Below are 57,671 nucleotides of genomic sequence, written 5' to 3'. Positions count from 1 at the left end.
TCTTGCTGTCTTGCTTTTTATTGGTGCTGCCCTGGCTTGGCTACGAATATGTCTGGGAAATGGAAAAGTATCTGCGCAAGGGCCAGGAAAAAACTCTGGTCGGTACCACCCGAGCACTGGCGACCGCCCTGCATGAGCGCCCAGCCCTGTTTGAAAATGCCAGTGAATTCACCGCCAAGGTGGAAAAGGGTCGCGATCTCTACGCCTACCAAATCAATAATGCCATTCGCCTCGATGGTGAACTGGGCGACTGGGCGCCCTATCAAAGCCTGATGTGGCAATACCATGGCACTTACCTGCAATCCCCTAACCCAAAACATGATGACAGCGACTTATCCTTTGAGCACATGGTCGGGAAGTACGCCCAACACCTGTACGCGGTGTTCGCGGTGCGCGATAACCAGGTTCGCCTGCGGCCGAAAAATGCCCTCAGCATAGAGCGCAACGACCATTTAAAAATCGCCATTAAATCGCCCGACGGTGAGCTGAAAAATTACATAGTCGCGACCCGCGAGGATGGTTGGGTGAATGCCTTTAGCCTCCCCGACTTGACCCCCTATAAGGATATTCAAGGTTATTTCCGCCAGACCGTTCAAGGCTATAACATCGAACTACGTATGCCCTTGTCCATGCTTGGCAACAAATTGGGCTTTGCCATCAGCGACTGGGACGATGGCCAGCAACAGCGCCATTTAATGGCCACTTCCAATATCGCCGATGCCAATACCCTAGGCACGGTACTGCTGCCTTCACCTGAGATTAAGCGCATTATAAAGGGCATGGGCCACAGCGGCAGCCGCATCTGGGTGGTCGACAAACACCACAGGGTGCTGGCGCAATCGGGCACCATTCAACATGCCGACGGTGTATGGGCCAGCTCGTTGCAAGAGCAGGACAAAGAGGGTATGTGGCAGCGCTTCGAACGGCGCTTCTTGCACCCACTGTATTACCAAATCCTGACCAGGCCACCCAGTGATTTTCTTGATATTTTGCATGACGTGGCGGCGCTGCAAGGCAGTCATATCGCCAGCGCCCTGCACGGTGAGCCCGCCTCCAACTGGCGCCTGACGCCGGATAACAAGGCGGTGATCCTCTCTGCCGCCTACCCCATTTGGGGTAACGATCAGGTGTTGGGGGCGGTCATTGCCGAAGAAACCACCAATGGCGTGCGCACCTTACGCAATAAGGCGCTGGAAAAACTCTTTAATGTGATTATCGCGGTGATGTTGGTAGGCACTGTCTCGCTATTTTTCTTTGCCTCGCGTATTTCCTCGCGCATTCGCCGCCTGCGCGACAGTGCCGAGCAAGCCATTGATGAACAGGGCCGGGTGCGGGCGCAACTGAGCGTCAGTAACGACAGCGATGAAATAGGCGATCTCTCGCGTAGTTTTGCCAATATCGTTAATCGCCTTGGCGGGTACACCCATTATTTGGAAAATATGTCCTCGCGGCTTTCTCACGAACTGCGAACCCCGGTGGCCGTGGTGCGCAGCTCTCTGGAAAACCTGCAGTTAATCGCCCACGAGCCGCAGCAACAAAAATACCTTACCCGCGCTCAGGAGGGGGTCGCCCGCCTGAATAAGCTGATCACCACCATGAGCGAGGCCACCCGGTTGGAACAAAGCATCAACACCTCGGCGCGAGAGCATTATGATCTGACCCAGGTGCTGCAAGGCTGCATGCAGGGCTACCAGTTGGCTTATCCGCAGGCGCGCTTCGCTGTGGAGATAACATCGGCAGCGCTCCCGGTACAAGGCGCTGCCGACTTTTTCGCGCAGTTGCTTGATAAGCTGATCAACAATGCTCTTGAATTTGCCGAGCCCGATAGCAAGATTGAGGTTTCCCTGACACAAAACAACAATCAAGCCCAACTCAGCATTAGCAACTTGGGGCCACCGCTACCCAAGGACATAGGAGAACATATTTTCGATTCCATGGTCTCGGTGCGCGAGCAGGACAAACAGCAACAGCCACACCTGGGTTTAGGTTTGTATATTGCTCGCCTGATTGTTGACTTTCATCATGGGCAGATACGCGCCAGCAACCGCGAGGATGGTCGTGGCGTGACCATCCGCGTTGACATTCCCTTGTCCTGATTCAGAATCGATTAACCATAGGGGGTGTAGTCTTAGTAGTAAGTTAGTCATTACTCACGGATTGCATATGCAAGGCCAAGTCCTATTACCTGAAGAGCTTGAATATATTATGGCGCTGTTTCGCGAGCACGACAGCGGCACCGATGAGGGTGGCTCGGCATCAATAAAGCTTGAATCTCTGGACGAGGCTTAATTACAATAACGCTCTTTATCCGCACGTGAAGTCGCTTGTGAAAAAACATCAGGCAAAAAAAGAGCTCGCCCTGCTGCCCATTTTATTTATCGCCATCGCCCTGTGCGTCGGCGGGCATTTCGTTTTACAGCCCAACTATCAAGATAGCAACCTGGTGGAATATGCCCTGGCAGCCTTGCCATTTGCATTATTCGCCCTGGTGATCCTCGCCATCCGCATCGCTATCAAGCAAGAGCAAAGCGACGACTAAAGTACCTGATAGCCGAACCAGTCCGGATGCATGGCTTGTGCCTGATTACTGGGAGTAAGGTGAATATGATACTGGCCGTCGAGCAGATCCAGGGCAAAGCAATCATCCACCTCGTGTAAATCATCTTTATGCTGATGACTCATGTCGGTGAGCAAACGCTGTTTTACTCGTTGCTTTGCCTGCTCGGCGCTGGACGCCACGGTCAGGGTAAAGGCATGTTGCTCGGCCATGTCATCGGCACGATAACCACCTAAATTTACGAAATAGAGACGCTCACTGCGCTGTTGCGGCGCATCACCCAGGCTCACCGCGTAACCGTCGATATGGCGCACTGCCATATAGCTGTCCATATGCACGCTGTTTTTATTGCCGACCCACTGGGCTTTGAGCTTGCCGTAGCAATCTTCTATGCGCTCGCCAACGACAAAACGCACGTCGTGCATTTCGATATGACAGCCCTCAATACGCCCGCCGAGATAAACCATAAATAATTGCATCGCTCACTCCTTTTGAATTGTGCTGGCGGCATTATAACGGCTAATCAGTCGCGGCTGAATTGCTCCACGTCGATCTCATGTTTTTTGATCAGCTTATAAAAGTCGCTGCGATTGCGCTTGGCCAGTTTGGCCGCCTGGGCCACATTGCCATCCACCATTTTCAGGACATTGATCAAGTACTGACGTTCAAACTGGCGCTTAGCCTCGTTTAAAGCAATGGGAGAGCTGGCCTCGAGCTCACACTGCAAGGCCATGGCCACCTGCTGGGCGCTTATCAACACCCCGGGACTCAGTGCCACGACTTGTTCTATCACGTTTTGCAGCTGGCGAATATTACCGGGCCAATCGTGGCGTAATAGCAAGTCCATGGCATCATCGCTGAAACGCTTCACCCCTTGTTGCTGACGGGCGGCAATTTGCTCACAAAAGTGATGCGCCAATAGGGAGATATCCTCGCGACGTTCGCTCAGCGGTGGCAAACGCAGGTTCACCACGTTTAAACGATAGTAGAGATCCTCACGAAAGCTGTTTTCGCGGATCGCCGCCGGCAAATCCTTGTGGGTGGCCGACACCACTCTGACATTAACCGGAATTTCCTCGCTATGACCGACTGGACGAATCTTTTTCTCTTGCAGTACGCGGAGCAATTTAACCTGCAAGTTCAATGGCATATCCCCTATTTCATCCAGAAACAGGGTGCCATTTTGGGCCTCGGAAAATAGCCCCACGTGATCGGCGGTGGCCCCGGTGAAGGCGCCCTTTTTATGACCAAACAACTGGGATTCCAAGAGCTCGGCAGGCACAGCGCCGCAGTTAATGGCGACAAAGGGGCCATCGCTGACTGCACTGCTCTCATGCACGGCCCTGGCCAAGAGCTCTTTACCCGTACCACTAGCCCCCGAAATCAATACATTCACATCAGTTGCGCCGACCATACGTACCTGCTCCAGCAGGTGGTACATAGTGGCGCTACGGGTCACTATATAGGGGTGACTGGCTTGCTGCGATTGACCATGTCCCTGGCCATGCAGACGCACCGCTTTTGCCAGGGTGTCGATCAGCTCATCCTTGTCGATGGGTTTGGTCAAAAACGCAAAAATACCTTGCTTGGTGGCGCGCACTGCATCGGGAATGGACCCGTGAGCTGTCATCATCACCACAGGCAGGCTGGGGTAAAGTTGTTGCACTTGCTCGGCCAGTTGCATGCCGTCCATGTCATCCATGCGCAAGTCGGTCAACACCACATCAAAGGTTTGCTGTTGCAGCTCACTCAATGCCTGGGGAGCGCTATTGGCCGTGATCACTTCATAGTCATTGGCCATCAGCCTTATGGTCAGTAGTTTTAATAAACTGACATCATCGTCAACGAGTAAAACCCGTGCTTTAGAACTCATTGTTATCCTCCTGCTGAGAGGCACGTTGCAGCAACTGCTGCTCGATAGCCGCCAGCGACGACAGGGTCTTTTGCATTTTTTCCTGCATTTGCTGCTGCTCTTGACGCAGCTTAGTAAGTTGTTGCTGTTGTTGGCTGTTGGCCTGAAGCTGTTGCTTCAGCAGCCAAAAGTACCGGGCGCTGGACTCGGGCCAGTAATACTGACCGCTGATCACCTCGAGCTCGCTAAGCAGCTCATCCGGGCTACTTTGGCCGCGCAAACACAATCGGGCGAAGAACTGCTTCAGCCTGGGTGCCGCCACATATTCCTGTAACTCAGTGGCCGAGGTAAAACCGCCGCACTGCTGTGCATGCCACTGCACCAGTTGCTCCGCACTGGGATAGATGGGCTGTTGCTTGGGTCTGGGTTTAGGGTTGGGGGCCTGCTTTTCAAGCTCACCTAACTGACCACCGGCCTCCGTCGTTCTTGGGCCCGGCAGTTGACAGCCCAGACTCAACAAAGGCACCAGTAGCACGACCACACACTTGGAAAATTTCAACATTTCGACTCCACTAGCAACTAAACTTAAGCCTAAAACAACTGCCCTGAGGTGAGCCTGAATGGATCTGCACCTCGCCATTGAGCTGATTGACGCATTCCTTGACGATGGACAAACCCAAACCACTGCCGGCGACGCTACTTCCCTTGGCCGCCTGTCCCTGATAAAAGGCATCAAACAAACGTTCGCGCTCGGCCTCTTTTATACCCGGGCCCTGATCGACCACGGCTATTTCCAGCTCCTGTTTAGAACGCTCTATATGCACCTCAATTTGCGCCCCGGTCGGTGAAAACTTAATGGCGTTTGATACCAGTTGCACCAAGATCATTTGCAGCAATTCACCATCAAGCGGTAACTCTTTTAGCTCAGCCGGACAACGCCATAACAGGGTTTGCTTGGCCAGGTGCAGGCGCTCGGCAAAATGCTCCTGCACCTGAGCTCGCAAGGCATCCAGTTGGCAGCCCTTGGTACTCAGGGTTCGCGCCTTAATGGCATTGTAATTAAGCAGGTTTTTGATCATCTCATGAAGTCGTTCGGTACTTTGACTAATGAGCTGTAAGACATCTTGCTGCTGCTCGTTAATAGGACCCACCAGCTGTTCTTGCAATAAATCACAGCCCTCAACCATAGAGGCCAAGGGCGTTTTTAGTTCATGAGTTACATGACGTAAGAAGGTGTCTTTTTGCTGCTCTAAACTTTGCAATTGTTGCTGCATCCAATTGAGTTTTTGTCCCAACTCTCGCAGCTCTTTGGCACCGGTCAGCTGGATATCCACATCCCAATCACCGCGACCTAATTGGCTTATCACCCGGGATAAATATCCCAGGTTGCTGCTTAAACGCCATAAATAGCCACCGCCGAGCAACAGCACAATGGGCACCAGGGCCACCAGCCAATTAATAAAACTTTGCTGCAGATCCGTGAGCGCCTGCTGCGCCTGGTCAATTTGCTCCTTGGTATGGCTATGAAGCCAATTGCCATGGCTGTTTAAATGTTGGCGTAGCGGGGCGAATAACTCGGCATTGGCCTGCTCTTGCTGCTCTATATTTTCTCTGGTGGCCACAAAAGTGGACTGCAGCTGCTGCCACCGTGCCAGTTCATTCTTTGTATTGGCCGCCTCCGTCTGTTGTGCCAACAGCGCATCGGCCTTCTGCCATTGCTCACTGACCGCCTTACTCAGCTGCTCGCTTTTTAATACCCAGTTTTGCAACGTAGCCCGCTCCAAGGACTGGAACAGCTGCTTAAACTCATTGAATTGTTCATTCTTTTGATAACTGCTTAATACCATCTGCTGGGTATTGACCATATGCTCGTCAAGGGCCTGTAAAAAAACCACGACCACCAGCGCCAATGGCACCAGAAGAATGGCCACGCCGATAAAGAATTGGGCAAACAGGCTTGGGCGCCAGTGCAGCATACGAAAAATCACCGAGACTCCTTGTTGCCAAAAAGCGAAAAACTAACTAACTGAAATTTAGTAAAAAAAATAATGGAAACCATAAAGTGTTGCAAAATAGCTACAACCTGTCCGCGTAATTACGCAACCTAAAAATATAACCAATTGAAAAATATTAATTTTAAAAATTGGCACTGAATTTGTTAGGAAAGCGGCCCTGCGGTCTAAAGACCTTACACATACATATATAAATGAGTTTCAATTAAGCCACTATGAATTGGAGAATACCGTGCGACGTGTAGTTTTAGTCGTAGCTTTAATCTTATGTGTTACCCTAGTCAGCGCTAAACAGCCACCGAAGTCGAGCTCGGCAATGAGCCTTCCGGCTAATCTGTCGGTTGACCCAACACGAGCAAGGCCTGACAATTCACAACCGACACCTAAGCCGCAAGCAGCCGAGGGCCAGCTTAGTCTCAACAATTAGGCAGTTAATCTTATTCTCCTTGGACAAGGTGATAAACTTGGTTAGGCTAAAAACATAAGATGCGTAACCTGTACGCTAGGATTTTTACATGAACAAAATTGCAGTACTGATTTTAAGCACCTTGATGCTTGCCCTCTTCACCACCGCGGTGCAGGCAGGCAGTATCGAGTCGCGCTTTAAAGAGTTAGACCGAAACCGCGACGGCGCTATCAGCAAGTCGGAAGCCGCACAAGAACCGGCTTTGTGGTCACGCTTTAGCAGCTATGATCAAGACAAAGACGGCAAATTGTCGTTACGCGAATTTACCAATTACGCCCGCCAATAGGGCACGGCCTTACGCCGTAAGCTGCAATTAGCCAATAAAAAAAGCGCCTGAAGCGCTTTTTTTATTGTTCGGATTTCTTACCCTTGCTCTTCACGCAAAAATACCGGCTCGTTTTCCTTCGCCGTTGCTTCGGCACTAAAGTAATAGCCGGCGCTGGAAAACTGCTTTAATTGCTCCAGGCTCTCAACCTGATTTTCCATGATATAACGGGCCATCATGCCGCGCGCCTTCTTCGCGTAGAAACTGATCACCTTGTATTGACCGTTTTTACAGTCTTTAAATACCGGCGTAATAATTTCGGCGTTCAATGCTTTCTTGTCCACCGCCTTGAAATATTCGTTCGAGGCTAGGTTAATTAGTTGCTTTGCACCGCTCTGAGCCAGAGTCTCATTGAGCTTTTCGGCAATAATACTACCCCAGAACTGATACAGGTTAGTGCCTCGTGGGTTTTCCAGTTTCGTGCCCATTTCCAAACGATAGGCCTGCATTAAATCAAGTGGCTTAAGCACCCCATACAGACCCGATAGAATGCGCAAATGCCCTTGCGCATAATCAAGCACGTCATCACTGAGGCTGCTCGCTTCCAACCCAGTGTACACATCGCCGTTAAAGGCAAAAATAGCTTGCTTGGCATTGTCGTGAGTAAAGGGCTGAGACCATTCACTAAAGCGAGCGGCGTTTAAGCCGGCAAGCTTATCACTTATCTTCATCAGGCTACCGATTTGCTGCGGTGTCAAATCACGGCACACCGAAATCAACTCTTCGCTGTGGGCGAGTAACTCGGGTTGGCTATGTGTTGTAACCGGGGCCGCGGTTTCGTAATCAAGGTTTTTTGCCGGGGAAATAACTGTGATCATAATTGCTGTTGACTTGGCTCTGGAATAGTGTCAATTTCAACATTAAATAAAGCAAAGATCACGCTTTATTCTAAATCGGTCTGCGTGCCATACGCTCTCGCCTAAGCGGCGGCGACCGGTTCACTTTGATGTTATTTAAGTAACATCAATCCCCAGGCACGGACAATTGACCTCCCCATGGTTGTCACTAAGGTGCAACATTAACTACATAACCTATAAGTGTTTATCTATTTGCTATAGGCACTGACGATAAACTCCGTAGACGCTATATGCTTGGAATGAGGAAAGCACATGACTACAGCACTACAAGAGTTGAAGCAGCATTCAACGATTGTCGCCGACACCGGCGATATTGAAGCGATACGTAAGCATCAACCACAAGATGCGACCACCAACCCATCACTGTTACTTAAGGCCAGCGAAATCCCGGCCTACCAGCCCTATCTTGATAAGGCCTGGCAATACGCTCGTAGCCAAACTGATGACACTGGCGCCCAATTGGCACTGGCATGTGATTACTTCGCTGTATTGATTGGCAAGGAAATCGCCGAGATCGTTCCCGGTTATATTTCTACCGAAGTCGATGCGCGTCTGTCATTTGATACCCAGGCAACCATAGCGAAAGCGAAACAACTTCTAAGTTTGTATGAACTTGAGGGCGTGGGTCGCGAAAAGATTTTAATTAAGATAGCGTCAACCTGGGAAGGGATTAAAGCCGCCGAGCAATTGGAAAAGGAAGGCATTCGTTGCAACCTGACACTGCTCTTTAGTGAAGCCCAGGCCCGCGCCTGTGCCGATGCTAACGTCTATTTGATCTCCCCCTTTGTCGGCCGTATTCTCGACTGGCATGTGGCCAATGGCATGGAAAAGCCGAGCGACCCACTGGCGGATCCCGGCGTGCAATCGGTACGCAGCATTTATGAATTCTACAAAGGCCACGGTTATGAAACCATAGTCATGGGAGCCAGTTTCAGAAATACCGGCGAAATCCTAGCATTGACCGGCTGCGACCGCCTAACCATCAGCCCGGCATTACTCGAAGAGCTGGGTGACTTACCGGCGAACACACAGTATCAGCTTACACCACCGGCGGCTGTAGCCCCTAAGCCAAGCGCCCTAAGCGAAAGCGAATTCCGTTGGTTACAGAATCAGGATGCCATGGCCACCGAAAAACTGGCAGAGGGCATACGCGCCTTCGCAGAGGCACAAGTGGCGCTCGAACGCCGCTTCTCTTCCCTCTAATTTTCTTCCAAAATATAACGCCAGCAAGATGCTGGCGTTGACGGTAATAAAAACATCACTTTCCTGTAACTTAAAATAAACAATTTCGTTTTATTTTTGCACTTTCTATGGTATAGATTGATTGCGTTAGTTATACAGGAGAGTGTCATGGATAGTCTGAATGAACTAATAAAAATACTAGAAGGTCCTGAGGCCAAAAAGACTTCCGGTCGTAATAAAAAACGTAAGTGGCGCGAGATAGAAGCACTAAAAGATAAACAACGTCTACGCAAAGAACTACAAGAACTAGACTTGTTTAGCGATGACATCGCGTTAGAAGAACTCGATTTCTAAGTTAAAAAGGAGCAATTAATTGCTCCTTTTTTTATGCTTCTGGTTTAGCTCGGTAAGGTCCAGTCGATCGGTTTTTTTCCCTGCTCGACGAGCAGGCTGTTGGCCTTTGAAAAGTGACCACAACCAAAAAAGCCTCGGTGTGCGGACAAGGGAGATGGGTGCGGCGCCTTAAGCACAAAGTGCTTATTGGTGTCGATATGCTTGCCCTTCTTTTGCGCATGCGCGCCCCAGAGTAAAAAGACGATGCCCTCACCTTGCTCGTTCAGTGCCGTGATGACCTGATCGGTAAAGTGCTCCCAACCCAAGTGCTTATGGGAATGGGCTTGGCCCTGCTCCACCGTAAGCACGGTATTGAGCAATAATACCCCCTGCTCGGCCCAGGACTGCAAATAGCCGTGCTCAGGAATTTGGAAACCGCTAATGTCCTGCGCCAATTCCTTGTACATATTAGCCAATGACGGTGGCGGCTTGACCCCGGGCAACACGGAAAAACACAAGCCGTGGGCCTGGTTTGGACCATGGTATGGATCCTGGCCTAAAATCACCACCTTAACATCGTCAAACTCGGTGGCATGAAATGCCTCAAAGACCTTTTCTTTGGATGGATACACGGCAACGCCCTCGGCACGGCGTTGCTGCACATAATCTAATGTCTCTTGAAAATAGGCTTGCTGCTTTTGTGCCGCCAGTAAATCGGACCAGGATGTCATATAGGCTCTCGAATAAAAAAGACGACCTCAAGGCCGTCTTGTTAATGCTAAAGCAAGCTTACCAAATTAACCAAGTTTCGCCAGCATTGCCTCGCGCAACTGCTGATAGTCGGCATGCATGGGCTCGGCCAGGCAAGGTTTAGCAAGGGCCTCCGCCAGCGCCTTGGGCATATCCAATGAGATACCCAGGATTTCTTCCACGCTCTCTTTAAACTTAGCCGGGTGGGCGGTGGCCAAAAAGATCCCCTGCTCACCGGGAGCCAAATCCGTCTTTAACCCCTGATAGGCGATTGCGGTATGGGGCTCGGCGGTATAACCGATCTGCTGCAACTCGCGCATCGCCGCCGCCGTGGTGGCTTCGTCCACACCGTGAGAGTAAAAGTGGTCATAGCTAAATTGCCCGCTATCTAGCATCACCTGCACTCGCGGCCAGTTGTTGGGTCGACTCACATCCATGGCGTTCGACAAAGACTCCAGTGTTTCATTTGGCTGCCACTGCTTGGACTCGAGGTAACGCGGCACCGTATCGTTTTGATTGGTGGTGGCCGACAGCTTGCTGACAGGCAAACCTATCACCGCCGCTATCATGGCCGCACATACATTACCAAAGTTACCGCTGGGCACGGAAATATGCGCCTGCGCTCTTTGCTCTTTTGGTAGTTGCGCCACCGCCTCAAAGTAATAACAAACCTGTGCCAACAGACGGCTGATATTGATGGAATTTGCCGAATTGAGGCCGAGTCGTGATTTCAGTTCCTCGTCCAAAAAGCCCTGCTTTACCATGGCCTGGCAATCGTCGAACGAACCTTTGACGCTATAACAATGAATATTGCCGCCTAGCGTGGTAAACAGCTTTTGTTGTGCCTCGGAGATCTTACCTTCGGGGTAGAGGATCACCACATCGACATTCTCTTTACCATAAAAGGCATGAGCCACAGCGGCCCCGGTGTCACCACTGGTGGCCGTTAAAATAGTGACCTTTTCGCCCTGACTAAACTGAGCCAGGCACTGGGCCATAAAACGCCCACCAAAATCTTTAAAGGCCAGAGTCGGGCCATGAAACAGCTCTAAACAATGGAGATTATCATCCACCTTGACCAGAGGCGCCGGGAAGGTAAACGCCCCCGCAACCATCTGCGCCAGGGTTTCATCGCTCAACTCATTACCCAAAAGATGACGCAATACCTTGGCACTGCGGGTAACAAAATCAAGCTCAAGCAAGGCATCGACGTCCTCTAACTGAGTCAGTTGCTTAGGGAAAAATACCCCTTGATTGCGCCCCAGACCGATTTTCACCGCCTCAACAAACGACACCACCTGCTCATTATCTTTCAAGTTATATAACTGCATTACCCTAGTTCCTCATTCAAATCTCTGGTTCCGGCCCAATCGAGTTGGCAAATATGGCTAAAACCTTGTTCATTAATATAGTGCTGACTGAGCCATTGCTGACACAGCTCAGCGCTGGCGAGGTTGTCACACAGCGCAAAAAGTGTCGGCCCGGCTCCTGAGATGCTGACCGCTTTGGCGCCCAGCTCTAACAAGGCTCCTTGCGCCGCACTAAACCCCTTAATTAGTTGCGCCCTATGCGGCTCGGCGACTGTGTCTATCATGATCGACAGCGCCTCGTTACTGCGCTGTTGTAACATCAAGGTGCAAAAGGCGCTAAGGCGCTGAGCAAACTCGACGCTTTGATGCATATCGAGCTGCTTTGGCAGCACGGCGCGCGCCTTGGCGGTGTTAAGCGTAAACCCGGGGAAGGCCACCACCGGATACCAATTATCCGGAGTAGGAATGGCCAGGGACTTACCGGGGATAAGCTCCGCCGTCAGTTGCAAGCCACCTAAATAGCAGGGAGTGATATTGTCATAATGACGACCGCCGCTGACCTTGGCCTCAAAGTCGGCCATCAGCTCGATCAGCGCCTCAGCGCTGAGCTCAGTGCCGGCAAACTTATCTAACGCGGCGATGGTTGCCACCACGGAGCAGGCACTGGAGCCCAGGCCCGAGCCTACGGGCAGGTTTTTTACCAATTCCAAGCGCACATCTGGCATATCCGGCGCTACCGCTTGTTTAAAATGCAACAAACACATATAGGCGAGGTTTTGCTGTGCCTGCACCGGTAACTTGTGGGCATAGGGCCCTGAGCATACAAACTCTGTGGTGGTGCTGGCACTGACCTTGACCACATCACCGAGTAAACTGCCATCGATAGGCGCAATGGCGGCGCCTAGCGCATCAAAACCCACGGCAAAATTACCTATGGAAGCCGGAGCATATACTTGAATCATCAGATTTCCTTATCGTGGTAGCGTTTTTAGAATATCGGCAAAGACCCCCGCCGCCGTGACTTCTGCGCCGGCACCATAACCGCGGATAACAAAGGGTTTGGGCTGATAATACTGACTTAAAATGGCCAGCGCGTTTTCGCCATCGCGAATATCAAATAAGGCGTGATCGCTATCGACCGCTTCAATGCCCACCTTACATCGTCCTTGGTCTATGCTGCCAACATAACGCAACACCTTACCTTCGGCCTTGGCCGAGGACACCTTATCGGCAAAATCGCTGTCGAGCTCGGGCAGCTTAGCCATAAACTCATCCACACTTAAGCCCTCGGCAAACCCGGGCGGCAGAACCGACTCCACTTCAATATCTTCAAGCTCGAGTTCCAATCCGGCTTCACGAGCAATGATCAATAACTTGCGGGCAACGTCGGTGCCAGACAGGTCGTCGCGCGGATCCGGTTCGGTAAAGCCACTTTCCTTAGCCTTGATGGTCGCCTCCGACAGGCTTAAACCATCGCTCAGCACCCCGAACATATAAGACAAGGAGCCTGAAAGGATGCCGCTGAAGTGTAATAACTGATCGCCGGCGCCAAACAACGACTGCAGGTTATCGAGTACCGGCAAGCCGGCGCCCACGTTGGTTTCATACAGGAAGCGTCGGTTGTTGCGCTGCGCCGCCTCTTTTAGCTGCCAGTAATAGGCCTGCGAGCTGGTATTGGCCTTTTTATTGGCGGCCACCACATGGAAACCGGCATTTAAGAAATTAACGTATTGATCCGCCAGCGCCGCCGCTGAACTACAGTCGACGATTACCGGGTTGATCAGGTGATGCTGTTTTACGAATTGTTCCAGGTATTTCAGGTCAAACTCCTGTGCCGTTTGCTGCAACTGCGTTGGCCATTGCTGCAAATCGACACCTTCACTATTTAGCAGCACCTGCCGCGAGTTGGCGATGCCGCGCACCTTCAACTTGATATTGCGGGCCTTGAGCCAGTCTTGCTGCTTCTCCACCTGGCTAAGCAATTCGCTGCCCACTAGGCCGCAACCCAAGAGGAAAACATCGATAGATGGCATATGGGTAAAGAAGTTTTCATGGCACACCTTCACCGCATCGTTACACAGCTCGCCATCGATCACCGCGGAAATGGAGCTTTCGGTGGAGTCCTGGGCAATGGCAACGATATTCACCTGGGCCTGTGCCAAAGATGCAAAAAACTTGGCCGCCAGGCCCTTGTGGGCACGCATCTTGTCACCCACCAGGGTCACAATAGCCAAGTGGCGCTGCACCTGGACCGGCTCTATCAGCCCGGCCTTGGCCTCAAGTTCAAAGGCCTGCTCCAGGGCATGTAATGCCAAGGCCAGATCTTGCTGGTACACACAAAAACTAATGCTGAACTCGCAGCTCGATTGCGTGATAAGAACTATGGACACATTATCAGCGGCTAAGGCAGTAAAGACGCGAGCCGCCATACCCACCTTGCCCTTCATACCCGGGCCAGAAACAGTCAGCATGGCCAGGTCCTGCAAGCTGGAAATGGCTTTTACCGGTTGGGAAGAGCGCGCATCGTCGCTGATCAAGGAGCCGGGCAGCGAAGGCGCATGGGTATTTTTAATCTCACAGGGCACGCCCGCTTTGGCACAGGGCATGATGGTTTTTGGATGCAATACCTTGGCACCGAAATAAGAGAGCTCCATGGCTTCTTTGTAAGAAAGCTGATCAACCTTAGTAGCGCCTTTAATATAACGGGGGTCGGCGCTGTAGACACCATCCACATCGGTCCAGATTTGACAAACTTCAGCCTCTAAACAGGCTGCAGCCACAGCGGCGGAGTAATCCGACCCGTTGCGTCCCAAGGTCGTTAAATTGCCCTGAGCATCGGCGCCAGTAAAACCCGGCATTATGTATACTTTTGCCGGGTTAGCATGCAAATACTCCTGCAGCAGCTGTTTTGATACATAGAGGTCCACTTCGGCATCTATAAAACCGCCATGAGAGCGAACCACCTGCTCGGCAGGCACATAATGAGCCCCCAAGTCGGCCATTAAGGCCTGCATCAGGGCCACACTGATGCGCTCGCCGAAGCTAATGATATAGCTGTACACCGCGTCCGGGCACTGGCCAAGCAAGGCAACGCCGTCAAGACGCCGTTTCAAATCCTGAAAATCAGGCCAAGCGCTGGGCGCCTGCGCCAGATTCGTAACCTCAGATTTTAAGCCCTCAGCTCGGGCGCATAACGCCTGCCAGGGAAGGCTGTAGTCCTGTCCCGTTTTTGCCAGCTCACTCAAGGCCACCAAGGCATCGGTCATGCCTCCTGGGGCCGACAATACCAGTAACATTTGCTCTTTAAGCTCGGCGCGCACTATGGCGCTCACCCGCGCTAAGCAATCCGCATCGGCCAGCGATGAACCGCCAAATTTCAATACCTGCATAATTTCCTCATTCCCGTTTTGACCGCAATTATTCCGCTGTGTGGTGGCGCCCAATTCAGGCCAAAAAAAAGGCCCATGCAATAAAGCATAGGCCTTTTTTTCTTCGCGCACCGACCCATGCCACTATCCGCTAAGGATGGTGGTGGTAATAATGGTGATCAGTGTTGCGTAATTTGTATTCATGCTTTTAGACTGCCCGAAAAAGACTATTTCTGTCAACAGTAATATTTAACAAATAATATGCTTTTTTCTTCTATCTAAAGCAATACGTAGAAATACTTATGCAAATCAAAAAAGCGGCTACTCTTGCGCCAGTTCTTTACCATGATGCAAAAACGGGATGCGCTGCGCCGGTTTTGCAAAGTTCGGCTCCAACCCGGTTTAACGTAAGACAGGTGGAAATATTAGCTTTTGTTAAACGCCGGTCAATAAGCTATTATTTTATGTGGTTTTTTAAAATCCTAAGCGCTATTTCTGCCTAACGGCAAAAATAAGAACTCAAACTCGGAGTTTTCTCACCGCCTTTTTTTAGTTGCACAGGGCCAAGTACACACATGTTGCATAATAGTTTGTCGAAAAAACTCCTTACCAGTGTTTTATCCGTGTACTTTGTGCTGACCTTTGTGGTGACCTGCGCGCAAATATTTGCCGAATATTTCAACACCAAAAGTTATATCCGCAATGAACTGCAAACCCTGCAACAAACCTTTAGTGGCAGCCTGACCCGCGCCATCTGGGAGTTGAATACAGATCAAAGCATCACCATCGCCGAGGGGCTGCTCGCTATTCCCATGGTTGAGGGCATCATAGTGCGTGATGACAGCGGTGAGGTGATCTCCCAACTCGGCCGCTCGTTAGACATCCGCGAGCTCTACTCCAAGCAGCTGGTGCAAGACGCCGCCATTATTGAAGACACGCCGTCGGGTCTGTTTGGCTATACCTTTCCGCTCATATTTGAATTTTCGGGTCGTGAGACTCAGGTCGGCGATGTCACCCTCTTCTCCAGCCGAGATGTGGTCGTCAGCCGTATTATCGTCTCTATTTACCTGCTCGTCGGCAACGCCATGATCAAAACCACCTTTTTGATTTTGTTGTTTTTACTGGCTTTTAGAAAACATCTGACTCGACCGTTGCAGCAATTAACCGAGCAAATAGAGACCGTTGAACCGGACGCCATTGAGGACACGCGAATTACCCTCGATAATCGTGATCAAAACGAGCTTAACGTCATGGCCCAGGCCTTTAATAATTTAATTGCCAAGGTCGTCGAATACCGTGACAAACTTAGACGCACGCAAAAAGAGTTACTCAAAAGCAATGAAAAGCTCGACCAACAGAATATAGAACTCGAGCAGGAAGTAGCCCGTAAGACCTCCAACCTAAGCCAGGCCATGATGGACCTGCAGCAGCAAAAATATGAGCTGGAAAAACAAAAACTGAGTCTGACCGAAGAAATTGAGCTCAGACGCCAAACCGAGCAAGAGCTACTCACCAAGCAAAGAGAAATGCAGCGCTACGTGGACGAGCTGAACGTGACTCAAGAGCGCTTATTGGGCTCGGAGAAAATGGCGGCCCTGGGTGGGCTGGTTGCCGGCATCACCCATGACATCAATACCCCAGTAGGAATAGGGGTTACCGCCACCTCGTTTTTACAGGAGCGCCTTAAGGAGCTGGAGCAAGCGCACAGCAAGGAAACACTGACCCCGGCTGAGTTGGCACAATTTATTAGCGAGGCGAAACAAAGCACCGAGTTGCTAAGCAGCAACCTGGCCCGTGCCAGCGAGCTGGTCGCCAGTTTCAAACAAATAGCCGTAGATCAAGCCAGTGAAGCGGTGCGCACCATCAACTTAAAAGCATACCTTGGCGAAGTGATCCGCTCCCTGCATCCAAAACTGAAACACACCGAGCATGAAATCAATATCCAGTGTCCGGATGATCTGGTGCTTAACTTACCCGCTGGGGCGATAAGCCAGATTTTTACCAATTTAATAATGAACTCACTGATCCATGGTTTTGAAGGGGTTCAGCACGGCCATATCGATATCCTGATCCGAGACCAGGATGAGCGGGTATTAATCGAATACAGTGACGATGGTTGCGGCGTCAACGCGGCCCAACTGGAACAGTTATTTAACCCCTATTTCACCACGAAGAGGGACCAGGGCGGCAGCGGCCTGGGCACCCATATTACCTTTAACCTGGTAAAACAAACCCTGGGCGGCGAAATAGCGGTCAGCAGCAAGCCCAATAAGGGGTTGCAGTATTTCATTTCGCTTCCGAAAGACCTGCCAAAACCCATGCAAATGTTTAATTAGCGGCGCCACTCCGTTATGATGACGGCACTATAAATTTGCGCCCAAAGCGCTCCATGGAAGTATATTTATGTGGTTTAGTAACCTAATTTGCTATCGTTTTAAGCAAGAGATCAGCTATCAACAAGAAGACTTTGACAAAGCCCTGGAGCAGGACCTTTTTCGCCCCTGTGGCAGTCAGGATCTGCACACCTTCGGTTGGACCAAAGCCCTGGGTAAGCATGGCCAAACATTAAGCCACTTTTCTAAAAACTCAATTCTGGTGTGTGCCAAGCGCGAAGAGAAGGTGCTGCCTGCGGCGGTCGTCAACGATATGCTGCAAGAGAAGGTAGAGCAACTGGAAGTACAGGAAAACCGCCGAGTAAACAAAAAAGAAAAGGATGAACTCAAAGAGAATATCCTTAACACCCTGTTGCCTCAGGCCTTCAAAAAGTCGAGCCTGCAATATGCCTTTATCGATATGGAAAATGGCTGGGTGGTTGTTAATAGCGCCAGCTTTAATAAAGCAGAAGAATTATTAGCGCTGCTGCGTAAGTCTTTGGGTACCCTGCCCGTCGTGCCCGCCTTTGCCAATTATGATCTGGGCCTGTTCCTGACTTCTTGGTTAAAAGAATTCAATGCTCCAGAAGGCTTTGCCATTGGCCTGGACGCCGAGTTGCAAGAGCCGGATGACAATGGTGCTCAAGTAAAACTGAAGGGCCACGACCTAGCCAGTGAAGAGGTTAAAAATCACCTCGACAATGGTAAAGAAGTGACGAAACTTGCCCTTGAATACCATGAGCGCGTGAAGTTTATGCTGCAAAACGACGGCTCTATTAAACGTGTAAGCTACGCCGATGTGTTAAAAGAAGAAAATGCCGATATTCCGAAGGAAGATATGGCGGTCAAACTGGACGCCGACTTTATTCTGGTATCGGAAGAAATCAAGGAATTACTTGAGGCCTTAACCAGCGAGCTGGGCGACGCCGAAGACCTGTAACTCCATACTAGGTCGACCTTGGCCGCCAGGGATGGCGGTAGCAGAGCAATGCAGGAGCACATTGCCGAAGGCCGACCTTTAATGCCTCTTTGCTTAGCTGAACACCGCCTGGGTGTCTTTTACCAGGTTCTGATAATCGCTCTCGGCAAACAGTGCCAAGGACGGAATAATTCCTTTATCCACATACACCTGCAAGGCCGCCGTCTTATCGGAGACCTGCAGAATTCCCTCTAGAATCGCTCCCATGCGAATAAAGTCGACAAACTCAATCTCCTCGGGGCGATAGTTAGGATCGGACCACAGCTTAGCAACCTGGACGAATTCCTCGGAAAAATCCCACGCGGTTAAAATCGCGGCGCCAATACGACCAGCCAGCTTTTGAATGGCATGGGCTAAAAAACTTGGGTTGGCAAACACCTCAGGGTGTTTCTCCGCCTCGGTTAAAATAGGCAGAATCCCAATGTTATAGGTTAATGCCGCCAGGGTAATGGTTTCGGTGTTAATGGTATCGTGGCGCTGCTGCTCACGAAACTGCTGCACCAGCACCATGGCATGACAGGCGACACTAATGGTCTTTTGCCAAGCCTTATCCATGTACCCCTTGATCACCGTATTTTGCGACACAAACAGCTGCTCCATGGCCATAGCCGTGGCGATATTCTTGATTTGTCTGAGGCCGATACGCGTCACCGCCTGGTTAACCGTAGTCACCTTAACCGAGCGGCTCAACAAGGCACTGTTGGCGACCTTGATCATCCGCGCCGCCAACGCCGGATCGGTGGCAATCACTTCGGCCATGGTATGCAGGGTAATATCAGGATCATCGGCACAACTACGCACTCTTAAGGCCACTTCGGGCAGAGTTGGCAGTACCAGGGTATCGTTCTTGATGCGATCAACTAAGATAGTGAGCAAGGCATTTTCGGTAGACATTATCGCGGTATCCTTTTTCAGCAACGCGAGCGTTCTTCTTATATCTGCCTATAAGTTACCGAGAAAGTTTCAAAAGAGATAGCGTAAAAAACCATTAATTTTAGAAATTTGTCGACCCTATCCTGTTATTTACCGTTGTCAGCGAAGCAACGAATTGGTTAAATAAGACGACTAAAATCAGTGCCTACGGCGGCTAACAGCTCGACCAATGGGCACTAATGCCAACATAAGGCACGCTCGGCACGGACCACCCCCCTAAGCCAGCATTCACTCATTTTGTGAGTCTTACCCGCATAACAAGACTCATGATCAATTAACGAGGACTCTCATGCGTAAACTGTCGAAAATCTCTCAAGCCATCATGCTCGGTGGTTTAGTGGCCCTAAGCGGCTGTTCAAAACAACAGCCTCAAAGCAGCAACGAAGCCGTTGTTGAGCAAGCCCCTAGCAATGCTGCGGTAGAGTTGATCAACATCGCTCCCAGCCGTTTGGATATTTACACCGACTTTGAGCTGAACACAGATCTAACGCACTTAAGCGGCAACCAGAAGAAAATGCTGGCGAAACTAATCGACGCTGCAAAGATTATGGATGAGCTGTTCTGGCGCCAGGCCTTTGGTGGTGACAGAGCCGAGTTCCTTAGCGCCCTGAGCGATGAAAAAGTACGCCACTTCGCAAAAATCAACTATGGCCCTTGGGATCGCCTTAATGGCGACCAGGTATTCCTCTCTGGTTTTGAGCCCAAGTCGGCCGGCGCCCAATTCTACCCTGCGGATATGAGCAAAGAAGAGTTAGAGAGTGCCGAGCTTGCCGATAAAGCTGGCCTTTACTCGGTGATCAAACGCGATGCCGAGGGCAAACTCTTCAGCGTAGCCTACTCAAAGGAATACGCGAGTGAGCTACAGGCCGCCGCCAAGCTGCTGCGCGAAGCCAGCGAGCTGGCCGAAGACAAAGAATTCGCCAACTACCTAAGCATGCGCGCCGATGCGCTATTAAGCGACGACTACCAGGCCTCTGATTTCGCCTGGATGGATATGAAAAATAACCCTATTGATGTGGTGATTGGCCCCATCGAAACCTACGAAGATCAGCTTTTCGGTTACCGCGCCGCTTTCGAAGCCTATGTCCTGGTAAAAGACATGGCCTGGAGTGAGCGCCTGGCCAAGTTCGCCCAGTTCCTCCCTGAGCTGCAAACAGGCCTACCGGTTGCCGATGAGTATAAGCAAGAAGTACCGGGGTCGGATGCGGATCTGAATGCCTACGATGTGATCTACTACGCGGGTCACTCAAATGCCGGCAGCAAGACCATCGCCATCAACCTGCCTAACGATGAGCAGGTGCAGCTGGAAAAAGGTACCCGTCGCCTGCAACTTAAAAACGCCATGCGTGCCAAGTTTGATAAGATCTTGATGCCTATCGCCGCCGAGCTTATCGTGCCAGAGCAGCGTCAGCACATCACCTTCGATGCCTTCTTTGCCAACACCATGTTCCACGAAGTGGCACACGGCCTGGGCATTAAAAACACCATTACCGGTAAGGGTACGGTGCGTCAGTCGCTGCAAGAGCATGCCAGTGCTCTGGAAGAAGGCAAAGCCGATATCCTTGGCCTGTACATGGTTGAGCAGCTGCTAAACAAGGGTGAGATCACCGAAGGTACGTTGGAAGATTACTACGTGACCTTTATGGCCGGTATTTTCCGCTCGGTGCGTTTTGGCGCTTCCAGTGCCCACGGTAAAGCGAACATGATCCGCTTTAACTTCTTTAAGCAAGAAGGTGCCTTCTCTAAAGACGACAAGGGTCTTTACCGCGTCAATATGGATAAGATGGGAGCGGCCATGGCCAAGCTTTCTAACCTGATCCTCACCCTGCAGGGTAACGGCGATTATCAAAAGGTGGATCAACTGGTTGCCTCTATGGGCGAGATCAAGCCTGAGCTAGCGGCCGACCTGGAAAAACTAAGCCAGGCTAATATCCCGGTAGACGTTGACTTTACTCAGGGTAAAAAGGTGTTAGGTCTGGAATAAGCCAGAGTTTAGCTTCAGAAATAGCGCCCAAGGGCGCTATTTTTTATCTTTAAGCTTGGGTTACTTGCCCTTACTCTCCTGGCCAATCTTTCTAATACGACGACGCTGAGACAGGGTCATCTTGTTGCTGCGACCGGCATAAGGGTTATCCCCTTCACGGAACTCGATTTTAATCGGCGTGCCCATGATATCCAGGGCCTTGCGGTAGTAGTTCATCAGGTAACGCTTATAGCTGTCTGGCAGCTCATGCACCTGATTACCGTGGATCACTATGCGTGGCGGGTTGTAACCACCGGCGTGAGCATATTTCAGCTTCACCCGACGACCACGCACCAGCGGCGGCTGGTGATCGGCCTGGGCCATATCCATGATACGACGCAACATGGCGGTACTGATACGCTTGGTGGCCGAGTCATAGGCTTCTTCCACCGACTCAAACAGATGGCCTACCCCAGTGCCATGCAAGGCAGAGATAAAGTGGATACGGGCAAAATCGACAAAACCTAAACGACGGTCAAGCTCCGACTTAATGCGGTCCTTTACATCACTGTCCAGGCCATCCCACTTGTTGACCGCCAATACCAGAGAGCGGCCGGCATTCAGGGCAAAGCCCAGCAGACTCAGGTCCTGATCCGAAATACCGGTACGGGCATCGATCACCAAAAGTACCACGTTGGCATCTTCGATGGCCTTCAAGGTCTTGATCACCGAGAACTTCTCGACCACATCGCTAACCTTTTTACGCTTACGAACACCGGCGGTGTCGATCAACACATACTCGCGGTCGTTGCGGGTCATGGGGATATAAATCGAGTCTCGCGTGGTGCCCGGCATATCGTACACTATCACCCGCTCTTCACCGAGAATACGGTTGGTCAGCGTCGACTTACCCACGTTAGGGCGACCGATAATGGCCAGCTTAATGGCCTTATCGGCAAGGTCTTCATGCTCACCTTCTTCATCCCCCTCTCCCTGAGGACCATGCTCGTCATCATAGGCGGCAAACGGGTCTTCTTCGATGAGTTGTTGGCGCTCTTTGGCAATTTGCTCGATCACCGGCTGTAAGGCGCTGCTTAGCAGGCCGGTAATGCCACGACCATGAGCGGCAGCGATCTGATACACCTCACCCATGGCCAGTTGATAAAACTCGGCACAGTTGGAATCGGCGTCGATGCCATCGGTCTTATTGGCAACCAGGAACACCTTTTTCTCTTGCTTACGCAAGTGCTGGGCAATGGCCTGATCGGCCACCGTCATACCGGCACGGGCATCAACAAGGAACAGCACCACATCCGCTTCTTCGATCGCCAGCAGAGACTGCTCGGCCATTTCGGTTTCGATACCCTCTTCGGAGCCATCGATACCGCCGGTATCAACAACGATAAAGTCAAAACCATCATAACTCGCCTGGCCATATTTACGATCTCGAGTCAGGCCCGGGAAGTCCGCAACAAGTGCGTCGCGGGTGCGAGTTAAGCGGTTAAACAATGTCGATTTACCGACATTAGGTCGCCCAACTAAGGCGATCACAGGAAGCATAATGTACCTCTTCAAATAACAAAAAAGCTCCGCCGCAGCCAAATGGCTTAAGGCGAAGCCTATCTTAGGGCATAGCCTAATTAACTAATTACTGCGCTTTAATGGCGCTGACTTCACCGTCGCGGGTGATAACAATCAGACGGTCATCGGCTACGATAGGCTCAACATAAAAGCCCGAGCCATCAAACTCATGACGCGCTACCAACTCACCGCTATTGCGGTCAATCCAATGCAAGTTACCTTCTTGGTCACCCACCGCCAGGTAGCTGCCCAATACCGCCGGGCCGGTAATATACCAACCGCGTAAAGCCGCTTGTGACCAGCGTTCGATACCCGAACTCTTATCCAAAGCATAGATAACGCCGTCGCTGTCGACCACATAAATGGTGTCGCCAACAATGCTAAATTCACGATAGCTGCTATATTCACGCTTCCACACGACGTTGCCGGAACGGATATCCACCGCCGCCAGGTTACCATTGTAGGCCAGGGTATAAACCATGGCGCCACTCACCTTAGGCTCGGTATCCACATCGACCAGACGCTCAAACTCAGAGGCGCCTTTTGGCTGCGCTACTTCGGCCTGCCAGGCAGAGAAACCACTGTCGGCAATCAACACGGTCAGCTTACCGGTTTCTTCACCGACTAACACACCACCATTGGCAACCGTCGGCGAGCTTAAACCACGCAGCGTTAGCGGCGGCACTTCTTGCTCATAGCGCCAGCGCTCTTCACCCGTGTCCGGGTGCAGTGCCAGTAATTGACCCGAACCCAGATTGACGTAAATTAGGCCATCGCCAGCAGCAGGTCGAGATAGGGCTTCGCCCGGCACGCTCTTGCGCCACACCAGCTCACCGGTTTCACGATCCAGCGCCACCACCTGGCCATGCTCGGAACCGATAAAGATTTTGCCGTAGGCCTGCAGAATGCCGCCGGAAAGCTTGGCACTTTCTTCGCTGCTCCACGGCCAGAAGCCGGTGTCATCACGAACATCGGTCTGCCACAGGGTATCACCATCGGCTAGGGATAAGGCCTCAACCTCACCATTGCGCGAGGCCACAAACACACGGTCTTTATAAAACGCCGGCTGTAAGCGCGAAAAATAATGTTCAACGCCATCGCCTACCGTTTCTTGCCACAATACCTGAGTTTCGAACTGGTTATTAATTTCCGGTAATACCAGCTCGTCTTCGTCGTTAGACGAACAACCCACCAAGGTCGCCATACATAAGGCAATCCCTGCAAGAGTAACCTTTCTCATTAACCCGCTCCTTACGCAGCTGGCGTTTGTGCTGCCAAATCGTCCAATTTAACTTGCAATAGCGGGTTGCTTTCTAAGCCACCTTTGTCCGCCGCGCTTTGATAAGCGATGCGAGCCTGCTCTTTGTCGCCTTGAGCCAAGTAAATATCACCTTTTAATTCGGCAACGGCGGCTTCATAGCTTGCCGGTAATTCAGTGCCTAAAGTCGCTAGCGCTGCATCATAATTTTGCTGCGCCAATTGCACGCGCGCTAAACGCGTGGTGGCAATGGCTTTAAGCTCTTTCGTCAGTGCATGTTGCTGTGCCCAAATTAGCTTCTCGGCGGCCACATCCAGCTTTTCGGCATCTACCGCTTCTTTGGCGGCAACAAAGGCGGCCAATACGGCGTAGCTTGAGTCTTCATAGTCCTTCATCAGGGCTTCGCTTTGCGCGATCACATCGGCGTTTTCAACCTCGGTGCTTTGCGCAACCAGGTTAAATGCATCCGACGCTTCTTCTGCACTGCTGATCTGGTGCTGGTTGTAGGCTTTCCAGCCATACAAGCCACCGAGGCCAATAACAATACCAAGGGCGATTGAGACGCCGTGTTCTTTAAAAAAGCCTTTAATCGCTTCTGCTTGTTGTTCTTCTGTTGAATAAATTTCCATCATTACCTCTTAGACTCGGGTCTAAATCATGTCAGCCAACAGCTGGGTAATTTCATCCAAGGTCAGTGTTAACTGTGGTTTTTCTTCGCGTAGGTATTTCACCGTTACCACACCTTGGTTGAGTTCATCTTCGCCTAAAATCAATGCCACTTCGGCACCGCTTTTATCAGCACGTTTTAATTGTTTCTTAAAGTTGCCGCCACCGGCATGCACCAAGACACGCAGGCCTGGTACGTCGGCACGCAGTTTAGAGGCGATCACAGGAGCCTGAATGCTGGCCTGCTCACCCATGGCCGCCACATAGACATCGGCATTGCGGCGTATGTCGCCAACACATTCAAGGGCTTGTAAGAGCAATACCAAGCGCTCCATCCCCATGGCAAAACCAACCGCAGGGGTGGCCTTACCGCCTAACTGCTCGACCAGGCCGTCATAACGACCACCGGCACATACGGTTCCCTGAGCGCCCAGGCTCTCGGTGACCCATTCAAACACGGTACGGTTGTAATAATCCAGGCCACGAACCAACTTTTCGTTAACCTGGTATTCGATACCTGCGGCGTCTAAACGTTCACACAAATTAGTAAAGTGGGCACGTGATTCTTCATCCAGGTGCTCGGATAGCTTAGGCGCATCAACCAATATGGCTTGTACGTCCGGGTTTTTGCTGTCCAACACGCGTAGCGGGTTTGAGTGCATACGACGCTTGGAGTCTTCGTCCAACTTCTCTTCATGCTGCTCAAGGTAGGCGACCAGGGCATCACGGTAGGCGGCACGCGCTTCATTTGAACCCAAAGAGTTCAGCTCAAGACGCACATGTTCGCTAATACCAAACTGCTGCCATAGCTGCGCCGTCAGCATGATCACTTCGGCATCGATATCGGCACTGGCAATACCGAACACTTCCAGACCAAACTGGTGGAACTGACGATAACGACCCTTTTGCGGACGCTCATGGCGGAACATAGGACCCATATACCACAGGCGCTGCTCCTGGTTATACAGCAGGCCGTTTTCATTGCCGGCACGCACACACACGGCCGTCCCCTCTGGGCGCAAAGTCAGGCTGTCGCCGTTGCGATCCTCAAAGGTATACATTTCTTTTTCAACGATATCGGTGACTTCACCAATAGAGCGCTTAAACAGGTCGGTCGACTCAACAATGGGGAAACGGATTTCTTGATAACCAAATGAAGCCACACATTGACGCAAAGTGTCTTCCACTTTTTGCCAAACTTGCGTGTCGCCCGGAAGGATGTCGTTCATGCCGCGAACTGCTTGAATTTGTTTTGCCACTGATAATCCCAAAATTCTGTTATAGGCTGCTCTGAGCCCGTGAAAAAGCGTCGATAAAGCGCGCTATTATAGCCTTTTGCGCCGCTACCACCAAGTACCGGCGCCGGCCTTAATCAACTAATTTGATGTCGATTGGCTGCTGTTGCTCTTGCTTGGCAAGGTAGTCGCGTACATGCTGCTCCAGCTGGTCAACAATTTTATCATTATCAACACGGGTCTTTTGACGCTCACCATTGATATACAAGCCTGAGCGACGGTTAGCACCGGCCAAACCGATATCACTGACCAGGGCTTCACCCGGGCCGTTCACGACACAACCGATCACCGACACCGTCATCGGCGTGATCACGTCTTCTAAACGCTCTTCCAGCTCATTCATGGTGCTGACCACATCAAACTCCTGGCGTGAGCAGCTCGGACAGGCGATAAAGTTAATTCCGCGCGAACGAATACGCAGGGATTTTAGGATATCGAAACCCACCTTGATCTCTTGCACCGGATCGGCGGCAAGCGACACGCGTAGCGTATCGCCAATGCCCTCGGCCAGCAACATACCCAAGCCCACCGCGGATTTAACCGAACCGGAGCGGAAACCACCGGCCTCGGTGATGCCCAGGTGCAGAGGTTGATCGATTTCTTTAGCCAGCAGACGATAAGCGCCCACCGCAAGGAATACATCGGAGGCCTTAACCGACACCTTAAACTGGTCAAAGTTAAGACGCTGGAGAATTTCCACGTGACGCATGGCCGACTCCAGTAAGGCCTCGGGAGTCGGTTCGCCATACTTTTCTTGCAGGTCACGCTCTAATGAGCCGCCATTAACACCGATGCGAATAGGAATATTACGGGCGCCTGCGGCATCGACTACGGCACGAATTCTGTCTTCACTGCCTATGTTGCCCGGATTAATGCGCAAGCAATCGGCGCCATATTCCGCGACTTTTAAGGCGATGCGATAGTCAAAATGGATATCTGTGACCAGGGGAATGTCGACCTGTTCTTTAATGCTTTTAAATGCTTCAGCGGCCGCCATGGTTGGCACCGAAACGCGCACGATATCGGCACCGGCCTGGGCGATATCCTGAATTTGCTTCACCGTGGCATCTACATCCATGGTGTCGGTATTGGTCATGGATTGCACGGCAATGGGGGCACCATCGCCAATCGGCACATCGCCAACATAAATACGCGTAGACTTGCGGCGCTTGATTGGTGACTCTGAAAACATACTACTTACTCTGTTAACGGTAATGAAAATTTAGCTAAACGGTTTTTTGGAAATTGCGAAATATCCACGGCTTGCCCATTAACACTAATGCTTACCACATCATGCTTTCCTAGGGTTACCGCAAAGGGGGCCAAACCCACTAACTCTAACTCTTGCCCCGCTTGTTTAATGTCATAGGCCAAACGCTGACCCTTGGCATCATGCACTTCGACCCAGCATTCGCCGCTAAAACGCATCACCACTCTTTGCTCACCGGCGGCCAGGGGTGCTTCAGCCAGCGGCGCTTTAGCCAGGGGCTCCTCAGCTGGGGAGGTTGATTGGGCAGTGTCGTCATTATCGACTGGCACCACGTCCTGGTTTGGCCTGGGTGTATCGGCAGTCTCTGACGGCTCGGCGGCGCTTTGTTGCGGGTTTTCCTGTTGAGATTGCTCAGACTCCTGCTCTGACACAGCTTCGGAGTTATCTTCAACAAGACTAGGTTGCTCTGTTTCTTGTGCTGGCGCCGCCACTATATCCGCAGCCAGCGGTGTGGTTTCCACAACCGGTTCGTCGCTGTCTTGCCACCACCAGAACAGGGATGAGCCTAGAATAATAGCGAGGATGGCATAACTAAAAAGCATCAGGCGATTATCATGGGCTTCTTTTTCAGTGCGTCGGGAAAAGCTCTGCATGCTGGCTTGCTCTTGTGCCTGAGGTTCAGGCTCAAAAGCGGATAACAAGGGAGCCGGGTCCAAAGCCACTATTTTACAGTAAGCCTTGATATAGCCACGCACGAAGATAACGGCTCCCAGCTGTTCAAAACGCCCATGCTCCAAGTCATCAAGCTTACGCACCGTCAGGTTAAGCTTGCGAGCCAACTCTTGCTGACTTAACTCCTGTTGTTCCCTAGCACCGGCTAACTTCTTGCCTATGGCAATAGACGCTGATTCCTCTTCAGCCTGCTGTGCTACTTCACCAGTGTCACTCATAATCGATAGTTCTTAGGATCTGCTATATAAATTTTATCGCCAGGAACCAGCTTGCTGTCTTCCTCAATCTGGTTCCACTCCATAAGTTTTTGCATAAGGACATTGTATTTCTTGGAAATTTCAAACAAGGTATCGCCCTCAGCAACGGTATGATAATTGTACGGGCGCTGTAAGTAAATCTTACGGCCAATTTGCACGTGGTCGGCACTTGCGAGGTTGTTCCACTTACGCAATGTGCTTAGGCGAATATTGTAGCGTGTCGAAACATTAAACAGGTTTTCACCCTTTTGCATCACGTGATAAGGGATTTCTTTTTTACCTGCGGTCTCGGCAATGGCCATTTGCTCAATCACCTTGGTGTTTGACGCCACCACCTCGGCTGTGCGGCTCAGATCTTCATCCAACTCATTAGGGTTGGTAGTCTCTTCTAACTGCTCTGCATTAGCAGCAAGCTGCTCAGAGGCGTCCTCGGCAACGTCCTCGGCAATTTCCTCGACAACCGGCTGGTCTTCTGTTGCAACATCCGTGGCCAACTGCATTGATGCAAATTCACGGGCCAACTCTGATTGCAATTCATTCTTTTGCTCAGCTACCGTGCTAACACCCTCACCTTCGCTCACATTCGCGCTCTCGGTAGACTCTGCCTTTGCTTTTTCTTCAGGCGTATCCTTTGGCTCGTCAGCAGCTGACGTTGCAGGCGTAACTGACTGTTCCGTTACTGCCTCATTGGCCGCTTCGGCTATTTTTTCGGCCTTAGTTTCAACGTTATCGACTTGCTCTACAAGCTGATTTTCTAATGCTGGCTGTGCCAAGGGCTGTGCCACAGGCTGTGCTGAAAACTCTTCTGGAGACGCAACTGATGACTCCTTCGCAGGCTCACCGACAAGCTCGGTCGTTGCCTCATTTACAGGGTCAGCAGTCGGCTCTGTCGCCACCTCGACGCTCGCATCTGGTTGTTCTGCTGGTTTGTCTGCACCGCTTGGCTCGGCTGATAGCTCAGCTGATAGCTCGACTGAAGGCTCAGCCGAATCTTGCTTTTGTTCTGGCTGGGCTTGCGGTTCAGAATCAGGCTTGCCTTCTGTCGTAACCTCTACCGCATCGGCAGCCTTAGCAGCCGCCTTAACAACCGAGGTTTCGACAAATTCAGTCGCCGGCGCGGCCGTAGCCAAGACGACGGCACTGGCGTCTGACTTAGTGCTCGCCTTTTTCTTCACTACCTTAATCTTAGGTTTGGCAACAATAACATTGCCGTCCATACTCTCTTGCAACTCATTGAGCTTAATGCGGCGATACTTTTCACGTAATTGTTCAAATTCACTGGCACTATAGCGTTGCTCGCGAATAATACGCGCTTCTAACGACGAGGGGTAAGTGACGGTAATGGTCTCTGCCAACTTGCGGGCATCTTCAATATGGCCCATGCGTTCCTGGATCAAATAACCCAGCAGCAAGGAGCGGGAAGATACCCGGCCAGTGCGCTCATAACGATTTAACACCTGCTGAGCATTATAAAAGTCACTTTTAGCATACTTTACCGCAGCCAGGTTGATTAGGCTTGATGGGCGTAATGAACTGTGTTGCAGGGAGTCTTCTAAGAAGGTCTCTGCGGCATCGAACTTATCAAACTCCAAGGCACACAGCGCCAGGTTTTCATAACTTTGGGCAACGCGCAGGTAACTGGGAATCTCAATGGCAGCCATAAACTTATCGACCGCTAGATCATACTCACCGATATCACATAAAAACACCCCGTAGTTGTTTAGGGTGTTAGGATCGTTCGGCTCTAGACTGAGCGCCTTTTCATAAGCGTCTTTGGCCCGTTGCTTCTCACCAACCTGCTGGTAGTAATACGCAATTGAATAATGCACCTCAGGTAGTTCCGGGGCGAATTTAGCAGCGCGTTCTAGGTTATATTTTGCTTGCGTGCTCTCGCCTTGAGAAAGGTAATTTAAGGCAAGGGAGATTCGGGTGCGGGCGGCTTCTACGTTATTGATTTTCTTTTCAACAACGGGCTTGTCACTGCCCACATACGTGCTTTCGGTTACACACCCACCAAGGGCGAGTAAGCTTATACTGGTCACTAACAGCTTGCGCATGGCTTAGCCTCGTTTATTCCGTTATTACACCTATCATTACTGAAAAGCCCTTTTGTTTCATCAATTATTTGAAAAAAGGGCTTATTTTTATGTTACTGAGAGACATTTACCGCGATTGCGTTCTTTTCTCGCTCTTGGCGCTTGGCGAGTCGCTTGGTCCTATCGACCACGTCCCCCACCAGCTGGCCACAGGCGGCATCAATATCATCGCCACGCGTACGTCGAACAATGGTGGTGATGCCGGCGGCTTGCAGTACCTTGGAGAAACGATCGATGCGTGAGTTACTTGAACGGCCATATTCGTTACCCGGGAAAGGGTTGAATGGGATCAGGTTAACCTTAGAGGGCGTGCCTTTTAGGGTTTGCACCAACTCATGGGCATGATCCGTGCTATCGTTTACTTCCTGCAGCATCACGTATTCTACCGTCACTTCCTTATTCGCCTTTGAGCCATCAATATAACGACGACACGCAGCCAGGAACTCTTCGATCGGGTACTTCTTGTTAATAGGTACCAGCACATCACGCAAGGGGTTATTAGGTGCATGCAATGAAATAGCCAACGCCACATCAATTTGTTCTTTAAGCAAATCAAGGGCCGGCACCACGCCTGAGGTACTCAAAGTAACGCGACGCTTCGACAGACCAAAGGCCCAATCGTCCATCATCAGTTCCATCGCAGGCACGACATTTTTAAGGTTAAGCAATGGCTCACCCATGCCCATCATTACCACGTTGGTAATAGGACGGCGGGTGCTATCGCCATGCAGGCCGATATCTTTGGCCACACGCCACACCTGACCGATGATTTCCGACACCTTAAGGTTACGGTTAAAGCCCTGCTGCGCCGTCGAGCAGAAGGTACATTCAAGGGCACAGCCTACCTGAGAAGACACACACAAGGTGGCGCGGTCTTTTTCCGGGATCCACACGGTTTCAACTTCCTGACCACCATCAAGGATAAGTGCATACTTGATGGTACCGTCGCTAGAAGGTTGCTTTACCGAGATCTCCGGCGCACGAATTTCACATTCGGCTTGCAGGCGAGCCTTTAGTTTCTTGTTAAGGTTGCTCATTTCTTCGAAGTTATCGACACCAAAGTGATAGATCCACTTCATAACCTGATCGGCACGAAACGGCTTTTCACCAATGGATGCAAAATAGTCGCGCATACCTTGGCGATTAAAATCGAGTAAATTGATTTTTTTCTCAGTCGTGGCCATGAATAAACCTCTATCAGGTGACGGATAAAACGAAGGCGGCAATTGTACACAATTTAACCATTATAGCAATTTCTTAGTTCACTCAGCGCAGAGCAAATAAACTAAGGAATTGCATGAGACAAGAAAAGGGCCTGAAGGCCCTTCCCTGGTTCTGCTTACAACTCGAAATTAACGAGTACGTGGGCAGATTTCTTCTTCAGCGAAGAAGTAAGCGATTTCGCGAGCAGCAGACTCAGGAGCGTCTGAACCGTGTACCGCGTTCTCGTCGATGCTGTCAGCATAGTCAGCACGTAGAGTACCAGCAGCCGCTTCAGCTGGGTTAGTAGCACCCATGATTTCGCGGTTTTTACGTACTGCATCTTCACCTTCAAGAACCTGAACCATTACTGGGCCAGAAGTCATGAAAGAAACAAGGGCACCAAAGAAAGGACGCTCTTTGTGCTCAGCGTAGAAGCCTTCAGCTTGCTCTTGTGAAAGGTGAACCATTTTAGATGCTACGATCTTAAGACCAGCAGACTCGAAACGGTTGTAGATTGCACCGATGTGGTTTTTAGCTACCGCATCAGGCTTAACGATAGAGAAAGTGCGCTCTAAAGCCATGTGTTGCTCCAAATAACGTTAAATTTAAGTGTTAAACTTTACCGGGCGCGAATTATACGCGCTTTAGCATGAAAATCCTACTACATTGTGACCCAGGCAAGACTAACAAATTTTTGTGACGCTTTGACTAATGGGCCTCACGGAACCCGGGCCATAGACCGGATGCAGCTCCACCAGCTCACCCAAACCCTGATCCAAATCAAAATCCCTAGCGGGCACACGCGCTAGAATCCGCCGTTATTTTTTACCTCAGTTGACTCGGACTCAGCCAAGGAATTAACCATGTCTATCTTTACTCCTGAATTACTTAGCCCGGCGGGCAGCTTAAAAAACATGCGCTACGCCTTTGCCTATGGCGCCGATGCGGTTTATGCCGGACAACCCAGATACAGTTTACGGGTGCGCAACAACGAATTTAATCTCGCCAACTTAGAGCTGGGTATCAACGAAGCCCATGCGCAAAATAAAAAGCTTTACGTGGTGTCTAACATCGCTCCGCATAATGCCAAGGTAAAAACCTATTTGCGTGATATCGAGCCGGTTATCGCCATGAAACCGGATGCGCTGATCATGTCCGATCCGGGTCTGATCATGCTGGTAAAAGAAAAATGGCCGGATATGCCCATTCATTTGAGCGTGCAGGCCAATTCGGTGAACTATGCCAGCGTGCTGTTCTGGGCTAAGCAAGGCATAGAGCGGGTTATTTTATCCCGGGAATTGTCACTGGAAGAAATTGGTGAAATCCGCGAGCTTTGCCCGAATACTGAACTGGAAGTGTTTGTGCACGGCGCCCTGTGTATGGCCTATTCTGGACGCTGCCTGCTCAGCGGTTATATCAACAAGCGCGACCCGAACCAGGGCACCTGCACCAATGCCTGTCGCTGGAGCTACGATGTAAAACCCGGCGAAGAAACCGAAACCGGTGATGTGGTGCATAAAATTAACCCAACCCTGGGTTTGGGTGAGCCGACCAAAGAAGTCTTTATGCTCGAAGAGCAAGGCCGACCGGGGGAATACATGCCGGCGTTTGAAGACGAGCACGGTACCTACATCATGAACTCGAAAGACCTGCGCGCGGTGCAATATGTGGATGCGCTGACGCGTATGGGCGTGCACAGTTTAAAAATCGAGGGCCGTACCAAGTCCTTCTATTATGTGGCGCGCACTGCTCAGGTGTACCGTCGCGCCATCGACGATGCGGTGGCCGGCAAACCGTTCGACCCAACGCTGATGAAAACGCTCGAGCACTTGGCACACCGTGGCTATACCGAAGGCTTCTTAAAGCGTCATGCACATCAGGATTATCAAAACTATGACTATGGTCATTCGGTATCCGACTCGCAGCAGTTTGTTGGTGAGGTGTTAGGGCGCACCAACAATGGCCTGGTGGAAATTGATGTGAAAAACAAATTCTGTACCGGCCACTCGCTGGAGCTGATGACGCCACAGGGCAATATCAACTTCAATTTGGAGCATATGGAGAATAAAAAGGGCGAGCGCATCGATGATGCCAAGGGCTCGGGCCATATAGTTCGTATTCCTCTGCCCCAAGACGTTGAGTTAGACAAAGCCATTCTGCTGCGCAACTTAATGCCGGGCCAAGACACCCGCAACCCCTTCCCCGCTTGAGGCTAGAGGGCATTATGATAGGCGGTAATATGGCGCTCTAAGTCCAGTTCCAGCACCACCTGAGTACGGTGCGGTAACTGGCTCAGGGCATGACGAGTCAGGCGTTCAAAGTAACCGATAAAGTCGGCGACTTGCGCCTTACTCATGGTGTGAGCGGTATGACCCACGCGGGCAATTAGTTTTTGCTCCTGCTGCCAGCGCCAGGCCAGCACCGCATCGAAGCTTGGCGCCTTCAGCATAATACTGATATCGGCACTGGCAAAAAGCGGCTGATAATGCTGCTCCAGGCAGGTATTTACATAGCGCCGCCAGCGCCCATCCACATCCTGTTGTTGTTCAAGCTCATTGATGGGAACGCGCAAGGCCTCTTCACTTTGCGGTGGCGTGCCCACACACCAGCCCTCAACAATAAGCACCTCAATGGGCCGAGAGAAGTGCTGCCATTCAGCGCTGGCACAGGGCTCGTCCATCGCCTTATCGAAGCGCGGCACGCTCAATGGAGCTAGCCCCTCACGGACCCCCTCCACCAGCTTATGCAAACGGGCGATATCATGTGTCCCGGGCACACCCCGGGTCGCCAATAAGGGATGCACCTGCTGTGCCAGCTCATTGCGCTGAGCCTGGGAATAATAAAAGTCGTCCAAGGAGCTGGCACAGGCATTAAGTCTGCCCTCCTCGCGCAGGTAGCAGGCCAAATAATCGGCCAGTGTGCTTTTACCCGAGCCTTGGGCGCCGTTGATAGTCACAACCAGCGGCAGCCCCGGCTTTTTAACTGTCATTATTTGCTGCGCTAAGGGCGTAAAGTAGTGAGTTATTTGTGCTGCATACTGAGGTGGCAGTTCATGACGGGATAAAAATGCCGCTGTATCCATCTTTGCGCTCCTTGTGTTACCGTACCTAGCCTCTTTGCATACCCCGGGCCAGAATATAAGTACATTATAAAACAGCAGGTTATTAACTCCAGCTTGCTGTTTAGCACCAGTTTGGTGCAACACTAAGCACAGTCACGTGACCTTGATGCCAGCCATTCTTTGTTCTAGATCAAACCAAGGCGAAATAACCTCACCTTTGCTAGTGAGTCACAAGGGAATTTTGTGTACTATCGCGACCCTATTTTTAGGGGGACGTATGGCTTTATTAATCAATGACAAATGCATTAACTGCGATATGTGCGAACCCGAGTGTCCGAATGGCGCCATTTATATGGGGGCGGAAATTTATCAGATAGCGCCGAGTAAATGCACCGAATGCGTCGGCCATTACGATAACCCCACCTGTGTGAGTGTATGCCCTATCGACTGTATTAAGCCGGATCCCGAGCATAAGGAAACACTCGCTGAGCTCGCCGATAAATATGTGTTACTAACACAAGGCGACGAGCCCAGATAAACACCATCTGTTACTCCTGAACAGGCTTTACAGGAGCTGGCTTGTCATTAGGCACCGCCTTCGTTGGTTGTAACAAGAGCTCGGTCACAGACTCTTGGATGGATTTTTTCTGCGCCGCCACTAATTGAGCCAGTGCTTCTTGTGTGGCCTGCTTAATGGCCAGCTCCACTTCCTGCATCAGGGTATTGGCATGGGTCAATGAACTCATCAACAGCAGGCTGGAAACGATGGCTGCATGTAAGTATTTCATAATGGTATCCTTGGTTTAATCTAGTAAGTAAATGTCCCTTAGTTACTATCAACGACCGTGCCAAAATAAAATACCCTTTATATTCAACAAGTTGCTTTAACCCCTCTATTTTTAGCGCAAAATTAGCGTCCGCGAACGGACACTCCTGTGTCCAAGGCCGGACACTTAATGGCTAAGTGCTTTGTGCCGACAATCGGCAATCACACATAAAAAAAGCGTGACCGCCACCGTTGCGCTCACGCTTTTATTCGGTATTCCTATTTAGGCACCCACTATGCCTAGGGGTGTGGCACTGCGCCAGGCGCCGCGGGTAAAGTCTGGAATCGTGATGGACTCACTGCGATTGGCCACCGATTGCGCCGACAGTGGCGAAATCACCGACCAGGCGGCGCCGTCATACACATCTTGATCCAAAGGCTCACCATTACGTAAACAATAGATCATGCGCCAGAACATCAAGAAATCCATGCCACCGTGGCCACCATTGCGCTCGGCTTCAGCACCCATTTTCTGCCACAGGGGGTGATCGTATTTATCGTACCAGGGCTGCATATCGTATTCCCATTCGTGGAAGCTCTTGTTGCCGCCATGCTCCAAGGCAATGCGGTTAGGGAAACCGGCAAAGACACCATTGGTGCCCTGGATCAGGTTATGACGACTATAGGGGCGCGGCGTGGTGGTATCGTGTTGCACCATGATACTGCGCCCGTTAACGGTTTTGATCAGGGTGGTATTCATGTCGCCGGCAATATATTTCAGTTGATTACGCTCGTGCTCCGCCGGGAATTCACGCTGGGCGTAGGCGGCGCGGCCCAGGGCAGGTGAGCTCATGGAGGTGAGGTAATCAAAGCGATCGCCGCGGTTAATATTCATGTATTGCGAAACCGGGCCCAAACCGTGCGTGGGGTAAAGGTTGCCGTCGCGACGAGTATGCCAGGCGGTACGCCAAGAGCCGGTCTTGTGCTCGATTTCTTTCATCTGCCAGCGCAGCTCGTGAATATAGGCCGCCTCGCCGTGAAGTAACTCGCCGAAGAGCCCCTGACGCACCATGTTCAGCACCATCAACTCGTCACGGCCGTAGTTAACGTTTTCCATCATCATACAGTTTTTCTGGGTGCGCTCGGCGGTGTCGACTATGTCCCACATTTCTTCAACCGTCAGCGCCAGTGGCACCTCGACAAAGGCGTGCTTGCCACTGTTCATGGTGTCGATGGCCATGGGTGCGTGCCAGCGCCAGGGCGTGGAAATAATCACTATGTCTATATCATCGCGGGCCAACATGTCTTTATAGGCCAGCTCGCTGTCACCATAGGCGGTGGGTTTTTCCTTGCCTTCTTTAACCAGGAAGTCAATGGCGCGATCCAATACCTCCTGATGGGTATCACAAATGGCCTTGATCTCGGCGCCCTCAATGTAGCTCATGCGTTTTACATGACCATAGCCACGCTGACCCACACCGATAAAGCCAACCCGCACCACATCCATTTTCGGGGCGATTAACCCGATCACCGACTGGCCCTGAGCCTTTGGCGCAGCCGCAGCGCCAGCGCTGGTACCGGCGCAGCCCGCCATCGACGCTGTGGCGGCGGCACCAGCCACCGCGCCCGCCGCCTTTAAAAAATCGCGTCTGTTGAATTGTTTCATTGCTTGTTCCTCAGTCATGCCTTTCCAGGCTTTTTAGCACGCTAGCGTAAAGCACCAAGGCAGGCAAAAGGAACGAGATTAATGGCAAATGAAAGCGATAAAAAACCCAGCTATTTGCTGGGTCTGTAGTTTAAGCATTATTGATCAGGCTCTTAAGCCTTTCTTGTTGCGCCAGTACGCTGCGATACAGGGCAAACTGATTATTGGCTCTGTCGAGATTATGGCGGCCATGCTTAATGCTGAAATAATGGTCGCCGTCGATATAGTCGGTAAGAAAACGCACCCCGATCATAAAGGGCATTACCCTGGCGCCAAGCCAAAAGCTGGCCTTTTCCTCGGCGGTAATGTGCGCCTTTAAAGGCTCAATATAGCCCTTGACCAGGGCGGCAAAGATTTCTTCACGCACCCGCACATTCGCCAGGTTAATACTGTCTTCTTCTTCCGGTGAGCAGAAGGTGCGCACCATGTCGCCAAAATCGAATAACCAATAACCGGGCATGCAGGTGTCCAGATCGATCACCGCCTTGGCCGCGGGTGCAGCCGCGGGTGCAGCCGCGGGCGCAGCCCTTGGCTCTGACGTACCCTGGTCATTGCAAAACAGCATATTGTTGATCTTGGTGTCGTTATGACACGGACGCAGAGGTATTTGCGCGGTAACCGCCGCCACTTCATCGATCAGAAAGGCTTGCTCGCGACAAAAATCCAGCTGCTGCAGAACATCCTTTACGCGGCCGAGTTTGTCATCTTGCACTGCCTGCTCCAGTATGTCCATGCGCATGGCCAAATTATGAAAATCCTTGATCACCGGATACAAGGACTCGGCATCGAAATCTTGCAGCGCGGCGGCAAAGCGGCCAAAGGCACTGGCTGCAACCTGAGCCTGCAAGGGCGACTGCACCACTTCTTCACTGCGACTGTTGCCGATAAATTCCAAGGCGCGCCAATGCTCGCCCTCAAGGCTTATCAAAAACGCGCCATCTCGAGTAGGGACATGCTTGATCACCTCAAGATCATACTGGCTTGCTTGCTGCTTTTGCATCAGGTGCTGCTCAATTTTACAGGCATTGGCGACTAGCTGCTCCGGCGCCGGAAACACTTGGGTATTGAGCTTTTGCACCACCACACTGCCGTCGCGATGCCCTAACAACATGGTGGTATTAATATGGCCATTGCCTATGGCCTTTAAGCTCACTGGCGGCGCAAAGCCGTATTGCTGCGCTAACAGCTGCGCATAATAATCTGTATTCATAGGTGTATTTTTGGCAGCCCCGTTACTTATGGCTTAATCCCTTGAGCGCGGCGATATTCCGTGCCAATAGGGGCAATTCATCTTTATAGGTCATTCCCATCCAAGCCTGCTGAGCGGTGTATACGTCAACCACAGTCAGGTGCCGGTCAATGCCATATTGGATTTGATCGGGAAGATAATACTCCTTTGCGCATCCCTTGTCATGGTGACCAAGGAAGTGAGCAAAGTTTTCTGCCAAAATCGTAAAGAGTCGCTTATCTATCCCCCAGCAGGTCATGGACGCAAGGGCATTCAAGGCCAAGGTCCTCGCCTGCCCCTTATCGTCGAAGCCAAGCAAAGAGCCATCGTCCTGGTATTGGATATTGAGCACTTCATCCACACGCACGAGCTGCTGGTGTTCGTTAAGGGCACAAATACCGCGATTCACACCGCCCTGCTCCGACAAGGTTTGTTGCAGCGGATAGGCCACACAGGCCCAGTTGTCACTGTGCTTAAAGTGTTGCACCAGCTGTTTATAGGCTTGGCTGCCGTAATAATCATCGGCGGTGATCACTATGGCCTTATCGACAACCGCCTCTTTTGCGCATAGCAGTGCATGGCCGGTACCCCAGGGCTTTTGCCGCTCGGCTGCACTCTGTGCGTACTCGGCGGGGACATCCTCAAGACGCTGCTCAACCAGGGTGACTTCCAGATCCTCGGGAAGCTTAGGCAATATCTCTTGCTCGATATAAGCGCGCACGGCAGCGTTAATCACCAGCACCAGATGGCGAATACCCGCGTTATAAGCATCTTCAATGCTCAGCTCCATTATGGTGCGATTAACGCCGGGCAGGGGCGCAATTTGCTTGGCGCCGCCAAAACGACTGCCTAACCCGCCCGCCAGCACGACTAAACTAATATGAGGATTCACACGCACTTATTCCATTACTGCAAAAGTGAGAGTGTAACGACTAGCGCCCAGGCACTGCAAATATCTGAGTTAGCATACCCACTTACAATGCCGCTAACCTATATTTAAGCAGAGGTACTTTTCTTCCAGATACTCGTCCAGTCCCTGATGGCCGCCTTCGCGCCCCAGGCCCGACTGCTTTACGCCGCCAAAGGGTGCAACCGGGTTGGAAATAAGCCCTTCGTTAATCCCTACCATGCCATATTCCAGCGCCTCGCCGACACGATAAATTTGGCCTATGTCCTGACTGTAAAAATAGGCGGCCAAGCCATAGGGCACAGCGTTAGCCTGAGTGATCGCCTCGGCCTCATCGCTAAAGGTGGCGACGGTGAGCACAGGGCCAAAAATCTCTTCCTGACTGATCCGCATCTCGGCCTTCACATTGCTAAGCAACAGCGGCGCCACATAGTTGCCATCCAAGGAAGCCGCCTGGTTAACCTGCTTGGCTCCCTGTTCAAGGGCTTCTTCAACCAGTTTCAACACCTTGTCTTTGGCGGCAGGGTAAATCAAGGGACCAATATCCACTCCGGCGCTAAAACCATCACCTACCCTTAATGCCTGAACTCGTTCCGCCAGCTTCGCGGTCAATGCGTCGGCGACGCGCTCATCCACCAAAACCCGGTTAACGCAGACACAGGTTTGCCCGGCATTGCGAAACTTACTGGCAATAATGCCATCGGCGGCCTTATCCAGATCGGCGCTGGCAAACACCAAGAGCGGCGCATTACCGCCAAGCTCCATAGAGGTGCGTTTTATCGTCGGAGCGCACTGGGCCAGTAACTGCCTGCCCACTGCGGTGGAGCCGGTGAAGGTGAATTTGCGTACCACCTCTGAGGCGCAGAGTTGCTCTCCCACTTCCTTGGCGCGATCGCTCAGCAGCACATTAAAAGCGCCCGGTTCAAAGCCGGCTTCATGGGCTAAGTGCGCCAGGGCCAAGGCCGACAAAGGCGTATGCTCGGAGGGTTTTAAAATAAAGCTGCACCCGGCGGCATAAGCCGGTGCCACCTTGCGGGTGATCATGGCAATAGGAAAATTCCACGGAGTAATGCCCGCCACCACGCCCACGCCCTGCTTAATGACCGAGATTCTATGCTTGTCATTGCTGGCAGGGATAAGCTCACCATAACTGCGCCTGGCCTGCTCGGCGTACCATTTGATATAGTCGGCCCCGTATTTAACCTCCCCAAGCGCTTCCGCTAGGGGCTTTCCCTGCTCCATGGTCATGAGCTCGGCCAGTGCCTGCTGGTTGGCCATCACTAGATCATACCAACGCTCAAGCACCTGGGCGCGATGCTCACAAGTGCTGTCTTTAAGGCGGATAAAGGCCCGCTCGGCGGCACTAAGGGCCAGCTCTACCTGGGCCGCTGTAACACGGGATACGCTCGTTAAAACACTGTTGTCGGCTGGGTTGGTGACGGTGAACTCACCTTCCCCCTGGCGCCACTGGCCATCGATAAAGGACTGGGTAAATAACAAGGTCGTACTCATAAAACTCTCCCAATAAAAAAGCCGCTGGATATAGGATACAGCGGCTTTTTCTGATTTACATGTGTGGAAGCTTAATGCTCTTCATTTACTATATTGAGGTTGTATTTGGGGATCTCAACCACCAAATCCTCATCGGCAATCTTGGCCTGACAACCCAGACGTGACTCAGGCTCAAGACCCCAGGCCTTATCTAGCATGTCATCTTCAAGCTCATCGCTTTCTTCCAAAGAGTCAAAGCCCTCACGAATCACCACGTGGCAAGTAGTACAGGCACAGGACTTTTCGCAGGCATGGGGAATGCTGATGCCATTTTTAAGCGCCACATCCAATACCGTCTCACCGGCCTTAGCTTCTATGGCCGCGCCTTCGGGACACAGCTCTTCATTGGGTAAAAAGATAATTTGTGGCATTGCTTATACCTCATCTACTGATTGGCCGGTCAGGGCCTTTTTAATTGATGCATCCATACGACGGGCGGCAAAATCGCTACTCGCCGCATCCACCTTTTCGATGGCGTCTTTAATTTCTTGTGGCTCGGTGGTGCTGGCACTGATCGCCTGCATCAGTGCCATGGCATCGCGCAGCGTTGCCAATTCCTGCTCATCAAGCAAGTGGCTGTCGGTGGCAAGCGACGCTTCCAAAGCTTCATGTACGCGTAAGGCTTCAACCTGCTGCTCTTTAAGCATACGCGCCTGCATATCTTCTTTGGCGTTACTCATCGATGACTTAAGCATCTCGGCCACCTGGTCATCGGATAAGCCAAACGACGGTTTCACCTGAATTTCCGCCTGGACGCCGGTGGATTTCTCCATCGCCGTCACGCTTAATAGACCGTCGGCATCCACATTAAAGGTCACGCGAATATGCGCCGCACCGGCAGCCATAGGCGGAATACCTTTAAGGCTGAATTTTGCCAAAGAACGACAATCGTCAACCAATTCACGCTCGCCTTGCAGCACATGCAGTGCCATAGCCGTTTGTCCGTCTTTAAAGGTGGTAAATTCCTGCGCGCGCGCCACCGGGATGGTGGTGTTGCGAGGAATAATCTTCTCGACCAGGCCACCCATGGTTTCCAAACCAAGCGACAGTGGCAATACGTCCAAAAGCAACATATCCGCTTCCGGCTTGTTGCCTACCAGGATATCGGCCTGAATGGCGGCACCGATGGCGACTACGCGATCCGGATCTATGCTGGTTAACGGCTCTTTGGCAAAGAACTCCCCCACCTGCTCACGCACGATAGGCATGCGGGTCGAACCACCGACCATCACTACTTCGAGCACCTCATCCGTACTTATACCGGCATCTTTGAGGGCACGACGACAGCTGCGCAAGGTTTTCTTCACCAAAGGAATGGCCAATTCGGCGAACAACTCACGGGTCACTTCCACGGTATGCGTTTGTCCATCGAACTCTAGACCGACATTGACCTTGGCGTAGTTTGTGAGCGCTTCCTTACAGGCTTTCGCCTTATTAATAAATAAACGCAGAGTATTGGCCGATAAGTTATGAGCACCGGTTTGCTGCTTGAAATGCTCTACCAGCAGGGCATCGAAATCATCACCGCCGAGGGCTGAGTCACCACCGGTGGCCAACACCTCAAACACCCCTTTGTTGAGGCGCAGGATGGAAATATCAAAGGTACCACCGCCGAGGTCGTACACGGCTATCACCCCTTCCTGACCTGAGTCCAAGCCATAGGCTACCGCCGCTGCGGTTGGCTCGTTCAAAAGACGCAGCACCTTAATGCCAGCCAGTTGCGCCGCATCCTTGGTGCTGTGACGTTGGGCATCATCAAAATAGGCCGGCACAGTGATCACCGCACCTGTGATGGTATCGCCGCCGAAGCTTTGCTCGGCACGCTCGCGCAGGGCGTTCAAAATATCGCTCGATGCCTGAACCGGGCTGATATCCCCTTGGCGGGTATGAATGTGCAGGCTGCCGTTTTCATCGTTGAATTCATACGGCAACTGACCATAGCTGGCTTCAATTTCCGCCTGGGTTTTACCTAAGAAACGCTTTACGGAAATAAGGGTGTTGTGCGGGTCGTTTGCGGCATGAACTGCCGCTTCTTGACCAACCACATGGCCTTGCTCTAAATAGCGCACCACAGAAGGTAACATGGCGTTGCCCAGCTCATCGGTCAGGGTTTTCGCCTCACCGCTTTGAACCGTGGCCACCAAGGAATTGGTGGTACCCAGGTCGATACCTACCGCGAGTTTGTGTTCATGAGGTGCCGTGCTTTGCCCCGGCTCAGCAATTTGCAGTAATGCCATGTGTGTTATAAAACCTTTTTACTCAATGCTGATAAGTCGCTAGTCATCACATAATTCATCTTCAATGCGCTCTAGCTCGTCTTTTAATTTATAAACGAACTTGAGTTTTCGCACGTTATCCGCCGCTTTGTGCCAGTCATTTTCTTCTTGGCTGGCTAATAGACTTTGCAGCTCATTGCTGTATTCGCTGTTTAACTCTTTAATGTGCTGCTCAAGCTTGGCAATGGCGGCATCTGGGTCGCTACTTGTTTTGACCTCTTCAAGCTCTTCACGCAGTTCCATTTGCTGCATCAAGAACATAGGGTCTTGCAGGGTTTGCTGCTCGCCGCGCAGCTCCAGACCTAACTCGGCCAACATATATTCGGCACGCTTAAGCGGGTGCTTAAGGGTTTGCAGGGCGTCATTAATTTCCGCCGTTTTTTGCACCGCCAGCAGTTTTTCTCGCTCACTGCCGCCGCTGTGTCGGTCCGGATGCGCCGCCCGTTGCAATTCTAAATAACGCGCGCCGATCTCTTGGAGATCAACGTCATAATTTACGGGGATCGAAAACAATTCAAAATAACGCATGAAAAACCTTTATAACGAAAAGCCCTACATAAGGTAGGGCTTAAGCGAATACAATACCTGATCCTGAGCAACGCCTTGCCCAATAAGTGCCGTTATACGGTAAAGCTCTCGCCGCAACCACATTCACCATTTTGGTTCGGGTTATTGAATTTAAACCCTTCGTTTAAACCTTCTTTGGTAAAGTCCAGCTCGGTGCCATCTATGTATACCAGGCTCTTGGCATCAACAACGACCGTTACGCCCTTGTGCTCGAAGGTTTCATCACCTTCGCTCAGTTCATCTACGAACTCAAGAACGTAGGCAAGCCCCGAACAGCCCGTGGTTTTAATACCCACACGCAGACCTAATCCTTTACCACGATTGTCTAGGAAGGATTTAACGCGCTCCGCCGCTGCATCTGTTAAGGTGATTGCCATACTACTGCCTTATTTGTCGTGTTTACTCTTGTAATCTTTAATCGCTGCTTGGATCGCATCTTCTGCCAGGATTGAGCAGTGGATTTTCACCGGCGGCAACTCCAGCTCGGCGCTGATGTCGGTGTTTTTGATTTCCGCAGCTTCGTCAAGAGTCTTGCCCTTAACCCATTCGGTTACCAATGACGATGATGCAATGGCACTACCACAACCGTAAGTTTTAAACTTTGCGTCTTCGATAACGCCTTGCTCAGAAACCTTGATTTGTAGCTTCATTACGTCACCACACGCCGGGGCACCAACCATGCCCGTCGCTACGCTTGGATCATTTTTATCAAGAGAGCCAACGTTACGTGGATTCTCTACGTGATCGATTACTTTATCACTGTATGCCATAACTTTTACCTCGCTACCTTGTTACTACCAAGGCTTAATGATGTGCCCACTCAACCGACTCTAAATCAATTCCTTCTTGATGCATCTCCCAAAGTGGAGACATCTCACGAAGTCGGCTAATAGACTCTTTAATAAGTTTAACGGTGTAGTCGATTTCTTCTTCGGTGGTAAAACGACCAATGCTGAAACGAATTGAGCTGTGTGCTAGCTCGTCGTTACGACCTAGTGCGCGCAATACGTATGAAGGCTCAAGGCTTGCCGACGTACAGGCAGAACCCGAAGAAACCGCAATGTCTTTTACTGCCATCAGTAACGACTCACCTTCAACAAAGTTGAAGCTGATATTAACTATGCCTGGCACCGAGTGCTCAGGGGCACCGTTGAAGTATACTTCGTCCATATCGTTCATAATGCCGTCGATCAAACGGGTGCGTAAGGCACTGATATGAGCGTGGTCTTTATCGAAATCTTGTTTAGCGATGCGGAACGCCGCACCCATGCCTACGATCTGGTGAGTGGCCAATGTACCCGAGCGCATCCCACGCTCGTGACCGCCACCGTGCATTTGTGCTTCTAGGCGAGCACGTGGCTTACGACGCACATAGAGGGCACCGATACCTTTAGGACCATAGACCTTGTGGCCAGAGAAAGACATGAAATCAACTTTCAGCTCTTGCAGGTCGATCTTCACCTTGCCAGCGCTTTGTGCGGCGTCAACGTGGAACATGATCTTACGCTCACGGCACATCTCACCGATAGTGGCGATGTCTTGAATAACACCTAGCTCGTTATTAACGTGCATTACGCTTACTAGGATGGTGTCGTCGCGCATGGCGGCTTCAAGCTTTTTCAGATCAAGCAGGCCGTTTGCTTCTACATCCATATAGGTCACTTCAAAACCCTGACGCTCAAGCTCACGACAGGTGTCGATAACCGCTTTGTGCTCGGTGCGCACGGTAATAATGTGCTGGCCTTTCTTCTTGTAGAAGTTAGCGGCGCCTTTGATGGCCAAGTTATTTGACTCTGTGGCACCCGAAGTGAATACGATCTCACGCGCATCGGCATTGATCAGCTCGGCGATGTCGTGACGAGCTTGATCGATAGCTTCTTCGGCCTGCCAGCCAAAGCGGTGCGAACGCGATGCAGGGTTACCAAAATTACCTTCCATTGTCAGGCATTGCATCATTTCTTCGGCAACGCGCGGATCCACCGGCGTTGTTGCTGCATAATCTAAATAAATTGGTAACTTCATACTTTCTCCGCTCACGGCAACCCTGAGGTTGCTCACAATTGACAGCTGACTTCTATATTCTCTAACTGGCTTAGGGCATCACTTAGGTTTTTGTCCTGGCGCTGGGCCACTTCTTTAATGTCGGACTTATTGACCAACTCGGCTAACGTGATGCCATGTAAAAATTCTTCAATACGCTGACTTAACTCAGACCACAGGGTGTGGGTAAGGCAACGCATACCACTTTGGCAGCCGCCCTCAGCACCATGACAACGAGTGGCATCCACCGACTCATTTACGGCGCTAATCACATCACCCACGGAAATGGCACTGGCCTCTTTGCCAAGCAAATAGCCGCCGCCGGGACCCCGTACCGAGGTCACCAAACCTTGCTTACGCAGGCGTGCGAATAATTGCTCAAGATAAGACAACGAGATTTCTTGCCGCTCGGAAATGTCGGCAAGGGGAACGGGCCCAACATCTGTGTGTAGCGCAACATCGAGCATTGCGGTAACCGCATATCTGCCTTTAGATGTTAACTTCATAACGCCCCCATACTCATCAAGAGTGTGAATTTTAATTACCTGAGTATTAGAGTCAAGTATTTACTAGTACTTGAGTGAAATACTCGGGTATTCATTCACATTGTAAATACCTGAGTGATTTAGTCAAGTATTTATGCGCCTTGAAAGCGATGGCTTGAGCCCTTTATTTAGGGCCCTTCATTTGTTTGTCGACCGAGGTCAACATGCCGCGCAGAATGTTCAACTCTTGTTGCTCTGGACGGGCTCTGTTGAACAGGCGTTTTAGCTTGGTCATAACCTGCCCCGGATGCTGCTTAATGATAAAGCCGGTGTCGCCAAAGGTTTTTTCCAGATGCTCATAAAAACGCTGCATCTGTTCGTTGCTCGGGTATTCGGCTTCGTCTTCTTCAACCACCTTGTCCTGGCCGTCTAGGAACTGCATGCGGGTTTCATAGCACAGGGTTTGCACCGCCATGGCTAGGTTCAACGAACTGTACTCTGGGTTGGCGGGAATACAGACATGGAAATTACACAGTTGTAGCTCATCATTACTCAGGCCGCTGTTTTCACGGCCAAATACCAAGGCAACTGGGCCTTGCGCAGACTCACTAACCAGCTTTTCGCCACAGCCACGAGGGTCAACCATGGGCCAGCTTAAGGTACGTGAACGCGCACTGGTGCCAATGGCCAGACTACAACCTTCCAGCGCTTCTTCCAGGGTTGCAACCTGGGTTGCACTGCCTAGAATATCCGTGGCACCAGCCGCCAAGGCACTGGCATGACTGTCGATTTCACACGCCGGGTCGACCAGGTACAGGCTGCTAAAGCCCATGGTTTTCATGGCTCGCGCAGCGGAGCCGATATTACCCGAGTGTGAGGTGTTAACTAATACAATGCGAATATTCTCTAACGCCATAGTAAAGTGCTTGTTCTATCAATAACCAATTTGCGCGCTAGTTTACCATAAGCCTGGGCGCTACGAGTTGAAATTTCGTCCATCTTTAATAGCAAATTGCTACCCAGCTCAAAAAACCACCAATTATTTTTGCGAACTTTATTTACTTTGGCAGTAAAACCGTTAGAATACGCCGGCTCAAAATATTGTTCTTTTACAACCCAAAGGTAATGCTATGCATCCAATGTTAAACATTGCGATTCGCGCTGCGCGAAACGCAGGTAAGGTGATTTTGCGCGCCTGTGAAGATTTATCAAAAGTTGAAGCCACTCAAAAAGGCACCAACGACTTTGTGACTAACGTCGACAAAGAGGCGGAAGCCGTTATTCGCGAAACCATCTTAAAAGCGTACCCAAACCACAGCATTGTGGGTGAAGAACTAGGTCAACACGAAGGTTCAGACGCAGATTACCTATGGGTTGTCGATCCACTCGACGGCACCACTAACTTTATTCAAGATATCCCGCATTTCGCTGTTTCTATTGCCCTTAAGGTAAAAGGCCGCATCGAACAGGCCGTGGTGTACGATCCAATCCGTGGTGAGCTTTTCACCGCCAGCCGTGGTCAAGGCGCCCAGCTAAACAGCAAGCGTATCCGTGTAAGCAATGCCAAAGATCTCTCAGGCACAGTGCTAGCAACTGGCTTCCCGTTCAAGCAAAAGCACCATATGGATGCCTACCTGGAAGCATTCAAAGCACTATTCGTACATACCTCGGATATTCGTCGCGCAGGCTCTGCTGCACTGGATATGGCCTATGTGGCTGCTGGTCGTGTCGATGGCTTCTTCGAAATTGGTCTAAAGCCTTGGGATACCGCTGCCGGTCAACTGCTAGTTAAAGAAGCGGGTGGTTTGGTGATGGACTTTGCCGGTGGTGCTAATCACGATAAGAGCGGCAATATTGTCTGTGGTTCTCCTAAGCTGGCCCAAGCCCTTGTAAGAGAAATTCGTCCGGTACTAACAGAGTCATTATTGAAATAATTACTCCTTTTTCGGACACAAAAAACGCGAGCCTTAGCTCGCGTTTTTTATGTCTCATTAACCATAAGCCCTAAAGCTTACAATTCATAGGTGAAGCTGACCCCAGCCACACGCGGCTCACCGTACTGAACATAGGTTTGCGTGGCGTATTCATTCACCGGGTTGTTACCAAACTCAAAACCGCGAGTATAGGTATCTTCATCCAGGGCATTACGCACCCAGAAGTTTAAGCCCCAGTAATCCGCCTGATAACCAATGCTGGCATTTACCAGATTAACGTTAGGTGCTTGCGAGTCATGGCTGTTAGAGAAGTAATATTCGTCCTTGCCTTCCATGCCCACATTCACAAACAAGGCATCGGTAATGTTAAAACGGGCATTGACGGCGTATTGATATTTAGGCGCCTGTGCCTGCTCCCTATCGGTTTGATCAAGGCCATCGGCGGTAACAAAGCCATCAATTTCGCTTTCCAATAAACCCAGGCTACCACTTAGGATTAAACGCGGTGAGTAAGCGTACTCGCCTTCAATTTCAAGGCCATAGTTTTCACCACTGTTACCATTGTCGAAGTAACCGGCAAATTGCTGATTTTCGGTTTTCCAGGCTTTAAGCTGGATATTGTCACGATACATGTAAAAAGCGGTAATACGAAGGTTCAAGCGTTGATCGGCAGAGCTGCCCTTAACACCAAATTCGGCATTCCACAGGTATTCTGGGTCGAAGGTACGGTGGTTAAGGAAAAACTCCGCATCCTGGCTTAAACCTTCGTCGTTAGCCTTGGCAATGGCCTCGGCATTGATACCACCGGCCTTATAGCCACGGCTGATGCTGGTGTAGATCATGGTGCGTGGTACCACTTGGTATTCAAGGGCGACCTTACCACCAATCATGGTATCTTCTACCGTTTCGCTGACCCCATGGGCATCCACATAGTCACCTTCGTTACGCTCAACACGCAAGCCGGTGACTAAACTGGTTTTATCGCTGATAGGCGTTTCGACTTGACCATAAATGGCCAGGTTGTCGCTGTCGTAGTTGGAGGTGAAATCACCGTCATTCCAGGTATACTGACGCAGCAAATCCACATCACGGGATTGGTAATACAAACCACCGACCCAGTTACCTGCTTTTGAGCTAAAGCGCAGCTCGGCACTGTGATCTTGGCGCTCGCGCTCGTAGCTGTCGGTTGAGCTGTAACCCCAAGGATGCAAGCCCGCCTGACACAAACCCGGCTGCTCGGGATCATTACATACCCAGTCCTCATCATAGCTATAGAGCATATCCGCATCTAACGCGGTCAGATTCAAGGCGATATCGGCAAAGTCAAAGCCAGTGTAGATATTACTCAGACCAAAGGCGTTACTTTCCTGAGTGTCTTTACCCGGCTGATCCGCCACGCTGGTACGGCTGTTATCTAGGGTAAAGGCATCATAACCGTTATCTATATCCATAAAGTGGGCAACAAACTCGGCACGCCAGTGCTGGGTTAGTTGCGAGTGGAACTTGATGCGTCCGACCTGCTCGTCAATATTCTGGGTATCATCACGATCCAGGTAAGCATTTTTCATATAGCCATCGGATTTATTCTGATAGAAGCTGGCGCGCACACTGCTTTGCTCACCAAGCCCGGAGGCCGCCGCCACACCGGCGTCCCATGAGTTATAGTTACCCGCCCCCAATTTGACCTTAAGGCTTGGCTCCATGGAAGGATCGGCACTTTCCATATGGATCATCCCGGCCAGGGCATCGGCGCCAAAACGCGTACCCTGAGGGCCGCGGTAGATTTCCACCTGGTCGATATCGAACAGCATGGCCGCACCACCCAAGCCTGAATAGTTGATGCCGTCGATGATCATGCCCACGGAAGGATTAATGGGATCAACAAACTGCGAACGCAGGCCTATGCCACGCACTTGCACAAAACGACCACGCGATGCCCCAGCGGTAAAGTTAACGTTGGCCGCCTGGTTTAACAACTCATCAAGGTATTTGGCGTCACGGGTGGCAATTTCGGCCTCGGAGAAAAGGCTGGCACTGGCGCTTAGCTCTTGAATCGACTCGTTTTTAAAGTCACCGGTGACAATAATTCGTTCAATTTCGCTTTCATCTGCAAAGGCGCTAACACTCAAGCTTTGAGCGACCGCACAGGCTAATAAACATAAACGTGCATTCATGCTGGGAAGGCATCCCTACTGGAATCAAAAGGAACACCGAGTCTAGCAAAATCAAGCCACTAAATGAACAGTTTAGGTACTTAAGCCGGGCGTAAAAGCGGCGCAATAGCAAAGGGAAAAAGGCATCCCATGACTAGTCACTCAACTTAGAGCGCTTGCCCTTTAGGTAGGCTCCGCGAAAGGCGACAAAATGCTGCTCTAATTTTTTTGCCGCTTCGGTTTCACCAGCCAATTGCAACACCATGATGGCCACCTCGGCGGTCCCCAACTGGTGTGCATGCGGTGCAACGCGTAAACGATAATCCGAGAGCTTCTCTGGACTGATGGATAAGATGGGCAGTTCATCAAGGTAGGGCGACTTGCGCACCATCTTCTTGGCTTCACGCCAGGTGCCATCAAGGAAAATAAACAAAGGCTTTTTATCCCCCTGCCGCTGAACCTGGTTACACACTCGCTCTGGCGCCATGCCTTCGCTTGGAAATACCACATAAGCCTGATACTGGGGATCCGTGATAAGCGCCAGCAAAGCAGGATCCGGCTCGGTTCTATCCCAACGAAAAGCATGATTATCTGGGACGATATCGGCAATTAAGCGACCGGTATTGGAAGGCTTAAAGCTTTCGTTGTGGTACATCAGCATACACACGGCGACGTCACAAGGAACCTGCTCAACCCCGGCACAAATACAAAGAGGCTGGGCCAATAGGCAAGACTCACAGCGGCTGAGCTTACTGCCACGGGCTTTAAACTCACGCTGTGCCATTGCAATTTGCTGGGTCCGCAGTTTTAATACAGAATTGGTCACCTGGTTCCGCCTTGGGTTTATGCCTTGGTTTGATTCGGGCGCGTATTGTAGAGCAAACAAGGAGTAAATAACATGATCAAGATCCCCGACAGTGAACGTCTAAGCTACCGCCAGATGACCTTGGACGATGGCGACTTGCTCTTCGAGCTCGACCAGGACCCGGCGGTGATGAGATACATTAATGGCGGCAAACCCAGCACCCGGGAAGACATAGATAACATCGCCCTGCCGCGCCTGAGCAAATACCTCAATCCGGAAAAAGGTTGGGGCCTGTGGCAGGTCACAGAAAAAAACGAGCAGCGCTTTCTCGGCTGGATCTTAGTGCGCCCCTACCAATTTTTTAGCGAGCAGCCTCAGTGGCATAACCTAGAGCTCGGCTGGCGATTTAAACAAATTAGCTGGGGCAAGGGCTATGCTATTGAAGCCGCAGCGGCCGTGGTGCAGGCTTTGCGTGAGCAGAGTGAGGTGAGCCACTTTTGCGCCATTGCCGAGCAAGACAACCTGGGCTCGGTGGCCATTATGAAAAAGCTGGGCATGGAGTATGTTCGCAATTATGTGCATCATGATCCCCTGGGTGATTGGGACGTGGTCTACTATGAAATGGCGGCGCGTTAAGTGCCGCTAAAAAATAATTACTAAGATGTGTGCCCTTTCTTTCCCCCCTTACTCGCACTCTTTGATTAAAAAAAAGCCATACAGTATCAGACCCATAGGCGAATAATAGAGGGGATTAACCAAGTTCTAACCCGGATTAAAAGACGATCAACCGCTCACTTTGTAATCAAGTGTAATGACACCCAGGCAAAAAAGCGACTATATTTTGAAGTCTCTAGTATGAGCGCTTACACAGGTATGGTGAGCATATGGATAAAATAAATAGCTTTATGGCACTAAGCTGCACCTTAGTAGCATGTCAGGGGCATCAGCCAATAGGCGCGCTCGATGGCGCCAAGGTACGACACGAATATATGCCGGTATGGCTCGCTCACATCGAGCAGTACCGAAAAGGGCTCGCCGACAGGGTGTTAGACACCTTCGAAGCGCTGCAAGAAGTAACGCCAAAACTCTCGCGTGAACAGCTCACGAATGCCATGCTTGCAGAGCGTAACGGCCGTGATTTTGTTCAAGCATGCCAGCAACTGGTTTATCTGTGCCAAAAAGGCAGTTGGCCAGGGCCGAGCATGTGAACTAGCAGTTTAATTCGCAATCATAGCGAAGCATAAAAACAAAAAACCCGGCTTAGGCCGGGTTTTTTATTACTTAGAAAAAGTGCTTACTTCTTCTTAACTGCTTTTTTGTTTGGCAGGTCAGTGATTGAACCTTCAAAGATTTCTGCAGCTAGACCGATAGACTCGTTTAGAGTCGGGTGAGCGTGGATGGTTAGCGCCAGGTCTTCACCGTCTGCACCCATCTCAACCGCTAGGCCGATTTCGCCCAGCATTTCACCTGCATTGATACCAACCATGGCACCACCGATGATACGGCCATTGTCTTTATCGAAGATAAGCTTAGTTTGACCTTCGGTACGTGCAGAAGCAATAGCACGACCCGATGCTGCCCACGGGAATACCGCAGTTTCGATGTTAAGGCCTTGCTCTTTCGCTTCTTTCTCGGTTACACCCACCCATGCAATTTCTGGGTCTGTGTAGGCGATTGAAGGAATACACTTAGGATCGAAGAAGTGCTTCTGACCAGAGATAACCTCGGCAGCAACGTGACCTTCATGAACCGCTTTGTGCGCAAGCATAGGCTGACCTACGATGTCACCGATTGCATAGATGTGGTCAACGTTGGTCTTCATTTGCTTGTCGGTGTTGATAAAGCCACGCTCATCAACATTAACGCCCGCTTTGTCAGCGTCAAGCAGCTTACCGTTAGGAGTACGGCCAACAGCAACAAGTACTTTGTCGTAACGTACTGGCTCAGCCGGTGCGTTCTTACCTTCGAACGATACATATAGACCATCGTCTTTCGCTTCAACGCCCACTACCTTAGTAGAAAGCATTACGTTGAACTTGTCTTTTACGTAGCGCGTGTAGATCTTGATAACGTCTTTATCAGCCGCTGGTACTAGTTGATCAGCAAACTCAACAACGTCGATTTGTGAACCTAGTGCACGGTAAACTGTACCCATTTCAAGACCAATGATACCACCACCTAGTACAAGTAGTTTCTCAGGAACGTCTTTAAGCTCTAGCGCACCGGTTGAGTCGATTACACGATCATCTTCTGGGATGAAAGGTAGGTTAACAGGCTGAGAGCCCGCAGCGATAATAGCATTGTCGAAGGTGATAGTGGTGCCATCAACGTCAATGGTGTTGCTGCCAGTGAATTTACCGTAGCCGTTTACTACTTTCACTTTACGCATCTTCGCCATGCCGTCTAGACCACCAGTTAGCTGGCCGATTACAGAGTCTTTCCAACCACGGATTTTGTCCAGGTCGATTTCAGGCTTGCCGAAAGAAACACCGTGTGACGCCATTTCGCTTGCGTCATCAATAACTTTAGCAACGTGAAGTAGTGCTTTAGATGGAATACAACCTACGTTCAAGCACACGCCACCAAGAGTGCTGCGTGACTCAACTAGAGTTACTTCTAAACCTAAGTCTGCGGCACGGAAAGCTGCAGAATAACCACCAGGACCACCGCCTAGTACAACGACTTGTGTTTTGATTTCGTTGCTCATGCTATTACCTTATTTTGTCCGAACGGGAAGCAATAACGAATAATTTCATTAAACGGTCATTGCTCACAAAAATTGTGCAAAGATTGTATCATTGCAAAGTAAAAAAATCCCAGTAAAAACCGTTTACTGGGATTAAAGTTCTATATCTATTTAGCTTACATTACCAAGTTACGAATATCGCTTAGGTAATTCGCCAGGGTCACAGTAAAGCGTGCTGCCAAGGCACCGTCAATTACACGGTGGTCGTATGAACAGCTTAGTGGCACCATCAGGCGCGGCTCGAATTCTTTACCATTCCACTTCGGCTTAAAGTCAGACTTAGATACACCCAAAATGGCCACTTCTGGCGCATTCACAATAGGTGTAAATGCCGTACCACCGATGCCACCTAGGCTAGAGATGGTGAAACAGCCTCCCTGCATATCCGCAGAGGTCAGCTTGCCATCGCGTGCTTTGGCTGAAATTTCCATTAGCTCGCGAGATAGTTCAATGATGCCTTTTTTGTTTACATCACGCACTACCGGCACAACCAGGCCATTTGGTGTATCTACGGCGATACCAATGTGCACGTATTTCTTCAGGATCAGGCTTTCACCATCTTCCGATAGCGATGAGTTAAAGGTTGGGAATTCTTCCAACGCTTTCGCTGCCGCTTTCATTACGAACACAAGTGGGGTGATTTTCACGCCTAGTTTCTTCTTCTCGGCAAGGGCATTTTGCTCTTTACGGAAGGCTTCCAGGCTAGTGATATCCGCTTCATCGTATTGGGTTACGTGAGGGATATGCACCCAGTTACGGTGCAGGTTTGCGCCCGATAGTTTTTGGATACGTGAAAGTTTCTTCTCTTCCACTTCACCAAACTTGCTGAAGTCCACTTTTGGCCATGGGATCAGGTCTACACCTGCGCCATTGCCGCCTTTACCGGCATTGCCAGACTCAACCTGCTTCACTAGCTCTTTGACGTAGTTCTGCACGTCTTCTTTAACAACGCGGTTCTTACGACCCGTGCCTTTCACTTTCGCCAGGTTGATGCCGAACTCACGAGCCAGACGACGAACCACAGGTGATGCATGTGCATAGTCACTGTTTTCAACGAAGTCTTCACGCTTCGCCGGCGCCGGGCCACCTGCTTTTTGTGCAGGAGCTGGTGCAGCGGCTGGCGTTGCTGTAGCAGCAGGAGCTGCACTTGCAGCCGCTGGCGCTGAGCCTTGCACTTCGAAGGTGAAGATAAGAGAGCCTGTGCTCACCTTGTCGCCCACATTCACTTTTACTTCCTTCACCGTACCGGCGAAAGGAGCAGGCACTTCCATAGAGGCTTTGTCGCCTTCAACGCTCAGAATTGATTGCTCTTCTGAGACGCTGTCACCGGCGCTTACCATGACTTCGGTCACTTCAACTTCGTCACCACCGATATCAGGCACAACCACTTCTTTGATTTCAACACCACCACTTTGTGCTGGAGCAGCCGCCTCAGCTGCAGGTGCTTGCGCTGGCGCTGAGCCGGCGGTTTCAAAAACAAACACTAGCGAGCCGGTTTTCACCTTGTCGCCCACGTTGACCTTGATTTCTTTTACCACACCCGCTTGTGGTGCGGGTACTTCCATAGAAGCCTTGTCGCCTTCAACGCTCAGGATTGATTGCTCTTCTGCTACCGTGTCACCCACGCTGACCATGATTTCAGTGACTTCAACTTCGTCGTCACCGATATCAGGTACATTAATATCAACGCTCTCGCTCGCAGCCGCGCTGCCAGCCGCAGGGGCGGCAGGTGCACTTTCTTGTGCAGGCGCTGCTTCGGCTGTCGCCGACTCACCTTCGAAGATCATGATCAAGGTGCCGGTTGAAACCGTATCGCCTTCGGCGATTTTAATCTCTTTAACCACACCCGCTTCGCTTGCAGGTACTTCCATAGAAGCCTTGTCGCCTTCTACGGTGATAAGCGATTGTTCAACTTCAACCTTGTCGCCAACGGCAACAAGAATCTCGGTAACTTCAACCTCATCACCGCCGATGTCTGGAACTTTAATTTCAATAGTCATTGCTAACCTCTTAAGCGTACAGCGGGTTAATCTTGTCGGCGTCGATGTTGAATTTCTTAATTGCTTCAGCAATTACAGACTTCTCAACATCACCACGTTTAGCCAGCTCAGTCAGTGCGGCAACTACCACGTAACCTGCGTTCACTTCGAAGTGACGACGTAGGTTTTCACGGCTATCCGAACGACCGTAACCGTCGGTACCTAGTACGCGGTAAGACTCAGCCGGGATAAAGGCACGAATTTGCTCTGCATAGTTCTTCATATAGTCGGTCGCGGCAATCGCAGGAGCATCACCTAGTACAGAAGTTACATAAGGCACTTTTGCCTCTGCTTCTGGGTGTAGCATGTTGTAACGGTCTGCATCTTGCGCATCACGGGTGATCTCGTTGAATGAGGTTACCGAGAATACATCTGAAGCAATGCCGAATTCGTCGCTTAGGATTTGCGCCGCTTTACGCACTTCATTCATGATCGTGCCTGAGCTTAGAAGCTGAACCTGGCCTTTGCTGCCAGCATAGCTCTCTAGCTTGTAGATACCCTTACGGATACCTTCTTCGGCGCCTTCTGGCATCGCCGGCTGATGGTAGTTTTCGTTCATCAGAGTCAGGTAGTAGAAGACATTTTCTTGGCTCTCACCGTACATGCGACGGATACCATCTTCGATAATTACAGCAACTTCGTAGCCAAACGTTGGGTCGTAAGAGATACAGTTAGGAACCGTGTTTGCAAGAATATGGCTGTGACCATCTTCGTGCTGCAGACCTTCACCGTTAAGGGTTGTACGACCAGCCGTTGCACCTAGAAGGAAGCCACGTGCTTGTTGGTCACCGGCCATCCACGCCATATCGCCTACACGTTGGAAACCAAACATTGAGTAGTAGATATAGAATGGGATCATAGGTAGATCGTTGGTGCTGTATGAGGTCGCCGCAGCAACCCAGGATGACATTGCGCCTAGCTCGTTGATACCTTCTTGCAGTACCTGGCCACCCTGATCTTCTTTGTAGTAAGAAACGATGTCACGGTCTTCTGGACTGTAGTTCTGGCCGCGCGGGTTATAAATACCGATTTGACGGAACAGACCTTCCATACCAAAGGTACGGGCTTCATCGGCAATGATTGGCACGATGTTTTTACCAATGCCCTTGTCTTTAAGAAGTACGTTTAAGGTACGTACGAAAGACATAGTCGTTGAAACTTCACGCTTTTGCTCTTCAAGCAGTGGCTTGAATGCGTCTAACTGAGGTAATACCAGCTCTTCGCTGAAGTTAGGAAGACGCTGCGGTGTGTAACCGTGTAGGGCATTACGACGAGCGTGCAGGTATTCGTACTCTTTCGAACCTTCTTCCAGAGTCAGGTACGGAAGATTTGCTAAATCATCTTCAGATACCAAGTCATCGAGGCCAAGACGGCTGCGTAGGTGCGCTACGTGGGTCATGTCCATTTTCTTAACCTGGTGCGCGATGTTCTTACCTTCAGCCGCATCACCCATGCCGTAACCTTTAACGGTTTTCGCAAGAATTACAGTTGGACGACCTTTAGTTTCTTGTGCTGCTTTGAACGCTGCGAATAGTTTCGACGGCTCATGACCACCACGCTTAAGGGCGAAGATCTCTTCGTCGGTCATATCGGCAACAAGGGCTGCAGTCTCAGGGTAACGACCGAAAAAGTGCTCTCGTACGTAGGCACCGTCTTTGGCTTTATATGTTTGGTAGTCACCATCAAGCGTTTCGTTCATCAGTTGCAGTAGCTTACCTGTTGTGTCTTTAGCCAATAGCTTGTCCCAACCACTGCCCCACACAACCTTGATGACATTCCAGCCTGCACCTCTGAATAGACCCTCAAGCTCTTGAATGATCTTGCCGTTACCCATTACTGGGCCGTCTAGAC

General features: G+C 50.9%; 53 protein-coding genes (2 of these 53 running past the window's edge). 15 read left to right on the top strand and 38 right to left on the bottom strand.

The annotated features are described in order from the left end of the window. The 3 genes from pdsS to KD147_RS07010 all read left to right on the top strand — a co-directional run. Window positions 1-2,096: the 3' portion of a proteobacterial dedicated sortase system histidine kinase gene (gene pdsS, locus KD147_RS07015; RefSeq protein ID WP_212547329.1), read on the top strand. 37 nt of this gene lie to the left of the window's left edge; only the last 2,096 of its 2,133 coding nucleotides appear in the window; the start codon falls outside the window, past its left edge; it ends in the stop codon at window positions 2,094-2,096. Between the two features lie 67 nt (window positions 2,097-2,163). Beyond that, window positions 2,164-2,289, top strand: a complete 126-nt coding sequence (locus KD147_RS16925; protein WP_283247824.1) for a hypothetical protein — start codon at window positions 2,164-2,166, stop codon at window positions 2,287-2,289. Between the two features lie 37 nt (window positions 2,290-2,326). After that, complete coding sequence (locus KD147_RS07010; protein WP_105188086.1) at window positions 2,327-2,539, top strand: hypothetical protein; 213 nt, start codon at window positions 2,327-2,329, stop codon at window positions 2,537-2,539. Here KD147_RS07010 and KD147_RS07005 read toward each other — a convergent pair. From KD147_RS07005 to KD147_RS06990, 4 genes are read right to left on the bottom strand one after another with little or no spacing between them, the layout of a single operon-like run. Then, window positions 2,536-3,036 carry a DUF1543 domain-containing protein gene (locus KD147_RS07005; RefSeq protein ID WP_212547328.1) on the bottom strand — a complete coding sequence of 167 codons (501 nt, stop codon included), beginning with the start codon at window positions 3,034-3,036 and terminating at the stop codon, window positions 2,536-2,538. The genes KD147_RS07010 and KD147_RS07005 overlap by 4 nt on opposite strands. Before the next feature lie 44 nt (window positions 3,037-3,080). After that, complete coding sequence (locus tag KD147_RS07000) at window positions 3,081-4,430, bottom strand: sigma-54-dependent transcriptional regulator (RefSeq protein ID WP_212547327.1); 1,350 nt, start codon at window positions 4,428-4,430, stop codon at window positions 3,081-3,083. Next, window positions 4,420-4,971 (bottom strand): hypothetical protein, encoded by a 552-nt coding sequence (locus KD147_RS06995; RefSeq protein WP_105253807.1) that lies wholly within the window; start codon window positions 4,969-4,971, stop codon window positions 4,420-4,422. The genes KD147_RS07000 and KD147_RS06995 overlap by 11 nt, the downstream gene beginning before the upstream one ends. 10 nt (window positions 4,972-4,981) lie before the next feature. Then, the gene (locus KD147_RS06990; protein ID WP_212547326.1) at window positions 4,982-6,397 is read right to left on the bottom strand and encodes a sensor histidine kinase; all 1,416 of its coding nucleotides are present in this window, start codon (window positions 6,395-6,397) and stop codon (window positions 4,982-4,984) included. Between the two features lie 539 nt (window positions 6,398-6,936). Here KD147_RS06990 and KD147_RS06985 point away from each other — a divergent pair. Further along, the gene (locus KD147_RS06985; RefSeq protein WP_212547325.1) at window positions 6,937-7,173 is read left to right on the top strand and encodes an EF-hand domain-containing protein; all 237 of its coding nucleotides are present in this window, start codon (window positions 6,937-6,939) and stop codon (window positions 7,171-7,173) included. A gap of 77 nt (window positions 7,174-7,250) precedes the next feature. On the opposite strand, the gene yaaA is transcribed toward KD147_RS06985, so the two are convergent. Next, window positions 7,251-8,030 carry a peroxide stress protein YaaA gene (yaaA, locus tag KD147_RS06980; protein WP_212547324.1) on the bottom strand — a complete coding sequence of 260 codons (780 nt, stop codon included), beginning with the start codon at window positions 8,028-8,030 and terminating at the stop codon, window positions 7,251-7,253. Window positions 8,031-8,321: 291 nt separating this feature from the next. Here yaaA and tal point away from each other — a divergent pair, with 291 nt between their 5' ends. Continuing rightward, complete coding sequence (tal, locus tag KD147_RS06975) at window positions 8,322-9,272, top strand: transaldolase (protein WP_212547323.1); 951 nt, start codon at window positions 8,322-8,324, stop codon at window positions 9,270-9,272. Window positions 9,273-9,419: 147 nt separating this feature from the next. Next, window positions 9,420-9,605 (top strand): DUF3545 family protein, encoded by a 186-nt coding sequence (locus KD147_RS06970; RefSeq protein ID WP_105187815.1) that lies wholly within the window; start codon window positions 9,420-9,422, stop codon window positions 9,603-9,605. A gap of 44 nt (window positions 9,606-9,649) precedes the next feature. On the opposite strand, the gene ung is transcribed toward KD147_RS06970, so the two are convergent. From ung to thrA, 4 genes are all read right to left on the bottom strand, one after another. Beyond that, window positions 9,650-10,315: a uracil-DNA glycosylase gene (ung, locus tag KD147_RS06965; RefSeq protein ID WP_212547322.1), complete on the bottom strand. Its 666-nt coding sequence runs from the start codon at window positions 10,313-10,315 to the stop codon at window positions 9,650-9,652. A 66-nt stretch (window positions 10,316-10,381) separates the two neighbouring features. After that, window positions 10,382-11,665 carry a threonine synthase gene (gene thrC / locus KD147_RS06960; RefSeq protein ID WP_212547321.1) on the bottom strand — a complete coding sequence of 428 codons (1,284 nt, stop codon included), beginning with the start codon at window positions 11,663-11,665 and terminating at the stop codon, window positions 10,382-10,384. Further along, window positions 11,665-12,606: a homoserine kinase gene (gene thrB, locus KD147_RS06955; protein WP_212547320.1), complete on the bottom strand. Its 942-nt coding sequence runs from the start codon at window positions 12,604-12,606 to the stop codon at window positions 11,665-11,667. The genes thrC and thrB overlap by 1 nt, the downstream gene beginning before the upstream one ends. A 9-nt stretch (window positions 12,607-12,615) precedes the next feature. After that, window positions 12,616-15,033, bottom strand: a complete 2,418-nt coding sequence (thrA, locus tag KD147_RS06950) for a bifunctional aspartate kinase/homoserine dehydrogenase I (RefSeq protein ID WP_212547319.1) — start codon at window positions 15,031-15,033, stop codon at window positions 12,616-12,618. A gap of 281 nt (window positions 15,034-15,314) precedes the next feature. On the opposite strand from thrA, the gene KD147_RS06945 reads away from it, so the two are divergent. From KD147_RS06945 to rdgC, 3 genes are all read left to right on the top strand, one after another. Next, on the top strand, window positions 15,315-15,515 hold the full coding sequence (locus KD147_RS06945; RefSeq protein ID WP_212547318.1) for a hypothetical protein: 201 nt from the start codon (window positions 15,315-15,317) through the stop codon (window positions 15,513-15,515). Window positions 15,516-15,587: 72 nt separating this feature from the next. Further along, window positions 15,588-17,348, top strand: a complete 1,761-nt coding sequence (locus KD147_RS06940) for a sensor histidine kinase (protein ID WP_212547317.1) — start codon at window positions 15,588-15,590, stop codon at window positions 17,346-17,348. 67 nt (window positions 17,349-17,415) lie between these two features. Further along, window positions 17,416-18,324: a recombination-associated protein RdgC gene (gene rdgC, locus KD147_RS06935; RefSeq protein ID WP_212547316.1), complete on the top strand. Its 909-nt coding sequence runs from the start codon at window positions 17,416-17,418 to the stop codon at window positions 18,322-18,324. A 93-nt stretch (window positions 18,325-18,417) separates the two neighbouring features. On the opposite strand, the gene KD147_RS06930 is transcribed toward rdgC, so the two are convergent. Further along, the gene (locus KD147_RS06930) at window positions 18,418-19,257 is read right to left on the bottom strand and encodes an HDOD domain-containing protein (RefSeq protein ID WP_105253796.1); all 840 of its coding nucleotides are present in this window, start codon (window positions 19,255-19,257) and stop codon (window positions 18,418-18,420) included. A gap of 328 nt (window positions 19,258-19,585) precedes the next feature. Between KD147_RS06930 and KD147_RS06925 the strand changes: the two genes are divergently transcribed. Next, window positions 19,586-21,280: a DUF8614 domain-containing protein gene (locus KD147_RS06925; protein WP_212547315.1), complete on the top strand. Its 1,695-nt coding sequence runs from the start codon at window positions 19,586-19,588 to the stop codon at window positions 21,278-21,280. A gap of 60 nt (window positions 21,281-21,340) precedes the next feature. On the opposite strand, the gene der is transcribed toward KD147_RS06925, so the two are convergent. The 9 genes from der to ndk form a co-directional block, all read right to left on the bottom strand. Further along, on the bottom strand, window positions 21,341-22,819 hold the full coding sequence (der, locus tag KD147_RS06920; protein WP_105253794.1) for a ribosome biogenesis GTPase Der: 1,479 nt from the start codon (window positions 22,817-22,819) through the stop codon (window positions 21,341-21,343). An 88-nt stretch (window positions 22,820-22,907) separates the two neighbouring features. After that, the gene (gene bamB, locus KD147_RS06915; protein WP_212547314.1) at window positions 22,908-24,080 is read right to left on the bottom strand and encodes an outer membrane protein assembly factor BamB; all 1,173 of its coding nucleotides are present in this window, start codon (window positions 24,078-24,080) and stop codon (window positions 22,908-22,910) included. An 11-nt stretch (window positions 24,081-24,091) separates the two neighbouring features. Beyond that, the gene (locus tag KD147_RS06910; RefSeq protein WP_105253792.1) at window positions 24,092-24,727 is read right to left on the bottom strand and encodes a YfgM family protein; all 636 of its coding nucleotides are present in this window, start codon (window positions 24,725-24,727) and stop codon (window positions 24,092-24,094) included. A 21-nt stretch (window positions 24,728-24,748) separates the two neighbouring features. After that, a complete protein-coding gene (gene hisS, locus KD147_RS06905) occupies window positions 24,749-26,023 on the bottom strand; it encodes a histidine--tRNA ligase (protein WP_212547313.1) in 1,275 nt (424 codons plus the stop codon). Between the two features lie 109 nt (window positions 26,024-26,132). Continuing rightward, window positions 26,133-27,251 (bottom strand): flavodoxin-dependent (E)-4-hydroxy-3-methylbut-2-enyl-diphosphate synthase, encoded by a 1,119-nt coding sequence (ispG, locus tag KD147_RS06900; RefSeq protein WP_105253790.1) that lies wholly within the window; start codon window positions 27,249-27,251, stop codon window positions 26,133-26,135. 5 nt (window positions 27,252-27,256) lie between these two features. Beyond that, window positions 27,257-28,219, bottom strand: a complete 963-nt coding sequence (locus tag KD147_RS06895) for a RodZ domain-containing protein (protein WP_212547312.1) — start codon at window positions 28,217-28,219, stop codon at window positions 27,257-27,259. Then, the gene (pilW, locus tag KD147_RS06890; protein WP_212547311.1) at window positions 28,216-30,315 is read right to left on the bottom strand and encodes a type IV pilus biogenesis/stability protein PilW; all 2,100 of its coding nucleotides are present in this window, start codon (window positions 30,313-30,315) and stop codon (window positions 28,216-28,218) included. Before pilW ends, KD147_RS06895 begins: the two co-directional genes overlap by 4 nt. 92 nt (window positions 30,316-30,407) lie before the next feature. Further along, window positions 30,408-31,538, bottom strand: coding sequence for a dual-specificity RNA methyltransferase RlmN (gene rlmN, locus KD147_RS06885; RefSeq protein WP_105253787.1), 1,131 nt, complete (start codon window positions 31,536-31,538; stop codon window positions 30,408-30,410). Window positions 31,539-31,706: 168 nt separating this feature from the next. Further along, window positions 31,707-32,138, bottom strand: coding sequence for a nucleoside-diphosphate kinase (gene ndk / locus KD147_RS06880; RefSeq protein WP_105200219.1), 432 nt, complete (start codon window positions 32,136-32,138; stop codon window positions 31,707-31,709). Between the two features lie 282 nt (window positions 32,139-32,420). On the opposite strand from ndk, the gene trhP reads away from it, so the two are divergent. After that, the gene (gene trhP / locus KD147_RS06875; RefSeq protein ID WP_212547310.1) at window positions 32,421-33,767 is read left to right on the top strand and encodes a prephenate-dependent tRNA uridine(34) hydroxylase TrhP; all 1,347 of its coding nucleotides are present in this window, start codon (window positions 32,421-32,423) and stop codon (window positions 33,765-33,767) included. Window positions 33,768-33,769: 2 nt separating this feature from the next. On the opposite strand, the gene KD147_RS06870 is transcribed toward trhP, so the two are convergent. Further along, on the bottom strand, window positions 33,770-34,639 hold the full coding sequence (locus KD147_RS06870; protein WP_212547309.1) for a kinase: 870 nt from the start codon (window positions 34,637-34,639) through the stop codon (window positions 33,770-33,772). A 256-nt stretch (window positions 34,640-34,895) separates the two neighbouring features. Between KD147_RS06870 and KD147_RS06865 the strand changes: the two genes are divergently transcribed. Further along, window positions 34,896-35,156, top strand: a complete 261-nt coding sequence (locus tag KD147_RS06865; RefSeq protein WP_212547308.1) for a YfhL family 4Fe-4S dicluster ferredoxin — start codon at window positions 34,896-34,898, stop codon at window positions 35,154-35,156. Window positions 35,157-35,166: 10 nt separating this feature from the next. Here the strand turns inward: KD147_RS06865 and KD147_RS06860 are convergent, their stop codons facing one another. The 13 genes from KD147_RS06860 to trmJ all read right to left on the bottom strand — a co-directional run bounded on the left by KD147_RS06860 (window position 35,167) and on the right by trmJ (window position 47,059). Continuing rightward, window positions 35,167-35,406, bottom strand: coding sequence for a hypothetical protein (locus KD147_RS06860; RefSeq protein WP_212547307.1), 240 nt, complete (start codon window positions 35,404-35,406; stop codon window positions 35,167-35,169). A 261-nt stretch (window positions 35,407-35,667) separates the two neighbouring features. Beyond that, a complete protein-coding gene (locus KD147_RS06855) occupies window positions 35,668-37,050 on the bottom strand; it encodes a Gfo/Idh/MocA family protein (protein WP_105253783.1) in 1,383 nt (460 codons plus the stop codon). A gap of 130 nt (window positions 37,051-37,180) precedes the next feature. Next, the gene (locus KD147_RS06850; RefSeq protein ID WP_212547306.1) at window positions 37,181-38,299 is read right to left on the bottom strand and encodes a phosphotransferase enzyme family protein; all 1,119 of its coding nucleotides are present in this window, start codon (window positions 38,297-38,299) and stop codon (window positions 37,181-37,183) included. Between the two features lie 22 nt (window positions 38,300-38,321). After that, on the bottom strand, window positions 38,322-39,209 hold the full coding sequence (locus KD147_RS06845; RefSeq protein ID WP_349304673.1) for an NTP transferase domain-containing protein: 888 nt from the start codon (window positions 39,207-39,209) through the stop codon (window positions 38,322-38,324). A 93-nt stretch (window positions 39,210-39,302) separates the two neighbouring features. Beyond that, entirely contained in the window at window positions 39,303-40,736 is a 1,434-nt protein-coding gene (locus tag KD147_RS06840) for an NAD-dependent succinate-semialdehyde dehydrogenase (RefSeq protein ID WP_212547305.1), read from the bottom strand. Between the two features lie 71 nt (window positions 40,737-40,807). Further along, entirely contained in the window at window positions 40,808-41,146 is a 339-nt protein-coding gene (gene fdx / locus KD147_RS06835; protein WP_105187837.1) for an ISC system 2Fe-2S type ferredoxin, read from the bottom strand. A gap of 3 nt (window positions 41,147-41,149) precedes the next feature. Further along, window positions 41,150-43,012 carry a Fe-S protein assembly chaperone HscA gene (hscA, locus tag KD147_RS06830; protein ID WP_212547304.1) on the bottom strand — a complete coding sequence of 621 codons (1,863 nt, stop codon included), beginning with the start codon at window positions 43,010-43,012 and terminating at the stop codon, window positions 41,150-41,152. Window positions 43,013-43,051: 39 nt separating this feature from the next. Further along, entirely contained in the window at window positions 43,052-43,579 is a 528-nt protein-coding gene (gene hscB, locus KD147_RS06825; protein WP_212547303.1) for a co-chaperone HscB, read from the bottom strand. 92 nt (window positions 43,580-43,671) lie between these two features. After that, window positions 43,672-43,995, bottom strand: coding sequence for an iron-sulfur cluster assembly protein IscA (gene iscA, locus KD147_RS06820; RefSeq protein WP_105200210.1), 324 nt, complete (start codon window positions 43,993-43,995; stop codon window positions 43,672-43,674). 9 nt (window positions 43,996-44,004) lie between these two features. After that, entirely contained in the window at window positions 44,005-44,388 is a 384-nt protein-coding gene (gene iscU, locus KD147_RS06815; RefSeq protein ID WP_105187841.1) for a Fe-S cluster assembly scaffold IscU, read from the bottom strand. 34 nt (window positions 44,389-44,422) lie between these two features. Beyond that, on the bottom strand, window positions 44,423-45,640 hold the full coding sequence (locus tag KD147_RS06810; protein WP_105253779.1) for an IscS subfamily cysteine desulfurase: 1,218 nt from the start codon (window positions 45,638-45,640) through the stop codon (window positions 44,423-44,425). Between the two features lie 32 nt (window positions 45,641-45,672). Beyond that, window positions 45,673-46,164 carry a Fe-S cluster assembly transcriptional regulator IscR gene (iscR, locus tag KD147_RS06805; RefSeq protein WP_105253778.1) on the bottom strand — a complete coding sequence of 164 codons (492 nt, stop codon included), beginning with the start codon at window positions 46,162-46,164 and terminating at the stop codon, window positions 45,673-45,675. 163 nt (window positions 46,165-46,327) lie between these two features. Next, entirely contained in the window at window positions 46,328-47,059 is a 732-nt protein-coding gene (gene trmJ / locus KD147_RS06800; RefSeq protein ID WP_212547302.1) for a tRNA (cytosine(32)/uridine(32)-2'-O)-methyltransferase TrmJ, read from the bottom strand. Window positions 47,060-47,273: 214 nt separating this feature from the next. Between trmJ and suhB the strand changes: the two genes are divergently transcribed. After that, window positions 47,274-48,077 (top strand): inositol-1-monophosphatase, encoded by an 804-nt coding sequence (suhB, locus tag KD147_RS06795; protein ID WP_105253777.1) that lies wholly within the window; start codon window positions 47,274-47,276, stop codon window positions 48,075-48,077. Window positions 48,078-48,154: 77 nt separating this feature from the next. Here the strand turns inward: suhB and KD147_RS06790 are convergent, their stop codons facing one another. Beyond that, on the bottom strand, window positions 48,155-50,251 hold the full coding sequence (locus tag KD147_RS06790) for a TonB-dependent receptor (protein WP_212547301.1): 2,097 nt from the start codon (window positions 50,249-50,251) through the stop codon (window positions 48,155-48,157). Window positions 50,252-50,384: 133 nt separating this feature from the next. Further along, window positions 50,385-51,056, bottom strand: coding sequence for a tRNA-uridine aminocarboxypropyltransferase (locus KD147_RS06785; protein WP_349304672.1), 672 nt, complete (start codon window positions 51,054-51,056; stop codon window positions 50,385-50,387). Between the two features lie 72 nt (window positions 51,057-51,128). On the opposite strand from KD147_RS06785, the gene KD147_RS06780 reads away from it, so the two are divergent. Continuing rightward, window positions 51,129-51,671 (top strand): GNAT family N-acetyltransferase, encoded by a 543-nt coding sequence (locus tag KD147_RS06780; RefSeq protein ID WP_249318984.1) that lies wholly within the window; start codon window positions 51,129-51,131, stop codon window positions 51,669-51,671. Window positions 51,672-51,919: 248 nt separating this feature from the next. Then, a complete protein-coding gene (locus KD147_RS06775) occupies window positions 51,920-52,243 on the top strand; it encodes a hypothetical protein (protein WP_105253774.1) in 324 nt (107 codons plus the stop codon). A gap of 86 nt (window positions 52,244-52,329) precedes the next feature. On the opposite strand, the gene lpdA is transcribed toward KD147_RS06775, so the two are convergent. The 3 genes from lpdA to aceE form a co-directional block, all read right to left on the bottom strand. After that, entirely contained in the window at window positions 52,330-53,742 is a 1,413-nt protein-coding gene (gene lpdA / locus KD147_RS06770) for a dihydrolipoyl dehydrogenase (protein ID WP_105187848.1), read from the bottom strand. Between the two features lie 155 nt (window positions 53,743-53,897). Next, a complete protein-coding gene (aceF, locus tag KD147_RS06765; protein WP_212547300.1) occupies window positions 53,898-55,781 on the bottom strand; it encodes a pyruvate dehydrogenase complex dihydrolipoyllysine-residue acetyltransferase in 1,884 nt (627 codons plus the stop codon). Window positions 55,782-55,791: 10 nt separating this feature from the next. Further along, window positions 55,792-57,671, bottom strand: the 3' portion of a protein-coding gene (gene aceE, locus KD147_RS06760) for a pyruvate dehydrogenase (acetyl-transferring), homodimeric type (protein WP_212547299.1). It continues 787 nt past the right edge of the window; 1,880 of the gene's 2,667 nt are visible here — the last part of the coding sequence; its start codon lies off the right edge, out of view; its stop codon occupies window positions 55,792-55,794.

This window comes from Pseudoalteromonas sp. BDTF-M6, assembly GCF_018334135.1.
GTDB lineage: Bacteria > Pseudomonadota > Gammaproteobacteria > Enterobacterales > Alteromonadaceae > Pseudoalteromonas.
The sequence above is the reverse complement of the archived record's forward strand: the minus strand, read 5'-3'. Positions and strand labels throughout refer to the sequence as shown.

Excerpts from the sequence above, each read along its gene's own strand:
- KD147_RS06985 (WP_212547325.1), top strand. The coding sequence starts at position 6,937 with ATGAACAAAATTGCAGTACTGATTTTAAGCACCTTGATGCTTGCCCTC.
- KD147_RS06860 (WP_212547307.1), bottom strand. The coding sequence starts at position 35,406 with ATGAAATACTTACATGCAGCCATCGTTTCCAGCCTGCTGTTGATGAGT.
- lpdA (WP_105187848.1), bottom strand. The coding sequence starts at position 53,742 with ATGAGCAACGAAATCAAAACACAAGTCGTTGTACTAGGCGGTGGTCCT.
- bamB (WP_212547314.1), bottom strand. The coding sequence starts at position 24,080 with ATGAGAAAGGTTACTCTTGCAGGGATTGCCTTATGTATGGCGACCTTG.
- yaaA (WP_212547324.1), bottom strand. The coding sequence starts at position 8,030 with ATGATCACAGTTATTTCCCCGGCAAAAAACCTTGATTACGAAACCGCG.
- suhB (WP_105253777.1), top strand. The coding sequence starts at position 47,274 with ATGCATCCAATGTTAAACATTGCGATTCGCGCTGCGCGAAACGCAGGT.
- trhP (WP_212547310.1), top strand. The coding sequence starts at position 32,421 with ATGTCTATCTTTACTCCTGAATTACTTAGCCCGGCGGGCAGCTTAAAA.
- KD147_RS06855 (WP_105253783.1), bottom strand. The coding sequence starts at position 37,050 with ATGAAACAATTCAACAGACGCGATTTTTTAAAGGCGGCGGGCGCGGTG.
- KD147_RS06790 (WP_212547301.1), bottom strand. The coding sequence starts at position 50,251 with ATGAATGCACGTTTATGTTTATTAGCCTGTGCGGTCGCTCAAAGCTTG.
- ndk (WP_105200219.1), bottom strand. The coding sequence starts at position 32,138 with ATGGCTTTAGAGCGCACTTTCTCTATCGTTAAGCCTGATGCGGTAGCT.
- KD147_RS06925 (WP_212547315.1), top strand. The coding sequence starts at position 19,586 with ATGCGTAAACTGTCGAAAATCTCTCAAGCCATCATGCTCGGTGGTTTA.
- rdgC (WP_212547316.1), top strand. The coding sequence starts at position 17,416 with ATGTGGTTTAGTAACCTAATTTGCTATCGTTTTAAGCAAGAGATCAGC.
- thrC (WP_212547321.1), bottom strand. The coding sequence starts at position 11,665 with ATGCAGTTATATAACTTGAAAGATAATGAGCAGGTGGTGTCGTTTGTT.
- KD147_RS06910 (WP_105253792.1), bottom strand. The coding sequence starts at position 24,727 with ATGGAAATTTATTCAACAGAAGAACAACAAGCAGAAGCGATTAAAGGC.
- KD147_RS06995 (WP_105253807.1), bottom strand. The coding sequence starts at position 4,971 with ATGTTGAAATTTTCCAAGTGTGTGGTCGTGCTACTGGTGCCTTTGTTG.
- aceF (WP_212547300.1), bottom strand. The coding sequence starts at position 55,781 with ATGACTATTGAAATTAAAGTTCCAGACATCGGCGGTGATGAGGTTGAA.
- KD147_RS06840 (WP_212547305.1), bottom strand. The coding sequence starts at position 40,736 with ATGAGTACGACCTTGTTATTTACCCAGTCCTTTATCGATGGCCAGTGG.
- iscA (WP_105200210.1), bottom strand. The coding sequence starts at position 43,995 with ATGGCAATCACCTTAACAGATGCAGCGGCGGAGCGCGTTAAATCCTTC.
- KD147_RS16925 (WP_283247824.1), top strand. The coding sequence starts at position 2,164 with ATGCAAGGCCAAGTCCTATTACCTGAAGAGCTTGAATATATTATGGCG.
- trmJ (WP_212547302.1), bottom strand. The coding sequence starts at position 47,059 with ATGGCGTTAGAGAATATTCGCATTGTATTAGTTAACACCTCACACTCG.
- thrB (WP_212547320.1), bottom strand. The coding sequence starts at position 12,606 with ATGATTCAAGTATATGCTCCGGCTTCCATAGGTAATTTTGCCGTGGGT.
- ung (WP_212547322.1), bottom strand. The coding sequence starts at position 10,315 with ATGACATCCTGGTCCGATTTACTGGCGGCACAAAAGCAGCAAGCCTAT.
- KD147_RS06945 (WP_212547318.1), top strand. The coding sequence starts at position 15,315 with ATGCAAATCAAAAAAGCGGCTACTCTTGCGCCAGTTCTTTACCATGAT.
- KD147_RS06850 (WP_212547306.1), bottom strand. The coding sequence starts at position 38,299 with ATGAATACAGATTATTATGCGCAGCTGTTAGCGCAGCAATACGGCTTT.
- KD147_RS06775 (WP_105253774.1), top strand. The coding sequence starts at position 51,920 with ATGGATAAAATAAATAGCTTTATGGCACTAAGCTGCACCTTAGTAGCA.
- KD147_RS06970 (WP_105187815.1), top strand. The coding sequence starts at position 9,420 with ATGGATAGTCTGAATGAACTAATAAAAATACTAGAAGGTCCTGAGGCC.
- hscA (WP_212547304.1), bottom strand. The coding sequence starts at position 43,012 with ATGGCATTACTGCAAATTGCTGAGCCGGGGCAAAGCACGGCACCTCAT.
- tal (WP_212547323.1), top strand. The coding sequence starts at position 8,322 with ATGACTACAGCACTACAAGAGTTGAAGCAGCATTCAACGATTGTCGCC.
- KD147_RS06940 (WP_212547317.1), top strand. The coding sequence starts at position 15,588 with ATGTTGCATAATAGTTTGTCGAAAAAACTCCTTACCAGTGTTTTATCC.
- der (WP_105253794.1), bottom strand. The coding sequence starts at position 22,819 with ATGCTTCCTGTGATCGCCTTAGTTGGGCGACCTAATGTCGGTAAATCG.
- KD147_RS06895 (WP_212547312.1), bottom strand. The coding sequence starts at position 28,219 with ATGAGTGACACTGGTGAAGTAGCACAGCAGGCTGAAGAGGAATCAGCG.
- fdx (WP_105187837.1), bottom strand. The coding sequence starts at position 41,146 with ATGCCACAAATTATCTTTTTACCCAATGAAGAGCTGTGTCCCGAAGGC.
- KD147_RS06870 (WP_212547309.1), bottom strand. The coding sequence starts at position 34,639 with ATGGATACAGCGGCATTTTTATCCCGTCATGAACTGCCACCTCAGTAT.
- KD147_RS06865 (WP_212547308.1), top strand. The coding sequence starts at position 34,896 with ATGGCTTTATTAATCAATGACAAATGCATTAACTGCGATATGTGCGAA.
- ispG (WP_105253790.1), bottom strand. The coding sequence starts at position 27,251 with ATGTTTTCAGAGTCACCAATCAAGCGCCGCAAGTCTACGCGTATTTAT.
- pilW (WP_212547311.1), bottom strand. The coding sequence starts at position 30,315 with ATGCGCAAGCTGTTAGTGACCAGTATAAGCTTACTCGCCCTTGGTGGG.
- iscR (WP_105253778.1), bottom strand. The coding sequence starts at position 46,164 with ATGAAGTTAACATCTAAAGGCAGATATGCGGTTACCGCAATGCTCGAT.
- KD147_RS06780 (WP_249318984.1), top strand. The coding sequence starts at position 51,129 with ATGATCAAGATCCCCGACAGTGAACGTCTAAGCTACCGCCAGATGACC.
- KD147_RS06930 (WP_105253796.1), bottom strand. The coding sequence starts at position 19,257 with ATGTCTACCGAAAATGCCTTGCTCACTATCTTAGTTGATCGCATCAAG.
- KD147_RS07000 (WP_212547327.1), bottom strand. The coding sequence starts at position 4,430 with ATGAGTTCTAAAGCACGGGTTTTACTCGTTGACGATGATGTCAGTTTA.
- KD147_RS06810 (WP_105253779.1), bottom strand. The coding sequence starts at position 45,640 with ATGAAGTTACCAATTTATTTAGATTATGCAGCAACAACGCCGGTGGAT.
- thrA (WP_212547319.1), bottom strand. The coding sequence starts at position 15,033 with ATGCAGGTATTGAAATTTGGCGGTTCATCGCTGGCCGATGCGGATTGC.
- hscB (WP_212547303.1), bottom strand. The coding sequence starts at position 43,579 with ATGCGTTATTTTGAATTGTTTTCGATCCCCGTAAATTATGACGTTGAT.
- KD147_RS07005 (WP_212547328.1), bottom strand. The coding sequence starts at position 3,036 with ATGCAATTATTTATGGTTTATCTCGGCGGGCGTATTGAGGGCTGTCAT.
- rlmN (WP_105253787.1), bottom strand. The coding sequence starts at position 31,538 with ATGGCCACGACTGAGAAAAAAATCAATTTACTCGATTTTAATCGCCAA.
- iscU (WP_105187841.1), bottom strand. The coding sequence starts at position 44,388 with ATGGCATACAGTGATAAAGTAATCGATCACGTAGAGAATCCACGTAAC.